Genomic DNA, 57671 nt, shown 5'->3' on the forward strand with positions numbered 1-57671 from the left:
GGGGGGGAAATGAGCCATATTACAGGAAAAATACTCTTGAAAGAATAAATTATTTGGTTGAAACAATCCAAAAAGAAACTGAGACTATCTTCTTAAATGCAGATATGACTAAAAGACAGAATATAATTGAAGATATATACATTCCCATTTACTTTTAAAATACACAATTCTAAATATTTAATTTAATATGATTTTTAACAAGTTAAACAACCAAGAAATTAAGATTATTTCTATAATTGTCGGAGTTTTGGTAGCTTTATTATTAGGTTACCTATTTGGAGAAACACAATTTTACAATTTTATAGGGCACAGAGTTGATGAAGATTTTGTAGGCAGTACTGTGAAAGTTTTTAAATTTAATTATCTACTCTTCATTTGTGGATTTATTGTAAGTTCTGGTATTACATATTTATTACTTAATAATAAAGTCAAAAACAATCATTAATCCTATGACAAAGAAGTCTTTTGAAATAAGCAGAAAAGGGGAACAGTAGACGGAGATGTAATATCTGGACAAACAAGTTTTACAAGATTAGGATTAAATAAAAGATAAAAAAATAGTTATGGCTAAGAAAATAGTTGGTGAAAGTCAAATTGAAACTAATAAAAGAAAGGCTAAAGAAGCAAATGCTAGACTTGATAAACTTTTTAAAGAACTTTCAAAAGATAAAGAATGGCAAAATTTAATAAATAAAAGAAAAAAGGAAAGAATTATTGAAGCTCAACAGAGTAAAAAAGATAATGATGTACTTAAAAAACTTGAAAAGGAACAGAAACATAGTAATCTTGTAAAACAAAGTCAAGCACAAGAAAAATGGTATTCTGAAGATAAAGAATGGAATAATTTAATAGAGCAAAGAAACAGTCAAGGTTTAAATTTTAATAAAAAATTAGAGTTGTCTGTATATTTTTTGAGTTTTGTTATCCTTGTCCTATTAATCACATTATATTGGATTTTGAAGAAAAAAAATGACAAATAAAATTTCTCATTCCTTACAACATCTTACAGAATTGGGAAACAATCCCTATTCTTTACAGCAACTAGCCTATTGGCTATATGAATATGATGATTTGTATAAGGAAATAAAGGATTTCTCTAAAGAACCTTGTGAGCAATGTAAGGAATTGGAAAAACACAATTTACCTTATGATTGCCTTCAAAAACCAGAATATTGTACAAAACAATTTAATTATTTTAAAGATTTTTATAATAAAATAGACCAATGTATTAGACTTCAAGAGTATGAAAATCACTGTAAAAAAGCATTAGAAAAATATCAACTTATCAAGGAAGATGACACCCAATTAAAGCAATGGATTATTGAATATTTTGATATTGGTTATTGTAAGTTGGCTGGATTCTATTTTGATTATTTAGATTATAGTGTAGAACCAGAAAAAGAAAAACATTTACATATTGCTAATTCTCCAAATAATGACTTTGGAGTAAGCATTGATAGAAAATACTATGAAAGTATGATTGAGTTTGACGAAATATTTACCCACCTTTATTTTGAAAGAAAACTGTATCCCGAAAAGATAAAGGAAATGGAAGAAGAAATGAATAAGATAGTATTTCCAATGCTGCCTATTCCAAAAATTAGATAATTGCCACCCTTAAAGGTGGTTTTTTTATACCATTAAAAACTAATGAAAAATGAAATATACAAGCACTTAAAATTTAAGATAGGTGAAGAATCCCATAAATATGAATTTAGACTATTTCCAGAAGATGATTATTGTTGTAAAAGATACTGTTATGATGTATATCTTTTTGACAAAGAAAAAGACGAGAATCTATTTGGCTTAATGGTAAAAAAAATACTGTTTTATTACAATGCTGATATTTTAACCAAAATAGATTACTACTTCAACCCTAAATTACTAATACAATTAAAGGTATGGATAAGTCAGTTTTTAGGTTCTCCTTACAGAGAAATTAAAGAGGATAACATTCATTCATTTTCCTGGTATATTGGAAATCATTATATGATTTTAAAAGTTCAAAAGAATGAAAAAACAATGATATTAAGCCATCAGAAAAGGAAGAATATTTAGTAAAAAGGCATACTTTTGGGCATACATATATAAATCTATGTATAGTTAAACTATTATAATTATATAATGCTCAGTTGGTTAGAGGCAGGGATTGATAATCCCAGTGTCCCTGGTTCGAGCCCAGGTGGGACCACATATAAAGCACCAATAATTAGTTGGTGCTTTTTTAATTCCCGTTAATTCCAGAAAATCAGGTTTTTATACATTATCTTCTAACATTTTCACCTTACTTCTATTATCAAACCTTGTCTAAAAAGGCATACAATTAGGCTACTCATTATTAATTTTAGGTTACCCACTTTTTACTAAGTCTACAAACATATACGAAAACCAAAAGTCTCCTTATAATAAACAAGGAGACTTCTGAACACCAAATCACAAAATATTAATATGAAAAAAATTTACTTTTCAGCAAATTGTGACTCGGCTGGGATTCGAACCCAGGACCCATACATTAAAAGTGTATTGCTCTACCAGCTGAGCTACCGAGTCTAAATTTTTTCTGTGTGCCTGCGACTGGACTCGAACCAGCACATCCTTAAGGATACCACCCCCTCAAGATGGCGTGTCTACCAATTTCACCACACAGGCAAAAATCTTTTATTAAGATTTTTATCTTGTGACTCGGCTGGGATTCGAACCCAGGACCCATACATTAAAAGTGTATTGCTCTACCAGCTGAGCTACCGAGTCATTTGAGTTAGGATAATTCCGTTCTCAAAAGTGGTGCAAAGATACGGCTTTTTTTGTTTTCTCAAAATTTTTCTGCAATTTTGTTTAAAAATAAATCATGATTATTTCTCTAATAGGCTACATGGGAAGTGGTAAATCACTAATTTCCAAAAAATTATCAGAAAAAATAAATTTTAATTTATTAGACCTAGATAAGGTAATTTCTGAGCAAGAAATGAGAGAAATCCCTCAAATTTTTAAAGAAAAGGGGGAAATTTATTTCAGAAAAAGAGAAAAAGAAACCTTAGAACACCTACTCAACACTCAAAAATCTACCGTCCTTAGTTTGGGAGGTGGCACACCTGTTTATTATAATAACATAGATACCATTAACGCCCTTTCTGAAAGTATTTATCTAAGAACTTCTGTGAAAAACCTTCATAAAAGGTTAATAAAAGAAAAAAGCAGCCGACCACTTATCGCTCATATAAAAGACAGTGACCAACTGCTAGAATTTATTGCAAAACACTTGTTTGAAAGACAAACCTACTACTCCAAAGCAAAATATATCATAGATACTGATGATAAAGCTCCCGACGAAATCGCGGATGAAATTATTAGTCTTCTAAATCTTCATCATCATTAAAGAAAGCTTCCCAATCGTCTTCATCGAAGAAAGTCTCATCGTCTGTATTGATAAATTCGGTCATATCTCTACGGTCTTTTTTAGTAGGTCTTCCCTCTCCTTTTTGACGATAGTAGTCCTGTGATAATTTTCGCATTTTTAGAATTTCGTATTGCTCTTTATCCGTCATATCTTTGATATGAAGTGGAACTAACTTAGCCCCTATCCTACTTTTAGGAATTTGAATTACCTTTATTTTATAATCAATTTGATTTTTTCTAATTTTAATTATATCGCCCTCCATTACTTCTCTAGAAGGCTTTGCAACTTGCTCTCCCACCGAAACTCTATTCTTTTTTATTTCTTCTGCCGCAATACTTCTTGTCTTAAAAAACCTCACACTCCACAAAAATTTATCTATTCTCATATTTTATTTATATTTTTGTCGTTACTAAAAAATAAAATCGCAATTTAAGAAAATTGCTTATTAAGCAAAAAGATATTCTAATGAAAAAAAGCATTGCACTCAGCCTTTTGGCTATAGGACTTACCGCTACCTCTTGCAAAAGAGATACTACCACTACTACCACTACAACAGTAGATATTAGTGTACAAAACGATTATGATGCACAAGCCATTCAGCAATTTCTAAAGGACAATTATTTTGATTCTAGAGGAAATATTGTGGCTTTCGACTCTAGTAGTACAACCGATGATAATGAGAAGCCTTTATCTGATTATAATCCTCAAACTTTAGAATCTGGAGTGGTATACATTGTAAGACCAAACGCACAACCTGACAATGGCACTACTATAGGTGCTACAGACAACATAAGCCTAATGCATAAGACAATGACCTATGTTGCTACTAAAGAAAATGAAAGTGTAAAACTCAGAAGTCCGTATACTTTCTACAACACTATTAGCGGTACAGGGACACCACAGGAAGACCCTTCTTTCTATTATGTTAAAAACTCGGTACTAACAAGTAGCGGAAAGACTAGAAGTTACTACGAAATAGAAGGTTTCCAAGAGGCTTTGAAATATTTTAAAAGTTTTAATCAAGGAGCTGAAACAGATTACAACTTACAAGGAGTAATTATAGTGCCATCAAAAGCGGCTTTTGCTAGAGATGCTCATTTTAATTATGCTGGTTACTCTTTAAACGACAGAACTTTTGTATTCAACTTCCAAGTTTATAAAACTTCTGCTAGAACTAGCGATTAATTTTACAAGAAATAAAACACTTAATACTTGGGGAAAAATCAACTAATTTTTCCCCATTTGTTTTTACCCTTATATTGCTTCATGTAGTAATTTCTTAATTGAGCGTGTGCTGGGTGAGTTAAATTAGGGTCGCTTTGCACCAATAAGGTTACTATTTTCTGTGCTACTTTAATTACCGAAGCATCTTTAGTTAAATCCAACTTTTTAAAATCTACAATACCACTTTGCTGAGTTCCCAATATATCCCCAGGACCTCTAAGTTGCATATCTACCTCCGAGATTTTAAATCCATCATTAGTTTCGCACATCGTTTTAATTCGTTTCCGCCCTTCCGTAGATAGTTTATCCGAGGTCATCAAAATACAATAGCTCTGCTCTGCCCCTCGCCCCACTCTACCTCTAAGCTGATGCAACTGTGAAAGCCCAAACCTTTCGGCACTTTCTATTACCATTACCGAAGCATTGGGTACATTAACCCCAACTTCTATAACCGTAGTAGCTACCATAATTTGAGCCTTACCTAAAGCAAAATAGTTCATCGCTTCATCTTTTTCGTGAGGTTTCATTTTGCCGTGTAGCATCGTAACTTCGTAATCTTTAAAATAGTCTAGCACTATCTCAAAGCCTTCCATCAGATTTTTATAGTCTAAAGTTTCAGATTCTTCTATTAGTGGATACACAAAATAAATTTGTCTTCCCTTTTGGATTTCTTCCTTTGCGAACTGATAAACCGAGAGCCTGTCTTTTTCTCTCCTATGAGCTGTAATGATAGGCTTTCTCCCCGTCGGCAACTCATCTATTACCGAAACATCTAAATCTGAATAAAAACTCATCGCTAAAGTTCTAGGGATAGGCGTTGCCGTCATAATTAAAATATGCGGTGGAATTTTATTTTTAGACCAAAGTTTCGCTCTTTGTGCCACCCCAAAACGATGTTGCTCGTCTATGATGCCTAAGCCCAAATTTTTAAACTTAACGGAATCTTCTAATATTGCGTGAGTTCCTACCAAGATAGACAACCTCCCAGACTCTAATCCTTCGTGAATATCTTTCCGTTCCGATTTTTTTGTAGAGCCTGTTAAAAGTCTTACTTCGATGCCTGTTCCTTCTAAAAGTTGAGCTATGCTATTATAATGTTGTTGAGCCAAAATTTCCGTAGGAGCCATAAGACACGCCTGTGTCCCATTATCCAACGCCAATAGCATTGAAAGCAACGCCACCATAGTTTTACCCGAACCTACATCGCCCTGCAAAAGCCTGTTCATTTGGATAGGCTTTTTCATATCATTCCTGATTTCTTTTAGGACTCGTTTTTGGGCATTAGTGAGTTCAAAAGGTAATTTATTTTGATAAAAATTATTAAAATAATCTCCTACTAGCGGAAAGGGAATTCCTACATTGGATACTTTTTGATATTGTTTTTTAAGACCATACCCTAGCTGAAAGAAAAAAGCTTCCTCAAATTTCAGTCGTTTATTAGCCTCATCTATCCAATTTATATTTTGAGGAAAATGGATATTTTGATAAGCCTCTCTTCTACCAATTAGTTTAAGCGAACTAAGAATATTACTCGGTAAATTTTCTTCTAAAAAGAAAGAAGTCTGTTTAATAACTTCCCTGATGATGGTTTGGAAAAATTTGTTATTAACCCCTCTTTTAATGAGCTTTTCACTCCCTGAATAGATGGGTAATAGAGTTTCTGACAAGGCTTTTTTCTCGTCCAGCTCTATCTCTGGATGAGGCATAGAAAAAACTCCATTAAACCAATTGACCTTACCAAAAATAAATACTTCTTTATTGATAGGCATCTGCTCCACCATCCATTTGGTATATCTAAACCAAACCAGTTCTATCATGCCTGTTTCATCGTAGAATTTTGCAGACAATCGTTTTTGTCCCTTACCATAAACCACCTCCTGCAATTCCCTTATCTTACCCTTTAATTGCATCTCTACATCTGCCTCTTTCTGCAAATCTGCTACTTTATACAATCGGCTTTTATCTAAATATCTTATTGGATAGAATGTAAGCAAGTCTTCCACCGTACTTATTCCCAGCAGATTTTTGATGAGTTTTGCCCGCTCTGGACCTACTCCTTTAAGGTATTCTATGGAAGTTTCTAAAGTCAATTACAAGAAAACTATTAGACCGCTAAAATAGGAGTTTTGAAACTAATATAAAATTTCAACACTCAAAAACCTACAATAACCTCATCTCCGAAGGTAAAAATCCTTACTTTTGCCCTTATGTTTTTAGAAATAAAGAATCTATCTTTTTCGTACCATTCGGAACGCTCTATTTTCACTAATTTCAATTGGAGTTTTGAGAAAGGGAAAATTATTGCCATAGCTGGAGAAAGCGGTTGTGGAAAATCAACCCTCCTAAGCCTTATCTATGGTCTTATGGATTGGCAAGAAGGGCATATCTATTTTGAAGGCAAACCCTTATTTGGTCCAAAAGCCAACATCGTCCCTGGTGAAAAAGAAATGAAACTGGTGGCTCAAAACTACGATTTGATGCCTTACGGAACGGTGTATGATAATGTAGGTAAATTTATTTCTAACATCAATCTTGAAGAGAAAAAGAACAAAGTCAATCAACTTTTGGACATTGTGGGTCTTAGTAATGAAATAGATAAAAAGCCCAAATTCCTAAGCGGTGGACAGCAACAGAGAGTTGCCATTGCAAGAGCCCTTTCTCTATTACCGAAACTCTTACTACTAGACGAACCTTTCAGTAATCTAGATGTTTCTAGAACGATAGATATTAGAAAAAAGCTGTTTAATTATGTTAAAGAACAAAACATCACGCTTCTAATCTCTACCCACGATTTACAGGAAGTGATGCCTTGGTTAGACGAAATTTTAATTTTAAAAGATGGGCAAATTGTTCAAAATGGCACACCAAAAGAGTTATATAAAAACCCTAACAACAGCTATGTTGCCAAATTATTTGGAGAAGTAAATATCCTAACCGAACAAGAGAAAGAACTCCTACAATGTTCTAAAAACTTCTATTATCCTAACGAAATCAAAGAATCCCCAAACGGAACATACACTGCCACAGTGCTAGAAAGTAGATTTTCTGGAGGATTCTATTGGAACAAAATTGATATTATGAATGTAGAACTCATTATGTACTCCGAAGCAGAATTAACTGCAAAAAAAATCAGTGTGAGTCTAGATTTTTAGTTTAGCTAGAATAGACAGGTAAATAGTGTAGCCAAATCTGTCCCCTTTTAGCTCCTCTTTCAATAATCAATTAGAAGTGGGTATCATTAAAATTTCTCTTAAAAATTTGCATACTTCCTTAAAAGGTAATAAGTTTGCTTCAGTTTTATGACACACGATACCAATTACATACAAACAAGTATAAAAAAGTTACAAGATTATTTGGCTATCTCAAATAATTTCGTAAACACACACACACACACACACACACACACACACACAAATAGTTTCGTGGGTATGCGTCGTATTATCTAGAAAATTACTTCAACTTTTATCGTTAATTATAAATATAATTCCACCAACTTTCGTTGGCGGATTTTTTCGTTTATACCATTCTAAATTTAGCTTTCATAAATACATGCTAAAAGCACCATTGTTTTGTCTCATAACATGGTCGTTTTTGTTAGGTGCTTTTAGCGTTCAGAGAGGGAGTTTTTACTTTCTTTCTGCTTTAGCCTTTCCTCTCGTTTTGTGTGTGTTTAGAGGGGAAAGGCGTTTTTTTAGGTTAGAGGTGAGATATGAGAGGTTAGAACTTAGTATAGCCTCATCAACCCTTAAGCCCAACATCCAACCTCTAAAATCCAATATCTAACATCTATAATCTTAAACAATTAAATATCAATTTTTAAAATTAAACATTATGAAAAAAACAACCAAACTAAGTGTAGGTGCCTTTTTAGGTCTAAGTCTAATAGCTTACGGACAAACCGAGGGTAAAGTGGGGATTAACACCTCATCTCCCAATGCTACTTTAGAGATAAAACCCAATACAACTAACTTGTTAGGCGCAACTAACGAGGGTATTATTGTGCCTAAGTTATCTAAAACAAGAGTCGCTAAAATGCCTTCCCCTCAAGAGGGAACATTAGTCTATGTAGTAGATGATGCCAATGCAGAAGATGGAGGTGGCACAATAGCGTCTTACACTGGTACCGATGCTAGAGTAACAGATATTACAGAAAAGGGGTATTACTTTTATAATGGGACTAAATGGGTTAGACCAGCCATTGCCACAGAAACAAAATCTTTCACACGAAATTATAGGGAAGACGATAACCCTATTCCAACTATAAAAGATGACGATTATTTTGTCTATTTAACTAATCCTAGCAGTTTAACTTTGCCTACTCCTACTACAGATAATAAAGGAAGAATGTTATGTTTCTTTAGCCCTGAAAATGATGTTTCTATTTCCCCACAACCTATAGGGCAACAACAATCTTTAACAGCAGGTTACTCTTCTTGTTATATATCCACAGGAACAAAATGGCTCAATACAACAGGTCTTTAATTTTATATTATTATGAAAAAACAAATATTCATATTAGTGGCATTAAGTATCAATATTTTATCTTATGCTCAAATTAAGACGAACAAAACAGTATCTCAAAATGTAATTCCTAATCAGACTGCTTTTTTAGACGCTTCGTCCACCCCTCAATGGAATACCTCCACCAACATAGGAAAAGGGTTAGTTTTTCCGAGAACAGATTTAACCCAACTCAATACCTTAATTGCAACTCCAAATGGAGTTTCTTTAGCTTACCCTAACCGTTTAGACGGTATGATAGTATATAATACAGCAACGGGTAAATCTGCTATCGGTAATGTAGATGTTACCTTAGGATTTTACTACTATGAAAATAAAAGCAACACGCTTAGTGGGGGTACATGGAAGCCTCTAGGAGGAACCTCTCCAGTAACTACCAATATCTATACTGCAGACGGCACACTAGCAGGTAACAGAACGGTAACTCTAGGGACTAATAATCTTTCGTTTATGGGAGATGGCAATGTAGGGATAGGCACCCAAAGCCCATCGCAAAAACTAGAGGTCAATGGCAATGCCAAAATCAACCAAATGACTGATGCTACCTCATTGGAAAACGAATATACTAAAGCCGTAGTTGCAAAACCCGATGGCACATTAGGAGTAGTAAGTAGAACCAACCCTACAATACCAAACAATGTAGAAGTAGTTTATGGTAATGCACCTATTGAAACGGATATTATGCCCAATGAAACTTTTTACTCTATACAACAGAGTGCTGGCGTGCGTAGTTGGGGGTTACACCGATATTCAGGTCAATCTATTACCTTACCTCCGGGTAAATGGGCTATTTATTGTGCTTATTTAGTTACTGCCGCTCCTGCAGCAGTACTTTTGCCTACGGGAAGTTCTGTTTGGGTTAGAGCGAGTATAGATGAAACCATGGAAGAAGGTGCTTATAAAACAGCGGTTATACCCGGGTCGCCTACATTAATTTCGTGTTCCTTTAATTCCGGAGACTTATATCAAGTAGCTTCTGGTGTTTGGTTGGTAGACAATAATACCAATGCCGAAAAGACTTATTATGTAAAAATATCTTTACAACCTAATGGACTATTCAAAAGTACCGATACTCAACGGCTGGCCAATTTATCCAAATGGGCAGAAGATTACATTTTTGCTTTAAAAAGAAACTAGTTTAACTATCTAAATAAAACATCAATATTATGAATACACTAAAAGCGTGGTTGCGTCCCAACCTATTGACTAAAGATGACCCTAATGATTTTGTAGCCGTGCCTCTCTTAGGCGGTAGCCTTGGCATTACAGAAATCGTAAATGCCCTCAAAAAAGAGGGTATGGAGATACAGACTGAAACTGCGGTAGATATTATCACTCGTTTTAACCGTAAAGCCTCAGAACTGGTGTTGAATGGATATAGCGTGAATACAGGACTGGTATATATGCGTCCTGCCATTAAGGGCGTATTTTACGACAAAACTTGGGATAAAGAGAAACACTCCGTTTATGTGAATGTAAACCAAGGTTTAGATCTTAGAAAAGCGGTAGCAGACACTAAAGTAGAAATCCTAGGCGAACAATCCAGCCCAATGAGTGTATTCAGCATTACCGACAAAGCCACAAGCAAAGCAGACGGCACACTTACCAAAGGCAAAAATGCGGAAATCAAAGGTACTTACATTAAAATAGATGGCGACAATCTTAAAAACGGTATCGTCTTTAAAAACTTAGACAACCAAAACGAAGTGAAACTCTTAGCCGAGCATATTGTGCTTAACGAGCCGTCAAGATTACTCATTCTCGTTCCTGCAAATTTAGAAGCAGGAAATTATGAACTCAGCATTACCACGCAATACAGCAATGGTAAAACAGTACTTAAAGAGCCAAGAACAGAGGTATTATCTACTCCTATAGTGATTGGTTAATTAAAAAAAGGAACACAAATTTGTGTTCCTTTTTTTAGCAGTTCGCCTCTGCTCGTACGAGCAGAGGCGAACTGTCTTATCTAGCAGAGGTGTTCTGCTTTACCGAGCAGAACACCTCTGACAATATAGGCACACCATAAGTGACATTCTATACAAAAGCCTCCAAATAATTTTGGAGGCTTTTGTATTATTAAATCAAAACACCACTAAAACTTATTTTCTACTTCAGCAGCGTCTAGTAAGAATGTGTGTATATCTGTATTTCTCATCAGCGGTTTTAGGCGTTCGCTTCCTGGTCCAAACATCGCAAGTTCTGTATAGTCCGAAGAGTGGTCCATACTTATCCAACCTACGGAAGTATAGTCTTTTTGCATCTCAGAAAGGAGCTTAAACGGCAAATGGCGAGGATTATACAAACCATCTTCTTGCTTTGCCGTAGAATAGTAAGATAATAGCTGTTTCACTTGGTCATCAGATAAAACCATATTACCACAAGCCTTCGCTACTCGTTCTTTAACAAAAGAAATAGAACTATCAGGCTTTATGCCTTGTAGTACCCACTCATTAGAGTTTTTAAAGTTTTGTATATGGTCAAAATTATCATTACAAGTTTTACCATAGATAAGCCCTGGGTTGGCGTTTCCGTGGTCAGAAGTAATTACCACCAAAGTATTACCGTCTTTCTTTGCAAAATCTATAGCTACCTTTACTGCTTCATCAAAAGCCAATTGGTCATAAAGCAGAGCCGCAATATCATTACCGTGTGCTGCCCAGTCTACCTTGCCACCTTCTACTTGCATTACAAAGCCTTTAGGGTGGTCTTTCATCTGCGAAATAGCCTTCTCCGTCATCTCTGCCAAAGTAGGGATATTGGCTTTCATTTTATCACAACTATTGTGGTCTACGGTATACGGCAACGCTTCCTCATCAAAAGTACCCAAAATAGGCTTATTTTTAGGAGCTGATAACATTTCTGTTTTGTTTTTCACCACTGTATAACCTTTAGAACGGAACTTAGCATCTAAATCTACAGCGTCTTTCCTCTTGTCTGCTTCAAAATATTTAGCCCCACCTCCCATCATCACATCAAAACCTAAATCTAAATAATCTACCGCAATATCATCCATCGCACTTCTCTTTTTAGAAGTTACACTAAACCCTGCTGGCGTAGCGTGGTTGATAGGAACTGTAGTTACACAACCTACCTTTTTACCTGCTTTTTTAAACTTTTGGAGTATCGGCATATTTTCTTTTCCATCTGGGCTAATGTTAAGGCTTCCGTTATTTACACGAGCACCTCCTCCCCACGAAGAGCTTGCCGCCGCAGAATCGGTAACAATGGAGTTAGCAGATGCCATATCCATCATTGCTCTTTGTACTAAATTATTTTCATACAAACCTAGCCAGTGAGAAGCTCTACCTAGTTTTCTCCTAGAGTAAATATCCGCCATATGTAGTGTCCCCACGCTCATACCATCACTCACCATAAAGATGATATTCTTAGCTTTTTTCCCTCCAAATTCTTCTTTTATCGTATTGGCTTTTAAACCAAACGGACTGATAAGCATACTTCCTAAAGCTGCTATAGACCCGCTCTTTAAAAAATCTCTTCTTTTCATTTCTTAAAACCTTATGGAAAGCAAATATAGGATTTATATCTTAATACCATTGTAAACTTAAAGTTAAAAAATAGCATAGCTTATATTTTTAATTTTTGGTTTCATATTTTACTAAATTTGTTTCTATTATTAAAATGTTAAATCATGAGCATAACAAACGCTGCAATCATTATAATAGGTGATGAAGTTTTAGCTGGAAACACCATTGATACCAATTCTAACTTTATTGCTAAAGAACTTCATAATATAGGGATTAAAGTCGCCGAAATCTTTACCATTTCAGATGATACCGACTGCATTAAACAGGCTTTAAACGATGCCTTCAAAATCACCAACCTCGTGATAACCACAGGCGGTCTAGGACCTACCAAAGACGACAAAACGAAAAAAGCCATTGCTCATTTTTTTGATGATAACCTCATCACAGACCCCGAAACTTTGGCTCATCTGGAACAAATTTTAATCAAACGAAACAGAGCTCATCTCTTTGATATTAACCGTCCACAGGCAGAAATCCCCTCAAAAGCCAAAGTCATACAAAATCATAACGGTACCGCCCCTTGCTTAATGATGGAAGAAAACGGCAAGATGGTCTTTGTTCTCCCTGGTGTACCTTATGAAGTAAAACCATTAATTAAAGACCAAATCATTCCGCTACTAGCTGAAAGGTTTTCTTTATCACATATAGTAGTAAAAATCATCTCCGTGGTTGATTTCCCCGAAAGTCTTTTAGCCCAGACCATAGAAGATTGGGAAAACCATCTGCCCGAAAATATCAAACTAGCCTACCTCCCCATAGGAAACAGAGTAAAGCTAAAACTTACCGCTATTGGGAGTAACAAAACAGATTTAGAATCCCAACTCAACCAAATTATAGAACCGTTAAAACCTTTAATCCAAGACAAAGTCATTTCTTGGGATAATGAGGATATAGCGTCTATCCTTAAATTCATTCTTACCAAAAGAGGACTTTGCATCTCTTCTGCCGAAAGCTGTACTGGCGGTGGTATTTCAAGGTTAATCACCTCTATATCGGGAAGTTCCGCCTATTTTCAAGGAGGCATTACTGCCTATGCAGTCAATCAAAAAATCAATATCTTAAAAGTTCCCGAACAACTGATAAACCAACACACGGTAGTTTCGGAGCAAGTAGCCGAAGCGATGGCGATAGGTTGTCAAGAGTTGTTTAAAACAGATATTTCTATCTCTACCACAGGCGTTGCAGGTCCACAAACCGACCAATATCAAAATGAAATAGGCTCTGTGTATTATTCTGTAAGAGTAAAAAACAAAAGTTATAACTATCATTTGCACCTGCCTCATTTGGATAGAGAGGATTTTATGAACTTCGTTTCTCAAAGAGTTTTACAGTCTGTTGTGGAAGTTCTTGTTTTTAATCCAAACGAATCTTAAACATTTTTAGCAAAAAAATTGTAGATTTGTGGAATCAGTCTAAAAACTGTTGTAAAATAAGTTAAAAATAAACGATAAAAATATCTATTCAAAATGAAGAAAATTACATTAAGCCTATTGGCTCTTTCTGGAGCGTTAGCTTTTCAGTCTTGCTCTGTGAATAAGAAAGTGGCTCAAGTAGATCACGCTGCTCATGCAGGACATCAGCACGAAGAACATGGGATTAGCCTAGAATATATGGACACTAATGTTCGCCCTCAAGACGATTTTTATAATTTCGTAAACGGTGGTTGGATGCGTACGGCGGTTATTCCTTCGGATAAAGCTTCTTGGGGAAGTTTCAACGAATTGCGTGAAAAAACAGACGAGGCGTCTCTTACCATTCTTAAAAATATCCTTTCTGAAACCTATGCTGAAGGTACAGAAGGTAAAAAAATACAAACCCTCTACGCTTCTTTTATGAATATGGATAAAAGAAACGCAGAAGGCATCAACCCTATCAAAAATGATTTAGCTAAAATTGATGCTATCAAAAACTTAGCAGATTTACAAACTTATCTTACTGCGGCTGTTCGCACAGGAGATAATCCTCTTTACAGTTGGTACGCCTATACCGACCTTAAAAACTCTAAGATGAACACCATCTATCTAGGTGGACCTCGTCTAGGGTTAGGAAGAGATTACTACCAAAAAGAGAATGCAGAAAACACAAAAACACTCAATGAATATCAAAAGTATGTGGCTTCTCTATTAGATGTTTTAGGATATAAAAACTCTAACGATACCGCTAAAAAAATAGTAGATTTAGAGAAAACAATGGCAAAAACGCTACTTACCAACGAGGAAGGTAGAGATGCTAACAAGCGTTACAACCCTAAAAACACTTCTGAATTGCCAAGTTTAGTAAAAAATGTAAATCTTTCTACTTATCTTAAAGAGGCTGGTGTAAACACAGATAGAGTCATTTTAGGAGAGCTAGGTTATTATCAGAACTTAGATAAATTCATCAACAATGCTAATCTGCCTCTAATTAAAGATTATCTTAAATTAAGATTACTTTCTAGCAATGCGGATAATTTAGATAAGAGATTAGACGACATCAGCTTCAATTTTTATAGCAAATACCTTCAAGGTCAAAAGGAGCAAAGAGCTATGGAAAAGAGAGGACTTAGCCTCATCAATGGTGTTCTTGGCGAAGCCTTCGGTAAGCTGTATGTAGATAAGTATTTCCCTGCTGAAGCTAAAACAGAAATGGAAACGCTTATCAGCTACCTTAAAAAGTCTTATCACCAGCACATAGAAAACCTAGATTGGATGTCTGCTGAAACTAAAGTTAAAGCGTTAGACAAACTAAATAAATTTACTGTAAAAGTAGCTTATCCAGACAAATGGGAAGACTATTCTAAACTTAACTTCAATAACGGTTCTTCTCTTTATGAGAACTTAAAGCAGGTATCGCTTTGGGCTTACGAAAAAACTTTAGCCGAAAAAGTGAATAAACCTGTGGACAAATCTAAATGGGGAATGACACCGCAAACCGTAAACGCTTACTATAACCCAACCAACAACGAGATTGTATTCCCGGCAGCGATATTGCAACCGCCATTCTTCAACTTTAAGGCAGACCCTGCGGTTAATTTTGGAGGTATTGGTGCAGTAATCGGTCACGAAATTTCTCACGGATTTGATGATGGTGGTTCTCGTTTTGATGGTGATGGAAACCTTAGCAACTGGTGGACAGATGCAGACCGTAAAAACTTTGATATCAAAGTAAAACAGCTGGCAGACCAATACAGCAAGTACGAGCCTGTAAAAGGAAGTTTCGTAAATGGAGTCTTCACTAGTGGAGAAAACATTGCAGACTTAGGTGGTGTAGCCATTGCTTACGACGCGTTAAAAATGTATCTTAAAGATAAAGGTAACCCAGGGGAAATCAGTGGTTATAACCAAGACCAAAGATTCTTTTTGAGCTGGGCAACTGTATGGAGAACTAAATCTACCGAGCAATATATGATTAACCAAGTAAAAACTGACCCACACTCTCCAGGTTACTTCCGTAGTTTTGGACCGTTGGTAAATGTAGATGCTTGGTATGATGCCTTTAAAGTAGAAGCAAAAGACAAACACTACAAAAAACCAGAGGATAGAATTAAAATCTGGTAATAAAGTTTACAAAACGATGAGTGGGGCTACCTTAAGAGGGTAGCCTCATTTTTATTTCTTAAAAGACACCTTCAAAAGAAATCCTTATCTTTGCTCTATGAATTTTATTAAAAATAATCTCGCTAATGCCTTTACTTTAGGCAATTTGTTTTCGGGGTGCGTAGGAGCTATCCATTTAGTTAACGGAGCTTACGAAATTACCGCTATATGCATCATTATTTCTTTAGTATTAGATTTTTTTGACGGATTTATAGCCCGTGCCTTACACGCCAATTCGCCTTTGGGTGTTCAGCTAGATTCTTTGGCAGACATGGTAAGTTTTGGGCTAATACCAGGGTTGGCAATGTATAAACTCCTAGAACCTTATGGCGTAAACATTGGCAGTTTTGCCTTTCCATTTGAAATAAAATACTTGGGGCTTTTCATTACCCTATTCTCTTGTCTAAGACTGGCTATTTTCAACATTGATGAAGAACAGAAATACTATTTCAAAGGACTAAATACACCTAGTAATACCGTTTTAATTTTCGGTATTTACTATATCGTAGCTAATGTATTTTCGTTAAAAATATTAGAGCCACCTCACTACGGTTGGGGACTTTTAGCTTTAACTGCACTTAGCTCGTGGCTGCTAGTTAGTCCTATTAAAATGATAGCAATGAAGTTTAAATCTAAAAAACTAAGTGATAATTACCCTAAAATAGCCTTATTAGTAGGCGGGTTACTCATTCTAGCATTCTTTAAAATATATGCCATTCCTTTAATTGTAGTGTATTATATTTTAGTTTCTTTAATATTTCAAAAACAACTCAACTAATTTTCAACAATGAATTTAAAACTACATAAACCCCTGTGTATATTTGATTTGGAAACCACAGGCACCAATATTTCTAAAGACCGAATTGTAGAGATTTGTATTTTAAAAGTAAATCCAGACGCTTCTAGAGAAACCAAAACTTGGCTTGTGAACCCAGAAATGCACATTCCGGCGTTTGCAACTGCAGTACACGGAATTTCCGACGAAGATGTAAAGGACGCTCCCACCCTTAAAGAAATTGCTCCAAAAATTATGGAAATGATTTCAGGAGCAGACTTGGGCGGATTTAATTCTAACCGATTTGATGTCCCTCTTCTTGCCGAAGAAATGCTAAGAGCAGGCGTAGATTTTGACCTTAGTAAAATGAAACTGGTGGACGCCCAAGTGATTTTCCATAAAATGGAACCTAGAAATTTAAGTGCTGCTTATCAGTTCTATTGTAACAAAACCCTAGAAGATGCTCATTCTGCAGAGGCAGACACTCTCGCTACTTTTGAAGTACTAGATGCCCAAGTAGGCAAATACGAGGAGCTACCTAAAGACATCAATGGTCTAAGTGAGTTTTCTTACCATCAGAAATTTGCAGACTTAGCAGGTTTTATTGCTTTTGATGACAAAGGACAAGAGATTTTCACCTTTGGTAAATATAAAGGACAACTGGTAGAAGAGGTTTTAGCCAAAGATGCAGGTTATTTCGGTTGGGTACAAAATGCTGACTTCCCGCTCTACACCAAGAAAGTACTTACCAGCATACAGCTAAGACGAAAATTTTAATCGTTCAATCTAAAATAGTTGATTTATGAAAATCCTTTGCATCGGAAGAAACTATACCGAACACGCCAAAGAACTCGGCAATGCGATACCCGAAGAGCCTGTCATTTTTATAAAACCCGACACAGCACTGCTTAAAGGAAACGATTTCTATATCCCCGAATTTTCTAACGAGATACACTACGAGCTAGAAGTTGTCCTAAAAATATCTAAAGGAGGAAAGTATATCCAAAAGGAAAACGCCCACAAACATTTTGAGGAAATAGGTTTAGGAATAGATTTTACGGCGAGAGATTTACAATCTAAACTCAAATCCAAAGGACTTCCTTGGGAGCTTTCCAAAGGGTTTGATGGCTCGGCGGTGGTAAGCTCATTTCATAAAAAGGAAAACTTTGATTTAAACAACATTAACTTTTCTCTTTTCCAAAATAAAGTCCAAAAGCAAAATGGAGCCACTCAACATATGATGTTCGGTTTTGATGATATTATCGCCTTTGTATCAAAATATTTTACTCTAAGAGTGGGCGACTTAATATTTACAGGAACGCCCGAAGGTGTAGGCAAGGTGCTAGAAAATGACCTTTTGGAAGGCTATTTAGAAGACCAAAAAGTTTTAGATATTAGGATATTGTAGTCTTTTAGGCTTTAATAATTCAACATTTTTTTGTAACTTTAGAGAACTAAAAATCAGTAGTTATGACTAATATTATTCTTCCCGTTGATTTCGGCGAAAGCACAGATTTCCTTCTTGATGAGACTGTAAAGTTTGCAAAAAAGACCAATGGTAAAATATACCTCATCCACGTGGCGCCTTCGGATATTGGCTTTGCGATTGGCGATATGGGCTTCCAGTATTTCCCTGAAATTGAGAAAAACGAAATACAGCAAGAAGCTCTACAACTCAATGAATTACAACAGAGAATCATTGCTCAAGATGTAGACTGTGAGCATATCCTAAAGCAAGGCATCGCCAAAGATGTTATTTTGGATTATGTGCAAGAGAAAAAGGCAGATTATATTGTGATGGGCTCTCACGGTAGAAGCGGCATCTATGATGTTTTTGTAGGCAGCCTGACTAAAGAACTTACCAAAAGTGCCCCAGTGCCTGTTCTGGTAATCCCTTGCCACCAGCATAAATAACTATTACATAATACCACAAAAGGAGTTTTTAGAAATTTAAAAACTCCTTTTTTATTTAGTCTAGTGGTTCATTAGGGCGTGTCCCAAGCCATTGCTATTCCCTAGGCTAATGGGTCGGTCTTCGGGCAGTCGCTCTTTTTTGCCAAAGCCTTCTCCCCTTGCCCAAAAAAGGAGCTCCAACAATGCCCTCCGCCCTCACGCAAATGCAATATCCTTGTGAGATAATAGTTTCCCAAAATAAAATTCCCCAAAACTATTTTAATAATAATTTTGGGGAATGATTTTTTTAAGTTCTTATTAACTCCTTACAAATTTAGCAATACTCTCCAACAACTGCGGACGGTCTTCCAAAGCAATTTTAGCAATACTATAGAACTCTTTCACCCATTTTTCTAAATCAGAAAAAGCAGCATTTTTTTGCTTAGTAGCGTCTTGGCTTTCCCCTTTTTCTTGGGTATAAGTCGCATAGGCTTTTTGAGTCTTTTGCAATTGGGTGAGTTGTGCCTCTACGCTTTCTTCCGTAATCTTCAGTCGGTTAAGAGGGCTTAGCAGGGCACTATCTTCTTTTAAACTATGGTAAAAAATATTTATTTCATCTAGCAAATTCGCCATCTGGCGAGAACTTTGCCCCTTTAGACGAAGGTTTTTGAGCGTTTCGGGCTAGTCTTTGTAGATGATTTTGGCTTTTTTTCGGTCGGTTTTATAGGTTTTGAGCAGTTGTTCAAACTCGGTGGTGAATTGTGCATAAGCAGTAGTTTCTTCTTGCCCTTCTTTGATGTTTTTCTGATACACTTCCTGTGCTTTGTCGTAAAGAGCTTTGCCTTTTTGCACTTCGGCATCATCGTAGCCATACTCGGCGAGTTGAGATTTTAGTTCGGTTTGGGTCTTGATATTTTCAAATAAAATACCGTAGTCTTGCAGGGTTTGCTGGTTAGAAAAATACTTTTTCATAGAATTTATTTTTTAGGATTGATGTGTAAATATACTGATTTTTGTCATATATCTGCTCAACTTCCCAACGTTTTATCGTTGCTTTTTTGTTTCCCCCTACCGTATTTTTGTTTTTATCCTTTACAGTTGTATTTTCTCTTATTACATTTCTATTTTCCCCCGTTACAATTTGGTTTTCCCCCACTGCAATTCTATTTTTACTTATTACAATTTTATTTTCCCCTGTTGCAATTCAGTTTTTACCCTTTACATTTCTATTTATACTCATTACAATTCAGTTTTACACCGTTACAATTAAATTTCTACCCTTTACAATTATACTTTTCTCTGTTACTATGGGATTTTTCCTTACAGCTTTGCTATTTTTTCTCGTTACACCGATGTATTAGCTTTAGACCAAGATAAAAAAGAAGACAAGACACAAAATAAAAACTCGCTTTCTTAAGTGATAAGAAAACGAGCAAAATAAAATGTGATTGAAAAACTTATTCTTTCTTCACCTTTTCATAGATATGGTGTATAAGCCCATCAGCAACAGATATTTTAGGGACAAATATTTTAGAAATATCCGCCCAATTTAAAATATTATTAAAAATTTTAAGGGCTGGTACAATTACATCGGCTCGGTCTTCACGGATTTTGTACTTTACCATTCTTTCCTCTACGCTTAGTTGAGAAAATTCTTTGTAATATTTCTTCAGTTTAGATGCCGCCAAAGCCTTACCATCTTTGGTTTTACTCATAGAAAATACCTTATTGATATTCCCTCCAGAGCCTATTGCTACCATCGGTTTTTTACCCGTAATATGACTCTTAATTAAGTCTTTCATTTCCTCCCAATGGGCATCGGTTACCAAATGATTTAGAAGTCTAATTGTCCCGATATTAAACGAATGAGAGAATTTAGCCTTTCCGTTTTCATAAAAAGTAACCTCCGTAGAGCCACCGCCTACATCTATATAAAGATAGTCGTAATCTTCGTCTAAACCCTCGGCAATGTGATTTTCGTAAACCAAATTAGCCTCCTCGGTTCCTGAAATAATTTCTATCTCAATCCCAGAAGTTTTTGCCACTTGTTCTATTATTTCTTGTCCGTTTTTAGCATCACGCATCGCACTTGTAGCACAAGCACGGTAGTGTTCTACTTTGTAGATTTTCATTAAATCACTAAAAACTTTCATCGTATCTACCACCATTTTAGACCGCTCCTCTCCTATTTCTCCTTTAACAAAGACATCCATACCCAACCTCAACGGAATTCTCAATAAATTAAGTTTGGTAAATTCGGGTTGATGATTGGCGTTCAAAACCACTTCGTTGATGAGAAGTCTGGCGGCATTACTGCCTATATCTATAGCTGCTAATTTCATACGATTTTAATATTTTTTGTTTTTAAGATAATGATAAATCTCTATCTGTGAACGAATTTTATTCTTCTTAGCTCCTTTTTTCACATAATCGTTATTGAGAGCGTTATCTAAAACTCGTGCTTTAACATTATCACTCAACTGAATTTGGAGTAAATCTTTCAGTTCTTCTTTCAGTTCTGGTTGGTTAATTTTAACGGCGGCTTCCACTCTATAATCCAAATTACGCGTCATCCAATCCGCAGAAGATATGTAAATATCCTCGTTGCCTTTATTGTAAAAATACATCACTCTAGCGTGTTCTAGATACTCATCTACAATACTGATGGCTTCTATTTTAGTTTTAAATTTTTTCTGTTGCACCACACAGAAAATCCCTCTTACTATGGCTTGTATTTTCACTCCAGCTTCGGCGGCTTGGTAGAGTTTTTTTATCAACCCTTTATCACTTAACGAATTGACTTTAAGTATAATTTTGGCTTTTCTTCCCGCCTTAGCTTCTGCTATTTCCCTATCTATTAGCTCTTCTATTTTTGCTCTCATATAATGAGGACACACCAACAGAGTTTTGCAATTTTTAAGGGCTAGAATAGGGTCTTCCGTTGGTTTCCTAAAGTAATTAAACACTTTATTGATGTCCGCCATTATCGCTCTATTGCTAGTCATTAAAAGATGGTCTCCATAGACTTTGGCTGTTTTTTCGTTAAAATTACCTGTACTCACAAAACCATACTGAATGGTTTTACCTCCCACCCTTTTTTTAATCACGCAGAGTTTTGCGTGGACTTTTTTATCTGGAATACCCACCAAAATTTTGATACCTTCCACCTCTAGGCGTTCTTTCCATTTGAGGTTTGCTTCTTCATCAAACCTTGCTCTAAGTTCTATCATCACCGTAACCTCTTTCCCGTTTCTAGCGGCATTGATGAGGGCATTGGCTATTTTAGAATTTGACGCCAAACGATATGCTGTGATTTGAATAGACTTAACATCTGGGTCCATAGCTGCCTCTCTAAGTAAATCTATCACAGGCATATAGCTATGATAAGGAAAAGTCAGCAGTACATCTCTTTTGGTAATCACATCTGTAACCCTCTGTTGCCCTTCAAAGTAAGGGTGATTAAACGAAGTTCTTTCCTCTGGGGTTTTATATGTTTTAAAGACATTAGGAAAATCCATAAAATGTTTGAAATTATGAATTTTATGTCCTGGTATGATACTATCTTTCTTCGTAAGTTCTAACTTTCGGATTAAAAGCTCTAGCAAAGCTTTATCCATATCCTTATCAAACACAAAACGAGTGGGTTTGCCCTTTCTTCTGCTTTTAACGCCTTTTTTAATTTTCTCCGCTAAAGTAGTGTTAATATCATTATCAAGGTCAAACTCAGCATCTTTAGTTACTTTAAAGGAATGAGCTTCAAAAACATCGTACCCGAAATAAGAAAAAATATGAGGAAGATTAAAACTAATGACATCTTCTAGCAACATCACGCTAGTTTCCTCTCCTTCAGATGGCAAAATCACAAAACGCCCCGTTACTCTAGACGGTACTTCTATAATGGCATAATTGCTCTCATACTGCCATTCTTTTTTACGCATCGCCACTCCTAAATAGAGGCTTTTGTCCCTTAGATAAGGCATTGGTGTTTCTTCCCGAAGAAGGATTGGAATTACATTAGCCTCTACCTCCTCGTCAAAATAATCTTTTACAAACTGCTTTTGGGCTTCGGATAAATCCTTCGAAGTTCTAATGAATACCTTTTCAGCAGCCATTTCTTTTTGTATTTCTTCCCAAGTGGTATTGAAATCGTTTTGTTGTTTAATTACCACTTTATTGATTTTATCTAAAATCTTTTGTGGTTCATCAAAAAAAGAGTTTTCTCTATATTTAGGTTTAAAACTCATTGCTCTTTTCAGCCCCGCCACACGAACACGGAAAAACTCGTCTAAATTATTAGAGAAAATTCCTAAAAATTTAATTCGTAAATGGAGCGGAACAGTCTTATCCATAGCCTCTTGCATTACCCTTTCGTTAAAGGCAAGCCAAGTAATATCTCTAGGATTAAATTGCGGCATAGCGAAACATTTTAGTAATTCCAAAAGTAAGAAAAACAAAGCATAAAAAAAACTCTTTGGACTTCCCCAAAGAGTTTAAATTATTAAAAACTAAGCTATAGTTATATCGGAAAAAGCCTTTTGCGATGAAATATTACTAATTTTTCTATCATTACCTAAACTCCGCCTTTTGAAAATACTATATTATCTAGCGTTTTATTAGTTGGTAATATTTATATGTGGTAATTTCTCCTTAAACTTTTGCAAGTCCGACTCTTCAAACTCACTTGTATAAAGCAATTTACGATTTTTTGAATCCAAAAATATTGTTCCAAAATATTTGATTTTCCCTTTTTCAATATTGAATTCAAGATTTTTTTCGATTGGATACGTCAACAATTCTTGAATATAACCTGAATTAAAAAAATAGGTGTATTCATTAAATCTATAATTACCAGGCTTTTCTTTTAGAACGAAAAAGAAATATACATATTTATCTTCCTTATCTTTTTGAAAATCAGCAATCGTTTTTGGATCGATAGCACCAGTTCCAATATAAAGAGTAAACTTCTGTTTATTATTCTTGTCTTGCGAAATTAATTGCTCAATATCTTTGTTTGTATAATAAATATTCGATCCCGAAGAGTAAGTTCTTTTCAAAATTCCTATAACTCCTGCAATTGCTCCTTCATCCTCATTAATTCTAAAATTTTCTGCACTTAGACTCTTGGAAGGTACTGTTGCACAAGAAAGCAATGTCGTAAATACTAATAATGTTAAAATCAAATTTTTCATATCTTACTAATCATTGTTTTACAAAATAGTAGATAACAGTTTAGTGCTGTATCATCTCCTGAATTCTTTCTTGTAAAAGTTCTTGGTCTGTTAAAGCTTCAAAGCCAAACAATATTATCAATGCTACATAAGCCAAAACATTTAAAGCACTCAATACAATACCGATAATAGCCAATACACGCCCTGTAGTTAGATTGCTATAATTAGCATACAGTTCTGGATTAGCCAAATAAAGCTGGTTGTCTTTTTTGTACATCACTAAAGCAACTACACCTAAAATAATCCCCGGAACTCCATAACAGCAACAACCTAGAATAGATAGAATCCCTAGTACAAGCACTAGTGTAGCGTTTGGTAAATTTTGTTTCATAGTAATTTGAATTTTAAAGTTTAGAAATTTTTACAAAAATAAGAAATAATCATAGTGATTACACTAACAAGAGCTAAAAAAATCATTACCTTACCGTAATGTCTTTTTTTATCTATAAAGTTAATAGCACTCACTAAAACAAATAATATCAAAGGATAGATAGCAGGAAACATATAAAATGCCTCTACAAACTTACCTTCAGAAATAAGCAATAAAGCCCTCTGTGAACCACAACCAAAACATTCCATACCAAATATTTTTTTGTTAGGACATGAGAGCATGTAATCTTCTATAGCCATTTAGTCATCAGTTATTTAAACTGCAAAAATAAAAAAATAGACTACAAAAAAGTAGTCTATTCTTAGTCATATTATTATTTAATCTTCATCGTCATAATAATCATCATTAAAATCATCAGCAAAGCCCTCATCATCGTCAAAATCGTTTTCAAAACTATCAAAGTCGTCAAAATCATCACTCATCATAGTAGGTGAAGGTTTTGATGAGGTATTTTTGCTAGGAGCCTTTAGTGGCATATTACCGTATCTAAATACAGTTATAGGGTAGTTTACTGCAGGTTTTTCTTTTATCACTTCTAAAAGTTCACAATAGAATTCCCACAGGTCTATAAAACCGTATTTGAATAACATTTTGCTACCCCTCTCTGGAAAAGCCTCTGTGATGTATACATCGGACATGATTTCTCCATCTCCATCATCAGACATATCCTCTAGTGGTATCGCGTTAAGCTCCGTCCATTCATCATCAGAAAAGTAAAACGAAGACAACTCGTCTCCCTGAAGGCTGAACGCACTTTTGATACCGTTATGCAAATTCCACAAGGTTTGCTTTCCTCTCACCTCAATGTCTCTAAAAACATTATCCTTCGTGTCTAAAATAACTCTGATTTTATAAACCATAACCTTAAATTCTGCTTAAATTCGTTTCTTTAGAAATTTGCCGCAAATATAAAACAAATGATATTCGAAGTAAATTTTTTTATTAGTTTTTTTTTCTTAAAAAGAAAAACACCATAACTAATTATTTTACAATAAGTTAAATTTTACATATTTTTAAATCATCAGTCATTTTTATGGGCTAGAGATTATCTAACACTAATCTTTTAAGTTTAGTAGGAAAACCTTATTTTTGCACCCAAATAGAAAACGAAGAATGTTAGAACACATCGAAGCATATTTACAAGAGGTAAAGCAATTTCAGTCTTCAAATAAAGATGAAATAGAACAGTTCAGGATAAAATTTAACGGTAAAAAAGGAATTTTAAACGCCATCTTTGATGAGTTTAAACAAGTTCCGAACGAACAAAAAAAAGCTTTTGGACAAAAAATAAATGTTCTAAAACAAGCTGTTGCCGAAAAACTAGAAGAGCTTAAAAATGCAACTGCCTCTAATATTGTAGTAGAAAAAGAAGATTTAACTCGCCCTGGGTATCCTTTGGAACTAGGAAGCAGACACCCTATCAACTTAGTCAAGAATAGGATTATTGAGATATTTAAATCCATAGGATTTGCGGTATCAAACGGTCCTGAAATAGAGGACGACTGGCACAACTTTACTGCCCTTAATCTGCCTGAATACCACCCTGCTAGAGATATGCAGGACACCTTTTTCATAGAGCAGAATCCTGATATTCTTCTTAGAACACACACTTCATCTGTGCAGATAAGACATATGGAGCAAAACGAACCTCCTATGCGTATTCTATCACCAGGTAGAGTGTTTAGAAATGAGGCTATTTCTTCTCGTTCGCATTGTATTTTCCACCAAATAGAAGGACTTTATATTGATGAAAAAGTAAGTTTTGCGGATTTAAAGCAAACTATACAGTTTTTCACTACGGAGCTTTTTGGAAAGTCTAAAATTAGAATGAGACCGTCTTATTTTCCATTCACCGAGCCAAGTGCGGAGGTTGATGTTTATTGGGGGCTTAACTCCGAAACAGACTACCGAATTACTAAAGGTACAGGTTGGTTAGAAATTATGGGCTGTGGTATGGTAGACCCTGCTGTACTTAAAAATGTAAACATAGACCCTGACAAATATAGCGGCTACGCTTTTGGTATGGGAATAGAGCGAATTGTAATGCTTCTCTACCAAATGAGCGACATTCGTATGTTCTTTGAGAACGATGTAAGAATGCTAGAACAGTTTAAAACGCTATAAGTAACAAAAAAGGAAACTTAAAATTTTAAGTTTCCTTTTTTATTTTTAATGAGTATATGCCGCAAAGGCTTCTTCTAAGGAAGCATACTTGCCTTTGAACTCTTCTATTGGAGAATCTTGTACAATGTTACCTTTGTGTATCAATATCACTCTACTGCACAACGCCTCTACCTCTTGCATAATATGTGTAGATAAGATAACCGTTTTTTTACGCCCTATTTCTTTAATCACTTCTCGTATCTCTAAAATTTGGTTAGGGTCTAGTCCGTTTGTTGGCTCGTCTAAAATTAGCAAATCTGGCTGGTGGATAATAGCTTGAGCTAAACCTACCCTCTGCTTATATCCTTTGGATAATTGCCCTATTTTCTTAGATTTTTCTGGTGTTATTCCTACTAAATCTATCACTTCATCTATCCTTTGTTTAGATATGTGATGAATATCTGCAACCAACTCTAAATACTCTCGCACATACATTTCCATATAAAGCGGATTATTTTCTGGTAAAAAACCTATCTTTTTCTTAGCATCTAATGTTCCTACTGACAAAGATGTTCCATTGAAAGAAATTTCCCCTTCTTCTATATCCAAAACACCAGAAATAGTCTTCATTAAAGTAGATTTACCTGCCCCATTAGGTCCTAACAAACCTATAATTTCATTTTTTTGTATGGTAAGGTTAATTTGGTTTAATGCAACCTGCTCCCCAAACTTTTTAGTAAGATTTACAATATCTAAAATCATATATCAATAATATCAGTAACAAATGTATAAAAATAACTATTCTTTCTTCGTCCCAAGTTGAGATTGATACAGCAAGGCATAATAACCATTGAGTGCCAGCAGTTCTTGATGCGTCCCCTCTTCTACTATTTTACCTTTATCCATCACTAGAATTTTATCCGCCTTCTCTATGGTAGAAAGCCTGTGAGCAATAATGATAGAAGTTCTATTTTTAGTAATTTTCTCCGTGGCTTTTTGAATCAATTTTTCACTTTCGTGGTCTATAGAAGAAGTGGCTTCATCAAGAATAAGAATTTTAGGATTAGAAAGATATGCCCTCAAAAAAGAAAGCAGCTGACGTTGCCCCAAAGAAATAGACGCTCCTCGCTCATTTACCACATAATGATAGCCATTAGGCAAACTTTCTATAAAATCGTCCACCTCTATTTCTTTTGCTATGGTTTTAATCTGCTCTAGAGTAATGGTTTCGTCTCCGAAGGTTAAATTTTCGTAAATGCTTCCGTGAAATAAGAAAACATCTTGCAATACTACTCCTATATGTTGCCTTAAACTATACAAGTCGTAATCTCTAAGGTCTTTACCATCTAGTAAAATTTGCCCAGAACTCACATCATAAAAACGAGTAATAAGATTGATGATAGTAGATTTACCCGCTCCTGTAGCTCCTACAATCGCCACAGTTTCTCCTTGGTTTACTTTAAAATCAATCCCTTTAAGCACTTCCTGTTTATCATCATAAGAGAAATGCACCGCCTTAAAGTCTATCTCTCCTTTAATATCTGTAATAATTTCTTTCCCTTCGTTAGGCATCGCTTCATCTTGATCCATAATCCCCAAAACCCTCTCTGCTCCTACCAACCCTCTTTGGATATTGTTAAAACGGTCAGCAATTTGGCGTAGCGGTCTTATCAGCATATTTACAAACTGTATAAACGCTATCACTTCCCCAGGCGTAGCATTTTGATTATACAAAGCATTATAACCCGCATAGAACAGAATAAGCCCAATGAACAAAGAAGTAATAAGCTCCACCACAGGGAAAAACAAGGAGAAATAAAACACTGTTTTTAGCAACGCTTTTTTAAGACTTGCATTGATGGATTCAAACTTTTCAAATTCTGCATCTTGTCTGTTAAACACTTGAATGATAGACATACCAGAAAGCCTTTCCTGTACGAATGAATTTTGTGTTGCCGTCCATTGCCTTTCATCACCAAAAGATTGTTTAAGTTTCTTTTGAAAAAAGCGAGTGATAAGCACCATAATTGGCAATATCGCTAATGCCACGAAACTTAACTGAACATTCACATTAAACATCGCTACAAGCACCATCACTATTCTTAACACATCTCCAAAGACCATTAGAAAACCATCTGTATAGACCGTAGCTATGGTTTCCACATCTCCCACGGCACGAGTAACCAATTGCCCAATAGCCGTTTTATCAAAAAATGAAGTCTTGAAGTATATCAGTTTGTGGTAGAGCTTTTCTCTTATATCTCTCATTACATTTTGAGAAATATAGTTGGATAAAAACACCAACAAAAAATTAAGAATAGTCTCCGCAATCACCAAACCAACTAGCCAATAGATACTCTGCATCAAAAGCGTAGTGCTTTTCAGCTGCATAATATCGTGGTCAACAATATTTTTGGTGAGAATAGGACGATAGGTAGAAACCACCGCCAAGATAATGGATACCAATAACGCTAACAGAAACCATCGCCTAAAATTCATTCCGATGAAAAATAAGCGTTTAATCAGTGTTCCTGTAGTTTGTTTCTTCATACCGTTTTAATTTCTAAAAATCTGCTCCCAATTATATCCTACATCTACCAAAAATAACCCTTGTGCAGGAGCCGAAGTCCCTGCTGCATTTCTTTCTTTGGCTTCTATTACCTTTCTTAAATCTTGTGGTGCTATTTTACCACTCCCTATATCCACCATCGTCCCCACGATAGCCCTTACCATATTTCGCAAAAATCTATTGGCAGAAATGGTAAACTTAAGTTCTGCACCCTCTTGTACCCAAAAAGCCTTATAAATTTCGCAGAGGTTGGTTTTGGTATCGGTGTTTAGTTTAGAGAAACTTGTAAAATCGGTATATTCAAAAAGGATTTTGCAAGCCTCGTTCATTGCGTCTAAGTTTAGCGGACGCCTCCAATAGCCCCACGCCGAATTTTGCGTAAACGGATTTTTCTCTAACGAAATATAATATTCATAAGTTCTGTAAGTGGCATCAAACCTTGCATGAAAATCATCAGATACTCTAAACAATCGTTTCACCGAAATATCTGGTGGCAAAAAACTATTGAGCCTTTTAGGCAATAGCTCTTCCTCTAAAATTAAATCTGTATCAAAATGAGCAAACATTTTCTTTGCGTGTACACCCGTATCGGTACGCCCTGCTCCTGTGGTTTTTATTTCTTCTCTTAAAATGGTAGAAAGTGCCTGCTCTAGGGTTTCTTGCACAGAAATCTGCTTAGGTTGTATCTGATAACCAAAATATTTTTCGCCGTTGTAAGAAAATTCTATGCAATATCTTGACACTTGTATCTTATTTTTAGACCACAAAAATCGGAAAATATATTGACTTATAATCCCTATAATTAAAAGAAATCTTATAAATTAGCCCCGTGAAACAGATATTACTTCTTTCGGATACACATTCTTACCTTGACCAGCGTATTTTAGACTATGCTAAAAATGCAGATGAAATTTGGCATTGTGGCGATTTTGGAAATATAGAAGTGGTGGAAACTCTAGAAAAAATAAAACCTCTAAGAGGTGTTTATGGCAATATAGACGGCACCGAAATAAGAAAGATTTTCCGTGAAGTATTAAGGTTTAAATGTGAGGAGGTAGAAGTTCTGATGATTCACATTGGTGGTTACCCCAACAAATATAGCCCTCTAGCGAGAAAAGAAATTCTAGAAAAAACACCTCAACTATTCATTAGTGGGCACTCGCATATTCTAAAAGCGATGTACGACCAAAAGCACCAACTCCTACACCTCAACCCTGGAGCAGCAGGTACTCAAGGGTGGCACCAAGTGCGAACCATGATGCGTTTTAAAATTGATGGAGCAGAAATCAAAGATTTGGAAGTGATAGAACTCGGTAAAAGATGAAAATAGGAGATGGCGTTTCTGTAATTGATGATGACTTGTGGGGCATCGTTACTTCTATACACGGCAACGAGGTGGTTTTCCGAGACGAATATCATTTTATCCATCGCTATCCTAAACATTTGCTCACTTTAAGAGATGCCTCTCTGTATGAACAAACACCCATTGTACAAAAACAAGAAGTCAATCAAACCTCTAGACCTCCTAGAAAGAAAAATCAGCATTTGATATTAGACCTTCATTTTGACCAGTTGGTAAACAACCCTGAACATTACGATAGTTTTGAACGGCTATTTATTCAAAAACACAAACTGGAGGAAACACTTGATTTTTGTAAACTCAATAAAATAAAAAAGCTAGAAATAATCCACGGCATTGGAGATGGCATTTTGCAAAAGTTGGTCTTTGATACCCTCAAAGGTAAAACTAATATTGAATTTGAAGAAAGCGATTTTTTCTATCATCAATCGGGGTCGGTTATGGTTAATTTCATTTAGAGTTTGTATTTTTACGCTTTAAATCAATGTAAATGAAATCCATCAATCCAAAAGAACTTCCTCCATTTGAGGTTCAGATGCTACTACAACACGCCATTGCTCCTAGACCTATTGCTTTGGCATCCACCATAGACAAAGAAGGGAACATTAACCTATCGCCTTTCAGTTTCTTTAATCTTTTTAGCTCTAATCCGCCTATTGTGGTTTTTTCTCCTGCCAGAAGGGTAAGGGATAACAGCACTAAAGATACTTTAGAGAATGTACTGCAAGTCCCTGAAGTTAATATCGGTATCGTAAATTACCCTATCGTGCAACAGATGTCTCTTTCTTCTACGGAATACGATAAGGGCATCAATGAATTTGTGAAAGCGGGGTTCACAATGAAAGATGCCGACCTAATTGCTCCCAAACTCATAGAAGAATGCCCCGTAAACCTAGAATGTAAGGTCTTAGAAGTAAAACCTCTAGGCACAGAGGGTGGTGCAGGAAATTTGGTGATTTCGGAAGTGGTTAAAATACATATCCGAGAGGAGTATCTTAACGAAAACGGCACACTAGAACAAGCCAAACTAGACCTAGTGGCAAGATTGGGAGGCAACTGGTATTCTAGGAATAATGCAGACAACCTATTTGAAGTCCCAAAACCCCTAGTAACTAAAGGCATCGGCATAGACCAACTGCCTTGTGAAATAAAAAACAGTAAAGTATTTACAGGGAATGATTTAGGAATGCTCGCCAATGTAGAGCAACTGCCTAAAGGAAACTATACCGATGATGAAGCCACTCATCTAAAGGCTCAACGCTTACTTACCGAAGCAAAAATAGAAGAAGCGTGGCAATGTTTAATCTATTAAAAATTAAAACACCCTTTTCTTAAAATAGAAAAGGGTGTTTTCGTTTATTCTCTCAAGACTTTTATCCTGTTGTCTTTCCATATTCTAATGACAGAAGATCCCGTCCATTGGGATACTTTATCTTTTTGTTCTTCTACTACAAAATCTACGGCATTTATCAGTTCGGGGCTAATATCCGAAAATTGCATCGGACTTTTATCACCGCTAAAATTCGCCGAAGTAGAAACCAGCGGAGCATTGAGCTTGCCAATGAGTTTTTGACAAAAAGCGTCTTTTACGAGCCTAATTCCTATGCTGCCGTCCTCTGCCAAGAGTTCTTTGGGTAAGCCTTTGGGAGCATCGTAGATTATCGTAACGGGTTTTTCGCTAAGGTCTATAATTTCCCACGCCATTTCTGGTACTTCTACTAAATCTTGCAGCCTTTTTTCGGTATCTACCAAAATAATGAGGGATTTATGTGGCTCTCTTTTTTTGATTTTGTAAATCTTTTGTATGGCTTCTGGGTTTGTGGCGTCGCAACCTAGCCCCCAAATGGTGTCCGTAGGGTAAAGCACTGTTCCCCCAGACTTTAAAACTTCTACTATCTCTTGCATTGGGTTAATTTTTTAAAACGCTACATTTTAATGGCTGATTTTACGGCAAATTCTTCTGCTTTCTCCTCTAGCCATTGGGCAACATCGTCTTCCCCTGTGGCTCTCTGGTAAGTGTGCCCCAAAGAAACTAATATCTGATGGAAAAAACGCTTCATATGGTCCACAGGCATATCTTTAGTCCAAAGGTCTATCCTGAGGGCTTCCATCGTTTTGTCGTCCCAAACGGAAATCATTGTGGCTTTGGTTTCTTGAGCTTCTATCCCGCCATCTTGGGCGTGCCAAGTCATTTTCTCTGGAATATGGTTTTCGTCTAGCTCTACATTTACTGTTATCTGTGTTTTTCTCATAATCTATCTTTAATTTTTTTTAATTGTATGCTACTTACCTTGATATTTGGATTGGTTAAAAATCTCCTCGCCCTTCATACTCAAAAATTGAGGAAGTGGTGTTTCTGGCTTTTCTTTAAAGAACTTCCTGCCAATCTCCCACCCTGTATAAACGCCCACTCTAGGCGAAGACTCGTTATCTACTTCTGTATAAAACTTAGAGAATGGTGCGGGTGCTAAAAATCTCCCCGAAAGCTGCATATCATCACTAAACAATAAATCGTTTTCTACGAAAAAGTTCCAAATGTTACTTTTGTTTTGAGTCGCCCACTCGTATTGTTTAGGTGTGTAGCCTATCTTTAAATAATCGGCTGTGTTGGGTAACAGAGCGTCTTGTAAAAGCATTAGTTTTCCTTCGTACATCATTTTGTCTATGAATTTTTGTTCGCTCCTATCCATCGGCACGATGTGTTCCGACAACGCTAAAGCTGCTTTAGGTAATAAGTTTTGAGGATTCATAGAAACTTGTAAATACTGATTAACACCTCTATAATAGCGGTTGCCTTCCCCCATAAAGGCTGCAATATCTATAAAGAGCCAATTTTTTTCGGCGTGATAGAAGACAGGTACTTCCACGTCTTGCACAGCAGAAGAATAAAGGTAAACCACAGGCGTTTTGAATTGAGGAAAATAGTGCTGCACGCGTGCAAAGAGTTCGCACAAACCTTTTTCTAACTCTGGCACATTCACTTTTTTGAGGGCTTCTTTGTAGATGTTTATCTCCAAGGTGTCTTTTCTTCTTAACATAAAATCTTCATCAGAAACCGTCCCTTGAAACCAAGGGTATTCCTTCTTAAAATCGTCCAAAGAATAACTTTCATCGTAAAACTGATGAGAAATATCTACTATTTTCACCTTAGGTAAAGGTTCTTTAAGGTCTATATTCCAGCCTTTGTCTTCCTTCTGACAAGAAACCAATACTCCGAGCAATAAAATTAACCAACTAATATATTTCATCATTGTTCTAAAGATTTTTCTAAGTCGCAAAAGTAATCATTTTTAAACGCTTATTTTAGTCTATAATCCAAAAACTTCTGTATTTTTACGCTTCTAACTTTAAATACCACAAAAAGCTATGCAAACAGATAAAGTAATTCAGCACATTGTAAATTGGTTAAAAGATTATGCCCAAAAAGCTAATGTAAAAGGCTATGTAGTGGGAGTTTCTGGCGGTGTAGATTCTGGAGTAGTTTCTACATTATGTGCAATGACGGGACTGAAAACCCTACTACTAGAAATGCCCATTAGACAACAGCAGGACCAAGTGAGCCGTGCGTGGGAACATATGGAAGACCTCAAAAAACGCTTCCCTGATAATGTGGAAGCAATGAGCGTAAACCTCACTCCTGCTTTTGAGGAGCTTTATAAGACTTTTGATGTCCAAGACGACCTCTACCCTAACGAAAAATTGGCTTTTGCTAATACTAGAAGTAGATTAAGAATGCTTACCCTCTACTATTACGGGCAAATTAACGGACTCCTCGTGTGTGGTACAGGCAACAAGGTGGAAGATTTTGGGATTGGTTTCTATACCAAATATGGCGACGGTGGCGTAGATGTTTCCCCAATCGCTGACCTTTACAAAACGGAGGTTTACCAACTTTCTAAAGCCTTGAATCTCGTGAAAAGTATCCAAGAGGCAATTCCTACCGACGGGCTTTGGGATACAGACAGAACCGATGAGCAACAAATAGGAGCTACCTACCCAGAACTTGAAAAAATACAGAAAGAATACCCTAACAAAACCCTAGAAGATTACACAGGAAGAGACCGTGAAGTCTATACCATCTTTGACCGAATGCACAAAGCAGCTCAACACAAAATGAACCCAATCCCAATATGTGATATTCCTGAAGAGTGGAGGTAATATCGTAGTTAGCTGAAATTCTACACAAATGGAACAGATTAAAATTGAAGAACTTAAAGATTGGATTACTCCATATTTGACGATTACTGGAAATCATCCTAAAATAAATGAAAAGCTTAGAAAAGAAAGTATTATAAGCTATTTTCGACAATTAACAATTCCTAATATTTTTGATAATTACGCATTAATTCTTCATCCATATTGGATATATGATTTACCTAAAGAGAAAACTAAAGAAAATCATATAGAAGGAAAAGACATTGAAAATTATAAGTCTGAATTTCCAGAAGAAGATTATCGTCCTGTTAAATGGATTGACTTTTATAATTACAAAAATGTAGAATTTTCTTTAGAAACTGCTATCACAGAAAATGTAGAATGGAATAGACCATTTTCACAAATGAATAATGAAATGTGGCCATGTGAAGGAGGAATTGATATGAGAACACTACAAAATATTTCTGAAACTATTTTAAAATTTCACGGAGATTGTAATATAGAACTGTATTACATTTTTATGGCTACTAAAAACTATGATGAGGATGAAATGTACAAAGGAAAATTATCTGAACTCATTTCATTTTTAAATAATTATGACTCTGTTCTGACTCCAAGTTTAATATATGATATTGAAAAAAAATGGGCAATAACAAGTGATTTTGATTTACCTTTTTCTATAATTGGTGGAGAAAAGAATTTAATTATTGAATTACTTGAGAATAATCAAAATGAAATATATTTAATTGAATAATAATAACTTCAGCTAACATAGTATTTCCCTAGGCTATTTGCCATTCCTTCGGCAATATCCTCCCAAATCAAAAAACACTAAAAAATATTATATTTTCATAAAATGTTTACAACTTATAGATTAAATTTTACGAAGGATAAACTAATCTTTTCATATAGTTCTAGGAAACTGAATTTGCTTATTGCCATTCTGTTTTCGGTATTATGTTTTGCACAAAATGATAGTTTAAAAATCGTACAACCTCACAGAAAAAATACCGAGTGGGCAATGAAACAGCCTTATGTTATTTTGATTTCTGCCGATGGGTTTCGCCATGATTATCCCGAAAAATATAACGCCGAAAATATCATCAATCTTGGTAAAAGTGGCGTTCGTGCCAAAACTATGATACCCTCTTATCCTTCTATTACAGGTCCCAACCACTATACTTTAGTTACGGGATTATATCCTTCGCACCACGGTATGGTGGATAATCATTTCTATGATGAAAAAAGAAAAGAGGCATTCTATTTTGGTAATCCCAAGAATATTCGTGACGGCTCTTGGTTAGGAGGTTATCCTATTTGGGGTGTAGCGGAACGAAGCGGTATGCTTTCTGCCGCAATGATGTGGGTTGCAAGTGATGGCGATGCTGGTGGCATAAGACCTACCTACGCTTACAAATATAGCGGAAAAGTAACTCCTCAAGAAAAAGTAAACCAAATTATAGATTGGCTAAAACTACCTGAAGAAATTCGTCCGCATTTTATCACACTATACTATCCCGAAGTTGACCACGCAGGGCACATCTACGGAACAGAAGCTCCTGAAACACAAGATGCCGTACAACTAGTAGATAAAAGCATTGGTGAACTGGTACAACGCGTAAAAGAACTAAATCTACCAAATGTGAATTTCGTGTTTGTGTCGGACCACGGAATGACTAATGTAGATATTAAAAATCCCTTAGAAATACCCAATTTTCTGAAGGATAAAAATCAATACCGATATGTTAATTCTCAAACACTAGTCAGAATTTCTGTTTTAAACAAACATAATATTAACGCAACTTATAAGAAACTAAAACAAGAGGTTACACCAGGTTATAAGGTGGTTTTAGCCAAACGACTACCAAAAAAATTGCATTATGCTACTCGTGATGACCGTTTTAGCAGAATGGGAGATATTTACCTTTTGCCCAAAGCTCCAAAAATATTTTTAGAACAAGGACAGAAAACCACCTTGGGTAAACATGGCTACAACCCTTATTGGGTAAAGGATATGAATGCAATGTTCATTGCTAATGGAGTTCAGTTTCAATCAAACAAAGAGATTTCGGAATTTAGAAATGTAGATGTTTACCCTTTTATTTTAGAAATTTTGGGCTTAAAACCTTTAGAGCAAATTGATGGTAAAAAAACTTTGATTAGAAAAGTGCTGAAGTAGTTTTCTATTTTTCAAATTACAATCATATAAAAAACAAAACAGAGAAGAATCCTCTCTGTTTTTATTTTGCATTCATTTATATTTTTTTAATCTACTTTATGCCAAACTTGCGTACGCCCAGCTATAGAAATACCTATATAACCTCTCACATTTAGCTTATTACCTTCCCTTTCGATAGAACATTTGTAAACTTTACCGTTTTTAGGGTTAGTAATAGTTCCTCCGTCAAAGGTATTACCATCTTTTTTGATACCTCTAATTACTTCCATTCCCAAAATAGGTTTTCCTTTTCTATCGTCTTTACACAAAGAACAGTTAGGGTCAGCAGGCTTAATAAGTAGCTGTATCACCTTACCATAGTATTTTCCGTCAGACTTCTTGAAAATTTCTACAATAGATTTAGCTTGTCCTGTTTCATCATCAATAGTTTTCCATTTTCCTTCTATCTGAGCATAAGACATCACACTAAACATTAGAGCCATAGTGGCAAACATTAATTTTTTCATAATTTTATTAAATTTAAATATGGGTTAAAGATATAAAATTTAATTAAACAAACAATATACCATTCCATTTTTACATATATAAAACAATGTTTTAGATTATTAAAAAAATTTAAACACTATTTAATTCAGTTTTCTATTGATAACCCTATACATATAGTCTTGATACCATGCCATACAGAGTTTTTTGCCATAATCCACCTCGGGTTTATTGATGCTTTTTATAAGGTTATTCTCTAAACCTAAATCAGTTTTATTATAAACACCTATAATGTCTTTACCATTAAAAAGGTAAATATAATTACCAATGATAAATTGCTCCTGTATCCCGTCCGAATTTATAATAATAGCTTCTTCATTTTTAGGAGAAACTAAACTCCTTCCCCAACTTCTTATAGGCTTGTTATAAGCTATTATATCGGCTAATGTAGGGTAGATATCAGACTGTTGTGCCAGTCTTTCATCTATTCCTCTGAGATTATATTTAGGGTTAGGAGAATAGAAAATGAGAGGAAGTGCAAAGCGGTTCATTGCCTTTTCGTACTCTGGATAAAAAGGCTGATTGGTATGGTCTCCCGTAATTACAAAAATGGTATTCTGAAACCAAGGCTGTTTTTTAGCCGTTTCAAAGTATTTTTTTATGGCATAATCAGTGTATTGTATAGGCTCGTGCATTGGGATATGCCCTTTTTTAAATTTTCCGTTGTATTTTTCAGGGATTTTAAAAGGGTGATGAGACGATGCCGTGAATACAGTCGCCATAAAAGGTTTTTCTAAACTTTTTTGATACACATTTTTAGCAAAATACTGTAAAAAAGGTTCGTCCCAAATTGCCCACATACCATCAAAGTCATCATCATTATTATATTCGGTTTTGCCATAATATTTTTGAAACCCAAGGATATTCCCAAATCCCAAAAAGCCCATGGAACCATTAGGAGCTCCATGATAGAAAGAAGTGTCATATCCTAACTCATTACACACAGATACAATAGATTGTATTTTTTGATTAGAATATGGAGAGCTTGTAAAAGCATCTTTTAAACTTGGGATACCTGCTAAAATACTACTCATACCGTGTATAGATTGCCTTCCGTTAGCGAAAGCATTGGTAAAAATAAGACTTTCTTTCGCTAAGCTATCTATAAAAGGAGTATATGAAACATAGTCTTTGATTTTACTAGAACTATTAAATGCACCAGAATATTCTTTACCAAAACTTTCTACAATAAAAATCACAATATTGGGCCTTTCTTTAGGCACATCTCTTTGGTATAATTTATAAGGTTTTATATGCTCTTTAATGAAGTTTTCCTCCACAAAGTGAACCTCTTTAAAGTTGTTAGAACCTAAAGTTCTCAAAAACGAAAAAGTACTATTAAGCACAACATTTGCGTGGATTGGATTTTCCGTATGTCTATTAGCATCTACCAAGTTGATAGGTCGGGTACTGTGTTTAAAATCGCCTCTTATACCACCCACCGTAAGTGTAGCCACTATACACAGAGTCACCACAGAGCCTATAAAATAAGGTAGTAATTTTTGAGGCTTTTGGTAAGATATACTTACTCTTTTGTAAAGCCAAATCCACACCGCTAATAAAGCAATGAAAATCAAAGGAATTAAAGGATTTTCTATTAAGGAGACACCAAATACTTTTAAAATATTAGACTCGTGTTCTACCACATCTAGCACCGCAGAGGTTAATCTAGATTGACTAAACCGATAATAAATAAAATCGCCAAAATTCATAGAATAAGCAATGCCATTGGTAATAAAATATACCCAAAAGAGTAATTTTTGATATCCTTTTTTAGTATTGATAGTGAGTGGAATAAGGCTTAGGAATATAAATAACGAATTAACATACAATATTGCCGTAGTATCAAACGCGGTACCGTAATATGCCAATTTAAAATATTGAGAAAAGCTCTCGATTTTTATTAAATCTTTATTGAAAATCCAAAATAAAAATCTAGCAATTTGAAAGAAAACAAATACCAGTAAAACCCTATATAATAAAACCAATATTTCTCTTACGCGGAGATGTTTCATATTTATTTACGAATTGAATAATGTTTGCAAATTTATGAAAAACGAAAGTACTGCATCATATAGTCCTCAGTAATAACCTAAAAAAAATCATAAATCCAAAAATTCCGTCCCTAAAAATCGTTTTTCTCCAAAAATAATTTCTATATTGCGAGACTTTATAATAAGACGATATATTATGGCGAAACATAAGGTAACTTACGAGTTTGCAATGCATTGCTTATCAGAGATTTTGTATGAATATCTAGCGACTGCGGAAGGTTTAGCGGAGTGGTTTGCTGATGAGGTAGAAGAGAGAGGAGATGATTTTTATTTCAGTTGGGGCGGTGGTCCTGCTGAAAAGGCGACGCTTATAAGATATAAGCCTGAAAGTTTTGTTCGTTTTAGATGGGAAGAAGATGAAGGTACTAAGAGTTTCTTCGAGATGTCTATTGTGATAGATGAAATAACGGAAGACCTATCTCTTAACATTACGGACTTTTGCGAAAAAGGAGATGAGGAAGAAAACCGTCTTTATTGGGAAAACCTTGTAGAAAACCTAAAAATAAAACTAGGTGCAGCTTAGTTTTTTGATACTTAACAAATTACAATGAGCGATTTTTATCGTTCATTTTTTCTTTATTAAAATAGAACAACATGTATTTAGATGGCAATTTACTTTCTCAGGAACAATCATTAGCCTATGCCAATAGAGCTTTTATGAACGGAGACGCTGTAAAAGTTTACTTTTTTTTCAAAAATAAAAAAGTGATTTTAGCAGAAGATGTTTATTTCTTTCTGATGTCTTCTATGAGAAAAATGAGAATGAACATTCCATTAAGTTTTACTTTAGAATTTTTCACAGACATTTTTTCTCAAGCTATCCAAAATCTCCCATTCGATAATGGTTATATTAAAGTGTTAGCATTTAGAAAGATAGAAGATACTTTTTCCGCTAAAACTCCTATTCATTTTGTCTACGAAGTGGTTAGAGAGGACAACTTGTTTCAAATAAAGAAAAATATAGAGCTAGATATTATTAAGGAAATAAGTGTTAATACACATGTTTTAAGTAATATACACACCCATTGTCCAGAAAATATCTATGCTGAAATTTACGCTCAGGAGAATGATTTGGACGATGTTATTCTACTCAATCCTAATAAGCGTATTGCTAGAAGTATTTACGGCAATCTTTTGTTTTTAGAAGGCAACACAATTAAAATCCCTAAGCAAACGGAAGGAGCATATATTTCCCCATTGATGGAAAGCTTTATTACCTATGTTCATAAAAATCGTTTGGCAGAAATAGAACAAGTGGAAATGATTGCTTTTGAAAGCCAAAAAGCTGATGAAATTTTAATGATTTCTGACGAAAAGGGTATTTTCTCAGTAAATAAAATCAGAAATAAAGAATTTACTAATTCTCGTTTCTCTGAAATGATAGAAAAATGGAATTTGACTTTGGTTTAAATCAAAGTCAAATTCCAATAATGTTGTTACAATTACTTACCAGGATATTTCACTACAAGAGCTTGCAATATAGCCCAAGTTTCTGCATCTAATACACCATCACATTTCTCTGGACGAAAATGATATTGAAAAGCCTCGATAACCTGTTGAGAAGATTTATCCCAAGTTCCAGTAGGAGTAATGTCATACCCAAAACTTCTTAAAGTATTTTGCACTTTTGAAATAAAAGTAGAGTTGTTATAATTAAACTCTAAATCGCTTAAAGCAGTTTCATAAAAGTTTTGCTTGGTAGTTGCATCATACCACATTCCTAGATCATACTCATCATAGAGGCGTTTCCAAGGGAAAAATGGACCTGGGTCTTGCTTCCTAGTTGGAGCAATATCAGAGTGGGCTAAAATTTGAGTTGGAGGAATATTATAACGCTCTACAATATCTTTTGCTAAAGCGGCTACTTTCTTAAACTGATGTTCAGGAAATGGATAAAATACTTTTTCTCCTGCTGTACCAACAGTATAACCTTTATTAACAATTTCTATCCCTATGGAATTATCATTCATTTCGGTGATATTTCTCCAAAAGCTAATACCTGCATGGTAGGCTCTTTTATTCTCATCAACAAGTTGCCAAATGTCATCGTCAGGTAAATCACTTACAAGATAGTGAGCACTCACACCTCTTTGGGTAAGCACTCGTACTGAGGTCTCATTATCAAGAGCTGTATAATGAAGAATAAGAAAACGCTGCCTAAAATTCTGAGCTACAGATGGAAAATTCTCATAATTTACCTTATATCCTTTAGGTTTAGCCGTAACTACAGAACCATAGCTGGTGGTATTATCGTTTTTTGTAATATCACTAATATTAGTTTTGTAATAGAAATCCCCTTTAGTAGATTGCTCCACTTTAGGTTTTTGAGGTGTACTTACTACTTTTGAATCTAATTTTGGTTGAGGTGCAACTATTTTTTGCTGAGTGCTACAAGAAGTCACCACAGCACCTAAACTTATAATAAACAAAATATTACGCATTATTCACTTTTATTTTTAAAATTGACTGCCAAAGATAGTGATAAAAATTTTAGATTTTTTTTGCATTTTATTTGGAGGTTTCAAAAAAACGCTCTATATTTGCACTCGCAATTACAGAACAGAAGTACTTAAAATAACAACGAAAAGGAGGGTTGCCGGAGTGGTTAACGGAGCAGTTTGCTAAACTGTCGACTCGCAAGGGTCGCATGGGTTCGAATCCCATACCCTCCGCAACTCAGAGAATAATATTCGGGGCGTAGCGTAGTCCGGTCATCGCGCCTGGTTTGGGACCAGGAGGTCGCAGGTTCGAATCCTGCCGCCCCGACAATGTTTTTCGGAATTTTTACACTAAAAATTCTAAATGGGTGCGTAGCTCAGCTGGATAGAGCATCTGCCTTCTAAGCAGACGGTCCCAGGTTCGAATCCTGGCGCGCTCACAGAAACCTCACTTTTTCAAGTGAGGTTTTTTGTTTTTATTACTTATACAGTTTCCCTACAAAAAAAGATGACACTATACATAATAGCGCCATCTTACATATAAAATTATAACCTATACAAACTTTAGAATCTATACCCTATTGATATTCCTCCTCTAACACCCGCCCAAGGTCCATTTACTTTAACATCAGCCCCATTAGCATTGGTAGTTACACTATAATCAACTAAAGGTACATCTAAGCCACTCAACTCTTTCTTTAATTCTGCTTGCTCTTGCTCATTTAGCGTTCTATTAGTAAACCCTTGTAAATCTCCTCTAGAAGCTCCATAGTGAGCTCCAATAATCCACCAATCTAGCACCCAATCTTTCTTTTTACCTAAGAACCACTGAGTTCCTAACATCAATCCAGCAGAATGAGCATTCATCTTCCCCTGAACATTTACAGGTATGTTTTGATTATTTTGATCTTCGATATTTACTGTAATATTACTTACATTAACATTGGTGTATCTATAATATGGTGCTAAGTAAAACCCTTTGCCATAACCTTTACCTAGATAAAATCTACCTTCTAAAGTAAACGCCGTAGTAGACATTTTAGCATCATTTATAGATTCATCTAGATTAAATTGTCTAGCGTAAGGCACACTTCCTTTTGGCACAAGATTAAGACCTCCAGTAACCGAAAACCACTTATTTATAGGACGCTCATAAGTAATATTAAAATTTCTAAACAATAAGCCCGTAACATTGGTTTTCAAAATATTCATTTTTTCTATGGTAGGAGTCTCCTCCGTTTTAACCATATTTCCTTGTGAAAACATAACCGAACTCGCCACCAAAGTGGATAACATAAATAGTTTTTTCATAGTTATATAATAATTAAATTTATCACAATATAGTTTTATTTCCTACTCTTAACCCAATTTTTTAGATGAAAATCTATACTATCCTCAACAGAAATAAATTCATATTGAAGAAGATTTTTTATCTTTTCGTTAGAAATAAGCGTTTTTGAGTTTAAGGCATCAGTATTAGCTTTATTAAACAATTTCAATACTGGCAAAGCCCACCCTATGATTTTGGATAGAAAACACCCTAAACGCCATAAATAAGATGGGAATATTTTAGATGAAGACAACCCTAACTTTTTACGAACTAAATTAGCGACTTCAATGTAAGTTTTATTCTCGGAAATAAGTATAAATCTCTGCCCTGACGATTTAGTTTTTTCAGCAAGAAGTTTTATGGCAATATCAGCAACATCTCTCACATCTACATAGCCTGTATTCCCTTCAAAACTAAAAGGTAATTTTTTAATATTATCAAATAAAACGCCACTACTCTGCTCCCAATTTCCAGAACCTATGATAACTCCTGGATTTATCACCACCACATTCATTCCTTCCGCAGAAGAACGCCAAACTTCCATCTCCGAAAAATGCTTAGAAATAGCATAGCTAGAATGAGCCAATTTAGGATTAAAATTAGACTCTTCATCAATGGCTTCAAACTCATTGGCAGCGTCTAGAACAGCAATGGAACTCACATATAAAAATTGCTCTACATTTTTCTCTTCAGCAATGTAAAGAAGATTTTTAGTCCCCTGTATATTAGTCTTATACATAGACTTTTTATCCCTAGGATGAAAACTTACCTTTGCCGCGGTATGATAGACTTGCTTAACACCGTCTAAAGCCACTCTTAAAGAATCTAAATCCTCAAAATCTACCTCTACCCATTCTATTTTTTGATAATAATAATCTGCTTTATCCGTATAAAAAGAAAAAATATCTTTCAGTTTTTCTACTTGAGAACCACAACGCTTGGTAGCACGAACCTCTTGCCCTTGCTGAAGAAGTTTTAGAACAATAAGACTTCCCAAAATCCCTGTAGCTCCTGTAACTAGTACCATAATTTCTATCTATATTAAACTAAAAACTCCTTAACCGCAACAGCAAAATCTTTAGGGTTTTCAGCTTGTACCCAATGTCCTGCATTAGAAATTTTAATAATTTTAGCCTTTGGAAATTGTTGTTTTATCAAGAATTCATCTTGAGGCAAAATATAATTAGACAAAGCCCCTCCAATGAAAAGCGTTTCTCCCTCAAATACACCAAATTTAATAGCATTCCCCACAAAATCACCATATTTTTCTGCTAAAGTAGCCAAATTAAATCTCCAATTAAGTTTCTTAGTTTCCGTCCAATAAAGGTTTTTAGCCAAGAACTGTATTACTGGTTTTTCTTTGATGTATTGAGCCAAATGTTCCTCCATCTCTTGGCGTGTACTCACGGTATCAAAATCCACCGTTTGTAATGCCTTAATAATCCCTTGATGATGTGGTGGATAAGATTTAGGAGCTATATCCACAACAATAAGTTGCTCCACTTTTTCGGGATATTTTACTGCAAACTGCATCACTGCTTTTCCTCCGAGAGAATGCCCTAAGAGATTTACTTTCTGCAAATTATGAGCAGACATATAATTAAGAATATCCTCTGCCAAATCATCATGAGACATATTTTCGGAATGAAAACTCTTGCCATGATTTCTTAAATCTATCAAATGTGTGGGCATTACTTCACCAAAATCTCTCCCAAAGCCACCCCAATTATCTAACATTCCGAATAAACCATGAAATACTAAAAGAGGGGTTACTGACAACTCTCCACCATATATTTTAGAATGTAATATTTCTGTTTGATTTACCATTTTGCTAATCTTTTAAGGTAACTTTGAATTGTATTTTCTAGTCCTAAATAAAGAGCTTCTGAGATAAGGGCATGTCCAATGGAAACTTCTAACAAGTTAGGTATTTCATCTGAAAAATACTTTAAGTTTTCTAAACTTAAATCATGCCCCGCATTGATTCCCAAACCGTTATTTATCGCTTCTTCTGCTGTTTTGATATAAGGCAATATGGCTTGTTCTCTATTTTTAGTATAACCTTTAGCATAAGCCTCCGTGTAGAGTTCTATCCTGTCCGTGCCTGTCTCCGCTGCATATTTTACCATCTCTGGATTAGGGTCTAAAAAGATAGAAGTTCTTATCCCTTCTGCTTTAAATTCGGCTATAACATTTTTTAGAAAATCTAAATGCATTTTACAATCCCACCCTGCGTTAGAGGTAATGGCATCGTCTGCATCTGGCACCAATGTTACCTGCTCTGGCTTTACCTCCAACACCATATCTATAAACGGACGATGAGGATTCCCTTCAATATTAAACTCGGTGGTTACCAATGGTTTTAAATCGTACACATCTTTTCTTGTGATATGCCTTTCATCTGGTCTTGGGTGTATGGTAATCCCTTGTGCTCCAAATTTTTGAGCATCTATAGCCACCTGAGTTACACTCGGCACATCGCCGCCCCTAGCATTTCTCAGAGTAGCTATTTTATTTATATTTACGCTTAGTTTTGTCATTATTTTATATTATTGACATTTAACATTATACTTTGATACTGACTTGCATTACCTCCAAATCAAATACCTGTGCCGCTACGAGAAGATGGTCAAAAATATCTGCTTGTATCTGCTCATAATTTTCCCACTTAGAGTTGTTGGTAAAACAATAAATTTCCAAAGGAAGTCCTTGGGCTGTAATTTCTAACTGTCTTACCATCAGCGGACTTTCTTGTTCTATATTATCATTATTTTTTAAATAATTAAGAGCATACACTCTAAATGTACCAATATTGGTAAGCTGTGGACCATTGATAATTTCAGAAGAGTTAGCAATTCTCTTTTTTGCTTCTGAAATTTTAGCATTTTTTTCTTCTAAATAGTCTTTAACTAGGTTAATTTTAGACAGCTTCGCCATCATTTCATCATCTATAAACTTGAATGATTTAATATTGAAAATAATAGCTTTTTTTATTCTCCTAGTATTGGTTTCAGACATTATCTGAAGATTCTTAATCTCTGTAGAAAGCAGGTCGTAAGTAGGTATAGTAGATACTGTTTTATCAAAATTCTGAATCTTTGTCGTCAATAGGTTAATGTCTTCTATTGTACCTTCAATGTTATACTTCGGGATTCCTATCCAATCACCTACTTTTAGATTTCTAGAGGTAGACACATGAATACCCGTAACAAAACCCAAAATAGTATCTCTAAAGACAAGAAGTATCACCGCCGTCATTGCCCCTAAACTACCTAAAATAGTAGACGCTTTGATATGAAATAGTACCGAAACTCCTACAAAAATAAATATAATATAACCTAATATTTTGAGGGATTGTGTAACGGCTCTAATACCTGTAATTCGATAAAAATCTCCTTTAAAAACATAGTATTTTTCGGTGGTTTTAAGCAACCTAAAATACAGTATAGCAAACGCTAGTACAAACATTAACGAAAAGAATGTTTCTAAAATACTATGACTTTTAGGGTGTCTATAGAAAATAGAATAAATCATTTCCTGAGTAATTCTAATAGCAAAAAAATGAGCCACCGAATTTAAAATTTTACTCTCATAAAAAGCTCTAAGAATTGGTTTTTGTGTATACTTTCTAAAAACTAAAAATAAAGCGTTAAATGAAATTTTAAATAAAAAATCCAAGGCAACCAATATCACTAAAAGTAAGAATAGTTTTGCCGCTATTTGACACAACAAAATAATTCCATCAGGCATCTCTGCCTTTATCCAAAAATGAATTTGATCACTTATTTTTTGTAAAAAATCTTTGGTATCTTTTATCTCCTCATTCATATTGGCAAAAATAAGAAAATAGGTTTGTTTAGATGGTACTAAATATGTACTTTTAACCAAATTTTATAGTATTATGACAACTCAAGATTGGGTAACTATTATTAGTATCATTATGGTTATCATTGGTATACTAGGAACTATACTTCCTGTATTACCTGGTATTTTACTAAGTTTTGCAGGAGTGCTGCTCTACAAATTTGGTACTGATGCCAATCTATCCATGGTATATATTTGGACTTTTGGACTTCTATCTTTAGCCTCTTTAGTTCTAAATTACCTTATTCCTGCAAAGCTAAACAAACGCTATGGAGGTACTAAATGGGGCAGCATTGGCTCTATTGTAGGAACTTTAGTAGGATTTTTTCTACCAATTCCTTTTGGATTTTTAATAGGTATGTTTCTAGGAGTTTTTATTGGCGAAATGTTACACGATAGCAAAAATTACCTCAAAGCCTACAATTCTACCAAAGGGGCTTTTATAGGGTTTCTTGCGAGTAGTTTATTTAATTTCTCGCTTGGGGTAGCTATGCTATTTGTAGTGCTGTGGGATTATTTTAAAAATTTAATGTAAAAGCCTTTTAAATTTCCAATAAGAAACTCAAAAGGCTATTTTACAATACATTAAACTTTAGCCTCTCTATCCAAAAGCCCGTGTTAGTAAACTTTCAACTTTAGGTTCCCTTCCTCTAAAGTTTTTATATAAGACCATAGGGGCTATAGTACCTCCACTGGATAAAAGTTGTTTGTACTTTCCAGCTATCTCTTGATTGAAAATTCCATTCTCTTCAAAATACTGAAATGCGTCCGCATCTAAAACCTCTGCCCATTTGTAAGAATAATAACCCGCTGCATAACCTCCTTGAAAAATATGAGAGAAGCTAGGGCTTACTGCTGTTTCGGAATGAATTGGATAAAGCTGAGTAGCAGCCATTACTTTATCTTCAAAATCTTTTATTTTCAACTTTTCCTCGTCCGAAAAATGAGTTGTATGATAATGCATGTCTAACAAACCGAAACCTAACTGTCTAAGTGTCTGATAGCCTTCCATAAAGTTTTTAGATTGAGCTATTTTTTCAATTTTTTCATTAGATAAGACCTCTCCTGTTTTATAATGTTTAGCAAAAGTTTTAAGAAACTCTGCCTCGTAACAATAGTTTTCTAAAAACTGAGATGGTAACTCTACAAAATCCCATTTCACGGAAGTTCCAGACAAATTAGGATATTGCGTGTTAGCCAAAATACCGTGCAAAGCATGTCCAAACTCATGGAATAAAGTAGTAACCTCTTGAAAAGTAAGTAAACTAGGTGTGTCAGCCGTAGGTTTAGTAAAGTTACACACTACCGAAATATGTGGACGATGATTCTCATTTCCCTTTTTATATTGATTTCTATAACTTGTCATCCAAGCTCCAGCTCGTTTACCTTTTCTTGGGTGATAATCTACATAAAGAAGTGCTTTATATTCACCTTGCTCCGTAACTTTGTAGGTCTTTACTTCAGGGTGATACTTTGAAATATCAGTTATTTCTTCAAACTCTAATCCAAATATTTTTTTTGATAAATCAAACACCGCTTGTTCTACTTTATCTAACTGAAAATAAGGTTTAAGTTCTTCATCACTCAAGTCAAACTTTTGTTTTCTCAACTTTTCAGCATAGAAGGCATGGTCATAGCTTTGAATATCAGTAATCCCATCTTTCTCAGCTAAAGTTTTTAATTCTTCTATTTCTTTTAAAGCGTAAGGCCTCGCCTTTTCTAAAAGCTCATTCAGAAAAGAAAAAACCTCTACTGAAGACTTAGCCATTCTTTCTTCTAGAACATAGGTCGCATAGTTTTCATAACCCAATAGCTGTGCTTTTTTCTGCCTTAGAAGCACAATCTCTTCAATCAATTTTTGATTGTCAAACTCTCCTCCATCAAAAGCTTTTTTACCATTAGCTACAGCTAACTCCTTTCTTAAAGCTCTATCTTCTACATAGGTCATCAGTGGTAAATAACTAGGATATTGTAGCGTAATTACATAGCCTTCCAATCCTCTACTTTTAGCCTCTTCTTTGTATTGATTCAAAACATCATTAGGAATTCCTTTCAGCTTATTTACATCTGTAATATGTTTAAAATAATTGTTAGTAGCTGCTAATACATTTTGCCCAAATTTCAAAGATTTTATAGACAAATCTTTATTGATAACCTCTAACTTCTTTTTATCTTCCTCACTCAATAAAGCTCCATTGCGAACAAATCCTTTATAGGTTTGTTCTAACAACATCGTTTGTTCCTCATTCAAATCTAAATTCTGCTTAGAGTCATACACAGACTTAACTCGTAAAAAAAGTGTTTGATTTTGGAAGATTTTGGAAGAAAACTCTGTAAGAAGAGGAGAAACCTCTTGTGCTATCTTTTGTAATTCATCATTTGTTTCTGCCGAATTAAGATTGAAAAACAAATTAGATACCACATCTAACTGTTTTCCAGAATAAGACATAGCTTCTATTGTATTTTTAAAGGTAGGAGCTTCACTATTGTCAGCGATATTTTTTATTTCTTCTTCAGTAGATTTTATCAGCTCAATAAATGCTGGTAGAAAGTCAGCTTCTTTTATTAAATCAAAAGGTATCGATTTGTAGTTCGTATTAAATTCTTTTAAAAGTAGATTCATTTTTACACAATTAATTCTATTGCTACAAAGTTACAACTAAAAAAGAAAAGCTGCTTCACAATTGTGAAACAGCTTTCTAATATTAGCAAATTCAACTATTATTTTGCTTTAAAGTAAACTCTTCTGTTAGCTTCATTTTTCCATTCTGGACACTTAGTGTATGGGTTACATTCTGGATATTTTAAATCCTTTTTACCTCTACCTTCAGCAGTTAACATAGAGCTAGGAACACCTTTTCCAACAAGATATCTCACAACAGACTCAGCTCTTCTTTGAGATAATTTTTGGTTGTAAGCATCAGATCCTCTGGTATCTGTAGCGCCAATTACTAAGTACTGCTTATCAGTTCTTAAAGTCTTCATGATAGCTACTGCATTATCTAACTTATCAAAAGATATAGCTCTAATGACATCACTATTAAGATCAAACTCTATACCTTCAAAGTTTTTGTTAATTGCCACAATTTGCTCATCTTCTTGCTCTAATTTTTGCTGTACAATTTGTTTTTCTTCTGGACAACCATTATTAGAAACTGGACCAGGAACAGTTACACATTTATCATGTAAATCGATTACACCGTCTAAATCTGTATCCAAAGCAACACCAGCACCATCTACTCTAGCCCCAGCAGGAGTATCTAGTTGTCTATCCCAATCATCACAAACACCGTCATTATCAGCATCTCCACTTTTACATACTTCAACTACTGGAGGTACTGAAGCCAACTCTATTTTGTTATAAAGCTCTTGATAAGGGTCATGCCACATTAGATGGGAAATATGTTTTCCAAACTTATATGAAGCTCCTAGTGTCACATTGAAGAAATTATCAGACACTTGATCCTCCGTCATATTTCTATCACTATATTGAGCTCCTCCTCCATCAAATTCATCATCTCCTGTTACTACATACATCACTCTAGTCTCAAGGTCTACTCTTCTAGAAACCTTAAATTTAACTCCTGCCCCCGCTTGTCCAAATAAAGATGTAAATTTAAACGGTTTAACTTCGGTCATCAGTGTCTGTGGTCCTCCATTAGTCTCTGCATAAGCTCTATAAGCTAACGTTCCAATCCCTGCATAACCATGGATAGCCCATCTATAGTTAGAATGGTTATCTACTCTTCTAAATAGATTAGAAAAATTAATATCTCCTAATAAAGATATAGCATCATACTGAGTTCTAGCAGCATATCCTGTACCACCTGTTCCTGTTCTATATGATCCTTGTCTAGTTTCTCCTCTATCATACTGAAGATTTAACCCAAAAGCATGAGTTATTGCTCTATCTACACTAAGGTACATTGAATAGCCATACAAATTCTTACCATTACCATTCTTGATAGAAGTAACATCTGCAGATTGAATAAAAGGTATACCTACACCTGCCGATACTGACCAGTCATTGAATCTTTTTACATCTTGTGTAAAAGGAACAACATTTGACGACCACGAAGAAAAAGTATTTGGGTACTTACTACCTGTTGTATCAGTTACTGCTTGAGCATCTAAAATAGCAGGAAAAGATAATACCAATGCTATACTTGCCAAATTTAATTTCATAATATTTTTTATATTTTTACTTCTATTTTTCTGAAAAATACACTCTTCTATTAGCTTCATTTTTCCACTCAGGACATTTGGTATAAGGGTTACACTCAGGATATTTCAAATCATCCTTACCTCTACCTTCTGCTAATAACATATAAGGATCTACTCCCTTATCAACTAAGTATTTAACTACAGCATCTGCTCTTCTTTGTGATAATTTTTTATTATAAGCAGCCGAACCTCTAGTATCTGTAGCCCCTATTACTAAATACTGAGTTTTAGAATCTAAACTTTTGATGATTGCAGCAGCTTTATCTAGCCTATCAAAAGATATAGATCTGATTACATCACTATTAAGATCAAACTCTATTCCTTCAAAATTCTTATTGATTTCTACAACAGATTGCTTTATATCAATCTTATTTACATTTATTTTGAGTACTTCAGGGCAACCATTATTCGAAGCTGGTCCTGGTACAGTTACACATTTATCATATAAATCAATAACACCATCTAAATCAATATCAAGTGCCACACCTGCTCCATCAACTCTGGCTCCAGCAGGAGTATCTAATTGTCTATCCCAATCATCACACACACCATCATTATCATTATCTCCTTTTTCACAAACAACAAAATCGATAGGTGCTCCCAGTTTGCTTATTCTATTTTCTAGATATTCTAGCGGATCATGCCACGCCAAATGAGAAAGATGTTTACCTAATTTAAATGTAAGTCCTAAATTAGCAGTAAACATATTATCAGAGTTAGTATTCTTTATTCTATTATATGGGTACTCTACAGATGTATTATCCCAACCACCACCATCAAATTCATCATCACCAGACATAATATACATAAGTCTTGCCTCTATATCTAACAACTTGGAAATTTTATATTTAATACCTGCACCTGCTTGATAGAAAAATGAAGCAATATCTAAATCCTGATTCACCTCTAACACACCTCTGCCATTCCACAAAGCAGACTTATCTTGTAAATAGGTCTTATATCCTTGCAACCCTAATCCCGCATACCCATGCAAAGCCCATCTATATGTAGAGTTATTATCTACTCTCAGTAGTAGATTAGAGAAGTTAACATCTCCAATCAAAGAAACCTGTTTATACTTAGTATTAGCATTTGCAACTCCGTAAATAGGATTTATCATCCCTTGCTGATTGGTTTGACCCTGCTGATATTGTAAACTCAGTCCGAAAACATGAGAGATTTGTTTATCCAAACTTATGTAAGTGTTCCAACCCAAATTGACACCCTTGCCATAAAAAGAAGTTAAATCAGCTGATTGCATGAATGCCCCACCTCCTCCAACGGAGATAGACCAATCATTAAACAATCGAGATTTATTATCAAACTTTTTTACATAGGTAGATCCTGAAGAAAAGGTATTTGGATACTTCTCCGTGTTTTGTGAATACATTACAGCAGGAATAACCAGTAGCGACAATAAATTAATTTTCATATATATATATTTTCTCTTTTTGTTTCACTTTGTGATTCCTATTTCTCTCAACAGCACTTGAGAAAAGTCACGTTCGTGAACATGTTTATAATGAGGTATATCCAGTCTTCTTGACTTGTAGGTGATATTACCAATACTCACCACATCAATATCTATTACTCTATCTTCATATCCTCCTAACTCTTTAGAATCACTAATCCTCCCCATAGCTTTTTCTATACTTTTCACTTCAGTTAAAATCTGAATAGGTGAAATTTGTGTTTCTAATAAGACTGCAATATTACAAAATATATTAGAACTAGCAAATTCTACAGGCTCTGTTTCTAACATTTGACTCTTTTTTATTATTGCCCCTAGCCTTTTCTCTATCAACAAAATAGCTTCTTCTATATTTTTTTTAGGATTTTTTATGTTACTTCCTAGTAACAAAATGACCTTTCTTTGCGACATATTAACAAAATTATTTATAGTATGCGTAGTTTTATTAAAAGTGTATTAGCCAATATCACGGCTATAACCATCGTTTTTTTTATTTTCTTTGGTTTCATTATTATTGCTATAATTGGCAGCGCTATTGGAGACAAAGATAATGTAAAAATTAAAAGTAACTCAATATTAACACTAGATTCTAAATTCAGAGTTATCGAAAGCGAAACTGAGAAAGATCTAAATGTCTTTGATTTTAAAAACCAAGTACGAGATGTTGCTCTACACGATGTCATCAGAGCTATAGAGAAAGCCCAAACGGACGACAATATCAAAGGAATTAGCATAGAAAATGACAACATCAACGCGGGCATCACTCAAATTGAAAGCATAAGAAACGCTATAGAAGATTTCAAAAAAAGTGGAAAATTCGTGTATTCTTACGGTAATTCAGTTTCTCAACCATCCTATTTCTTAGGTTCCGTTGCGGATAAATTTTACCTCAACCCCGCAGGAGGAATAGAACTTAAAGGTATGGCATCAGAAGTGGTATTTCTAAAAGATTTTGCTGACCAATACGGCATCGGCATCAACATTATAAGACACGGCAAATATAAAGCTGCTGTAGAACCTTTTTTAAGAAATGACATTTCTCCCGAAAATAAAGAACAACTAAGCACTCTACTTTCCGATTTATGGGGTAGAGTTTCTAACAAAATTGCTTCATCTAGAAAAATTAGCATAGAAAACTTCCAATCCATTACAGATGGTCTTTACGGAATGATACCTGATTTTAGTTTGAAATATGGCTTAGTAGATAAGCTAATACAAAAAGGAGAATATGAACTATTACTAAAACAAAAAATAGGTATAGACACAGATAAGAAACTTAATAAAGTATCTATAAGAAAATACATTAAATCTATCAAAGACGAAAGCAAATCTAGTGAAAAAATCGCAGTTTTATATGCTTCAGGAAACATCATCAATGGTGATGAAGTTACCAATATTTCTGACGAAAAATACATAGAGTACATCAGAGATTTAAAAGATGATGATGACATCAAAGCAGTAATTTTAAGAATCAACTCTCCTGGAGGAAGTGCCAATGCTTCTGACCAAATACTATTTGAATTGCAACAGCTTAAGCTAAAAAAACCGTTAATTGTTTCCTTTGGAGATTATGCTGCCTCTGGAGGTTATTACATTGCAATGGCTGGAGATAAAATCTATTCAGAACCTAACACTATTACAGGATCTATTGGTGTATTTGGTGTAATACCAGACTTTAAAAATTTGGCTAACAAAAACGGAATTCGCTCTGATGTGGTTTCCACAAACGCCAACTCACAAATGATGTCTCCTATCAGTGGTATTACCGAGGGCACCAAAAACATGCTTCAAAATAGTGTGGAGCAGACTTACAAGAGGTTCGTTTATTTTGTAACTAAAAATAGAAATAAAACTTTTGAACAAGTAGACGAAATCGCAGGTGGTAGAGTTTGGTCTGGTAAAAAAGCAAAAGAGTTAGGGCTAGTAGACGAACTAGGAAGCCTCAATGATGCCATTAACTTTGCTGTTAAACAATCAAAGGTAAAAAATTATAACATAGTTTCTTATCCTTCAGAAATAAATCCTTTAGAAGAATTTTTTAAAGGTATGGATGAAGAGAGCATCTCCACTTATTTTATGAAACAAAAAATGGGAAGCGAGCAATACTATATTTATGAAACCATCAACAACTTCAAGAAAAATAATTCTAAAGTAATGATGCAATCACCAGTAAAAATAGCTTTCTAAAAAACTAATAACATCAATATATAACAAAAACGAGCGAATATACTATGATGTATTCCGCTCGTTTTTCATTATTTATAGAAACCGCTATCTTATTTTAGAGTCCATAATTATAGTTACTGGACCATCATTAGTTAAGTTCACTTTCATATCCGCTCCAAAAATACCAGAACTAACAGTAACGCCATATTTAGCCATTTCTGATTTAAAATATTCAAACATAAGAACCGCCAAATCTGGCCTAGCTGCAGTAATAAAAGAAGGTCTATTCCCTTTTTTATAGTCCGCCATAAGTGTAAACTGGCTCACACAAAGCACTTCTCCATCAACTTCTTTTATAGATAAATTCATTTTACCTTCATCATCACTAAAAATTCTAAGATTAACAATCTTTTTCACAAGCCAATCCGCATCAGCCTTTTCATCAGTTTCTTCTACACCTACTAATAATAAATACCCTTTGTTTATTTTTGACACTTCTACCCCTTCTACCACTACAGAAACGGAGGAAACTCTTTGCACAACTACTTTCATTTGTATTAATTTCTTATAGTTAAAACATTAGATACAGTATCATAATAAGTGAAATAAGTCTTAGGCGGAACTTGCGAAACTTTAGTAGGTTGTCCAGATAAGGAAGCTAAAAGATACCATTCTGCTCCATCTTTAGGGCAAACTATTTTAATATCATCTTTAACTTCTAATGTAGTATCAGATGCTGGGCAAATATGTGGAGCATTTCTATCATACGCCTTAAATGTAGCAGTTCCTGTTCTTACCACAATCAATCCTCTAGTACCCGAGTTTTGCTCATTTACATAAATCCAACCGCCAACATTCATTAACTTTTGATACAAAGGTAAATTTAGGTTAAGATTAACATTAATCATTGTATTAGGAAAACAAGATACCGTTTCTTCTCTATTTTTACACGAATTAATAAAAACTAAAATACTGATTACTAATATTTTTAAAACCAATAATCCCCAAAAAGTTCTTTTCATTTAAAATAAAATTTATATATTTGCACCAAATTATTAAACACAAAACATTGTCCGGCAAATGTCGGATTATTTTTTTATACTAACGCTAAATTAACGAAATTATGGCATATGTAACGAAAGAAGGCTTAGAGAAAATGAAAGCCGAGCTAGAGCAACTAGAAAGCGTGGAAAGACCAAAAATAACGCAACAAATAGCCGAAGCTAGAGATAAAGGTGACCTTTCTGAAAATGCTGAATACGATGCTGCAAAGGAAGCTCAAGGGCTTTTAGAAATGAAAATTTCTAAACTAAAAGATTTAATAGCTACTTCTAAAGTTATAGATGAAAGTCAACTAGACATTTCTAAAGTTTCTATATTGACTACTGTAAAGCTATTTAATAAAGCCACAAAAAAAGAACAAGTATTCACACTAGTTCCAGATAACGAAAGTGATTTAAAATCAGGGAAAATCTCTGTAAACACACCTATTGCTAAAGGTTTATTAGGTAAAAAAGTGGGCGAAACAGCAGAAATCACATTACCTAATGGTAACCAGCTAACATTTGAGGTGTTAGATATTTCTCTATAATTTTAAAATTTGACTGTTATGGCTTCTATTTTCACCAAAATCATCAACGGAGAAATCCCTGCATATAAAATAGCGGAGGACGAAAACCATTTAGCCTTTCTAGATGTGATGCCTTTAGCTGAAGGACATACTTTGGTAATTCCTAAAAAGGAAGTTGACCTTATTTTTGATTTAGACACGGAAGAGTTTAAAAATCTTTGGGCATTTGCACAACAAGTGGCAAAAAAAATTGAGAAAAACATTCCTTGCGAAAGAGTGAGTATAGCAGTTATCGGACTAGAAGTACCACACGCTCATATTCACTTAGTACCTATCAACAAGATAGAAGACCTTAATTTTAAGAAAGAGAGAGTGAAATTTTCAGCAGAAGATTTCAAAGAAATACAGCAAAAAATTTTAAAATAAAACACCAATAATTCACCTACACATTCAACACTAAATATGAATAATAACCAGTGTTCTTTTTGCGGAAGACATCGTAAAGAAGTTCAAATGCTAGTTTCGGGACAAAATGGACTCATCTGCGAACATTGTATAGAACAAGCTCACGCATTTGTTAAAGACAATATTCAGAAAGAAAAGTTTTCTCCTGTAAACACCCTCTCCGAACTAAAGAAACCTAGAGAAATTAAAAAAACTCTAGACGAGTATGTTATTGGACAAGACCAAGCTAAAAAACAACTTTCCATCGCAGTCTATAACCATTATAAAAGACTTCTACATTCTTCAACAAAAAAAGACAATGATGTTGAGATAGAAAAATCTAACATCATTATGATAGGTGAAACAGGCACAGGAAAAACCCTTTTAGCAAAGACCATCGCTAGAGAACTCAATGTACCTTTTTGTATTGTAGACGCCACAATACTTACCGAAGCGGGTTATGTAGGCGAAGATGTAGAGAGTATTTTATCTAGACTTCTTATGGTCGCTGATTATGATGTAGAAAAAGCCGAAAAAGGCATTGTATTCATAGATGAAATAGATAAAATAGCGAGAAAATCAGACAATCCAAGCATCACAAGAGATGTATCAGGAGAGGGTGTACAGCAAGGATTATTAAAATTATTGGAAG

At 34.8% G+C, this 57671-nt stretch carries 59 protein-coding genes, 7 tRNA genes and 1 pseudogene (1 of these 67 running past the window's edge); 33 read left to right on the top strand and 34 right to left on the bottom strand.

Annotated features, from left to right (window positions below; all coding sequences use genetic code 11):
* Positions 1–563: 563 nt before the first annotated feature.
* From GXW81_RS03085 to GXW81_RS03100, 4 genes are all read left to right on the top strand, one after another.
* Positions 564–980, top strand: a complete 417-nt coding sequence (locus GXW81_RS03085) for a hypothetical protein (protein ID WP_161531146.1) — start codon at positions 564–566, stop codon at positions 978–980.
* Complete coding sequence (locus GXW81_RS03090; RefSeq protein ID WP_161531147.1) at positions 970–1608, top strand: hypothetical protein; 639 nt, start codon at positions 970–972, stop codon at positions 1606–1608. Before GXW81_RS03085 ends, GXW81_RS03090 begins: the two co-directional genes overlap by 11 nt.
* A gap of 42 nt (positions 1609–1650) precedes the next feature.
* Positions 1651–2058 (top strand): hypothetical protein, encoded by a 408-nt coding sequence (locus GXW81_RS03095; protein WP_161531148.1) that lies wholly within the window; start codon positions 1651–1653, stop codon positions 2056–2058.
* Positions 2059–2124: 66 nt separating this feature from the next.
* Positions 2125–2191: transfer RNA gene (locus GXW81_RS03100), tRNA-Ile, on the top strand.
* Between the two features lie 286 nt (positions 2192–2477).
* On the opposite strand, the gene GXW81_RS03105 is transcribed toward GXW81_RS03100, so the two are convergent.
* The 3 genes from GXW81_RS03105 to GXW81_RS03115 all read right to left on the bottom strand — a co-directional run bounded on the left by GXW81_RS03105 (position 2478) and on the right by GXW81_RS03115 (position 2751).
* Positions 2478–2550 (bottom strand) — tRNA-Lys (locus GXW81_RS03105).
* Positions 2551–2565: 15 nt separating this feature from the next.
* A tRNA-Leu gene (locus tag GXW81_RS03110) sits at positions 2566–2649 on the bottom strand.
* A gap of 29 nt (positions 2650–2678) precedes the next feature.
* A tRNA-Lys gene (locus GXW81_RS03115) sits at positions 2679–2751 on the bottom strand.
* Positions 2752–2848: 97 nt separating this feature from the next.
* On the opposite strand from GXW81_RS03115, the gene GXW81_RS03120 reads away from it, so the two are divergent.
* Positions 2849–3376 carry a shikimate kinase gene (locus tag GXW81_RS03120; protein ID WP_161531149.1) on the top strand — a complete coding sequence of 176 codons (528 nt, stop codon included), beginning with the start codon at positions 2849–2851 and terminating at the stop codon, positions 3374–3376.
* Here GXW81_RS03120 and GXW81_RS03125 read toward each other — a convergent pair.
* Positions 3348–3782 carry an RNA-binding S4 domain-containing protein gene (locus GXW81_RS03125; RefSeq protein ID WP_161531150.1) on the bottom strand — a complete coding sequence of 145 codons (435 nt, stop codon included), beginning with the start codon at positions 3780–3782 and terminating at the stop codon, positions 3348–3350. The two genes, GXW81_RS03120 and GXW81_RS03125, sit on opposite strands and share 29 nt — an antisense overlap.
* 80 nt (positions 3783–3862) lie before the next feature.
* Between GXW81_RS03125 and GXW81_RS03130 the strand changes: the two genes are divergently transcribed.
* Positions 3863–4582, top strand: coding sequence for a hypothetical protein (locus tag GXW81_RS03130; RefSeq protein ID WP_161531151.1), 720 nt, complete (start codon positions 3863–3865; stop codon positions 4580–4582).
* A 38-nt stretch (positions 4583–4620) separates the two neighbouring features.
* Here the strand turns inward: GXW81_RS03130 and recG are convergent, their stop codons facing one another.
* Positions 4621–6711 carry an ATP-dependent DNA helicase RecG gene (recG, locus tag GXW81_RS03135; protein WP_161531152.1) on the bottom strand — a complete coding sequence of 697 codons (2091 nt, stop codon included), beginning with the start codon at positions 6709–6711 and terminating at the stop codon, positions 4621–4623.
* 117 nt (positions 6712–6828) lie between these two features.
* Here recG and GXW81_RS03140 point away from each other — a divergent pair, with 117 nt between their 5' ends.
* The 4 genes from GXW81_RS03140 (at position 6829) to GXW81_RS03155 (ending at position 11028) form a co-directional block, all read left to right on the top strand.
* Positions 6829–7773: a sulfate/molybdate ABC transporter ATP-binding protein gene (locus GXW81_RS03140; protein WP_161531153.1), complete on the top strand. Its 945-nt coding sequence runs from the start codon at positions 6829–6831 to the stop codon at positions 7771–7773.
* Between the two features lie 679 nt (positions 7774–8452).
* Positions 8453–9103, top strand: a complete 651-nt coding sequence (locus GXW81_RS03145; protein ID WP_161531154.1) for a hypothetical protein — start codon at positions 8453–8455, stop codon at positions 9101–9103.
* Positions 9104–9115: 12 nt separating this feature from the next.
* Positions 9116–10279 carry a hypothetical protein gene (locus GXW81_RS03150; RefSeq protein ID WP_161531155.1) on the top strand — a complete coding sequence of 388 codons (1164 nt, stop codon included), beginning with the start codon at positions 9116–9118 and terminating at the stop codon, positions 10277–10279.
* Positions 10280–10308: 29 nt separating this feature from the next.
* Positions 10309–11028 carry a DNA-binding domain-containing protein gene (locus tag GXW81_RS03155; RefSeq protein WP_161531156.1) on the top strand — a complete coding sequence of 240 codons (720 nt, stop codon included), beginning with the start codon at positions 10309–10311 and terminating at the stop codon, positions 11026–11028.
* A gap of 206 nt (positions 11029–11234) precedes the next feature.
* Here the strand turns inward: GXW81_RS03155 and GXW81_RS03160 are convergent, their stop codons facing one another.
* Positions 11235–12647: an alkaline phosphatase gene (locus tag GXW81_RS03160; protein WP_161531157.1), complete on the bottom strand. Its 1413-nt coding sequence runs from the start codon at positions 12645–12647 to the stop codon at positions 11235–11237.
* A gap of 144 nt (positions 12648–12791) precedes the next feature.
* Here GXW81_RS03160 and GXW81_RS03165 point away from each other — a divergent pair, with 144 nt between their 5' ends.
* The 6 genes from GXW81_RS03165 (at position 12792) to GXW81_RS03190 (ending at position 18951) form a co-directional block, all read left to right on the top strand.
* Entirely contained in the window at positions 12792–14060 is a 1269-nt protein-coding gene (locus GXW81_RS03165; protein WP_161531158.1) for a CinA family nicotinamide mononucleotide deamidase-related protein, read from the top strand.
* Positions 14061–14153: 93 nt separating this feature from the next.
* Positions 14154–16223: a M13 family metallopeptidase gene (locus tag GXW81_RS03170; protein ID WP_161531159.1), complete on the top strand. Its 2070-nt coding sequence runs from the start codon at positions 14154–14156 to the stop codon at positions 16221–16223.
* 97 nt (positions 16224–16320) lie between these two features.
* A complete protein-coding gene (locus GXW81_RS03175) occupies positions 16321–17040 on the top strand; it encodes a phosphatidylcholine/phosphatidylserine synthase (RefSeq protein ID WP_013446836.1) in 720 nt (239 codons plus the stop codon).
* Positions 17041–17049: 9 nt separating this feature from the next.
* Positions 17050–17814, top strand: a complete 765-nt coding sequence (locus tag GXW81_RS03180; RefSeq protein ID WP_004920332.1) for a 3'-5' exonuclease — start codon at positions 17050–17052, stop codon at positions 17812–17814.
* A 25-nt stretch (positions 17815–17839) separates the two neighbouring features.
* A complete protein-coding gene (locus GXW81_RS03185) occupies positions 17840–18445 on the top strand; it encodes a fumarylacetoacetate hydrolase family protein (RefSeq protein WP_161531160.1) in 606 nt (201 codons plus the stop codon).
* Positions 18446–18507: 62 nt separating this feature from the next.
* Positions 18508–18951, top strand: coding sequence for a universal stress protein (locus tag GXW81_RS03190; RefSeq protein WP_161531161.1), 444 nt, complete (start codon positions 18508–18510; stop codon positions 18949–18951).
* 297 nt (positions 18952–19248) lie between these two features.
* Here the strand turns inward: GXW81_RS03190 and GXW81_RS03195 are convergent.
* The 8 genes and pseudogenes from GXW81_RS03195 to GXW81_RS03230 form a co-directional block, all read right to left on the bottom strand.
* Positions 19249–19902: pseudogene (locus GXW81_RS03195) on the bottom strand (hypothetical protein).
* Complete coding sequence (locus GXW81_RS03200; RefSeq protein WP_052910161.1) at positions 19883–20086, bottom strand: hypothetical protein; 204 nt, start codon at positions 20084–20086, stop codon at positions 19883–19885. The pseudogene GXW81_RS03195 and the gene GXW81_RS03200 overlap by 20 nt, the downstream one beginning before the upstream one ends.
* A 301-nt stretch (positions 20087–20387) precedes the next feature.
* Complete coding sequence (locus GXW81_RS03205) at positions 20388–21272, bottom strand: exopolyphosphatase (protein WP_161531162.1); 885 nt, start codon at positions 21270–21272, stop codon at positions 20388–20390.
* 6 nt (positions 21273–21278) lie between these two features.
* Positions 21279–23345: a polyphosphate kinase 1 gene (gene ppk1, locus GXW81_RS03210; protein WP_161531163.1), complete on the bottom strand. Its 2067-nt coding sequence runs from the start codon at positions 23343–23345 to the stop codon at positions 21279–21281.
* 198 nt (positions 23346–23543) lie between these two features.
* Positions 23544–24119, bottom strand: a complete 576-nt coding sequence (locus GXW81_RS03215) for a hypothetical protein (protein WP_161531164.1) — start codon at positions 24117–24119, stop codon at positions 23544–23546.
* Between the two features lie 40 nt (positions 24120–24159).
* Entirely contained in the window at positions 24160–24489 is a 330-nt protein-coding gene (locus GXW81_RS03220; RefSeq protein ID WP_161531165.1) for a CCC motif membrane protein, read from the bottom strand.
* A gap of 20 nt (positions 24490–24509) precedes the next feature.
* Complete coding sequence (locus GXW81_RS03225) at positions 24510–24788, bottom strand: DUF2752 domain-containing protein (RefSeq protein ID WP_064970108.1); 279 nt, start codon at positions 24786–24788, stop codon at positions 24510–24512.
* 78 nt (positions 24789–24866) lie between these two features.
* Positions 24867–25409, bottom strand: a complete 543-nt coding sequence (locus GXW81_RS03230) for an IS1096 element passenger TnpR family protein (RefSeq protein WP_161531166.1) — start codon at positions 25407–25409, stop codon at positions 24867–24869.
* Positions 25410–25662: 253 nt separating this feature from the next.
* Between GXW81_RS03230 and pheS the strand changes: the two genes are divergently transcribed.
* A complete protein-coding gene (gene pheS / locus GXW81_RS03235) occupies positions 25663–26673 on the top strand; it encodes a phenylalanine--tRNA ligase subunit alpha (protein ID WP_161531167.1) in 1011 nt (336 codons plus the stop codon).
* A gap of 45 nt (positions 26674–26718) precedes the next feature.
* Here the strand turns inward: pheS and GXW81_RS03240 are convergent, their stop codons facing one another.
* From GXW81_RS03240 to truA, 3 genes are read right to left on the bottom strand one after another with little or no spacing between them, the layout of a single operon-like run.
* Positions 26719–27414 (bottom strand): ABC transporter ATP-binding protein, encoded by a 696-nt coding sequence (locus GXW81_RS03240; protein ID WP_161531168.1) that lies wholly within the window; start codon positions 27412–27414, stop codon positions 26719–26721.
* Between the two features lie 36 nt (positions 27415–27450).
* Complete coding sequence (locus tag GXW81_RS03245; RefSeq protein WP_161531169.1) at positions 27451–29202, bottom strand: ABC transporter ATP-binding protein; 1752 nt, start codon at positions 29200–29202, stop codon at positions 27451–27453.
* A 6-nt stretch (positions 29203–29208) separates the two neighbouring features.
* Positions 29209–29964, bottom strand: coding sequence for a tRNA pseudouridine(38-40) synthase TruA (gene truA / locus GXW81_RS03250; protein WP_161531170.1), 756 nt, complete (start codon positions 29962–29964; stop codon positions 29209–29211).
* Positions 29965–30050: 86 nt separating this feature from the next.
* Here truA and GXW81_RS03255 point away from each other — a divergent pair, with 86 nt between their 5' ends.
* From GXW81_RS03255 to GXW81_RS03265, 3 genes are read left to right on the top strand one after another with little or no spacing between them, the layout of a single operon-like run.
* Entirely contained in the window at positions 30051–30545 is a 495-nt protein-coding gene (locus tag GXW81_RS03255) for a metallophosphoesterase (RefSeq protein ID WP_161531171.1), read from the top strand.
* On the top strand, positions 30542–31039 hold the full coding sequence (locus tag GXW81_RS03260; protein WP_161531172.1) for a Smr/MutS family protein: 498 nt from the start codon (positions 30542–30544) through the stop codon (positions 31037–31039). The genes GXW81_RS03255 and GXW81_RS03260 overlap by 4 nt, the downstream gene beginning before the upstream one ends.
* A gap of 32 nt (positions 31040–31071) precedes the next feature.
* Positions 31072–31893 (top strand): flavin reductase family protein, encoded by an 822-nt coding sequence (locus GXW81_RS03265; RefSeq protein ID WP_161531173.1) that lies wholly within the window; start codon positions 31072–31074, stop codon positions 31891–31893.
* 44 nt (positions 31894–31937) lie between these two features.
* On the opposite strand, the gene GXW81_RS03270 is transcribed toward GXW81_RS03265, so the two are convergent.
* Genes GXW81_RS03270 through GXW81_RS03280 form a run of 3 tightly spaced genes read right to left on the bottom strand, consistent with a single transcriptional unit; the run spans position 31938 to position 33832 of the window.
* A complete protein-coding gene (locus GXW81_RS03270) occupies positions 31938–32486 on the bottom strand; it encodes an L-threonylcarbamoyladenylate synthase (protein ID WP_161531174.1) in 549 nt (182 codons plus the stop codon).
* A gap of 20 nt (positions 32487–32506) precedes the next feature.
* Entirely contained in the window at positions 32507–32833 is a 327-nt protein-coding gene (gene gldC / locus GXW81_RS03275; RefSeq protein WP_004919606.1) for a gliding motility protein GldC, read from the bottom strand.
* A 30-nt stretch (positions 32834–32863) separates the two neighbouring features.
* The gene (locus tag GXW81_RS03280) at positions 32864–33832 is read right to left on the bottom strand and encodes a gliding motility protein GldB (protein ID WP_161531175.1); all 969 of its coding nucleotides are present in this window, start codon (positions 33830–33832) and stop codon (positions 32864–32866) included.
* A 115-nt stretch (positions 33833–33947) separates the two neighbouring features.
* Here GXW81_RS03280 and nadE point away from each other — a divergent pair, with 115 nt between their 5' ends.
* The 3 genes from nadE (at position 33948) to GXW81_RS03295 (ending at position 36915) form a co-directional block, all read left to right on the top strand.
* The gene (gene nadE, locus GXW81_RS03285; RefSeq protein ID WP_161531176.1) at positions 33948–34739 is read left to right on the top strand and encodes an NAD(+) synthase; all 792 of its coding nucleotides are present in this window, start codon (positions 33948–33950) and stop codon (positions 34737–34739) included.
* A gap of 28 nt (positions 34740–34767) precedes the next feature.
* Positions 34768–35490, top strand: coding sequence for a hypothetical protein (locus GXW81_RS03290; protein ID WP_161531177.1), 723 nt, complete (start codon positions 34768–34770; stop codon positions 35488–35490).
* A gap of 102 nt (positions 35491–35592) precedes the next feature.
* The gene (locus GXW81_RS03295) at positions 35593–36915 is read left to right on the top strand and encodes an ectonucleotide pyrophosphatase/phosphodiesterase (protein ID WP_260393533.1); all 1323 of its coding nucleotides are present in this window, start codon (positions 35593–35595) and stop codon (positions 36913–36915) included.
* 86 nt (positions 36916–37001) lie between these two features.
* On the opposite strand, the gene GXW81_RS03300 is transcribed toward GXW81_RS03295, so the two are convergent.
* Complete coding sequence (locus tag GXW81_RS03300; protein WP_161531178.1) at positions 37002–37421, bottom strand: DUF2147 domain-containing protein; 420 nt, start codon at positions 37419–37421, stop codon at positions 37002–37004.
* A gap of 120 nt (positions 37422–37541) precedes the next feature.
* Positions 37542–39473, bottom strand: coding sequence for an LTA synthase family protein (locus GXW81_RS03305; RefSeq protein WP_161531179.1), 1932 nt, complete (start codon positions 39471–39473; stop codon positions 37542–37544).
* A gap of 175 nt (positions 39474–39648) precedes the next feature.
* On the opposite strand from GXW81_RS03305, the gene GXW81_RS03310 reads away from it, so the two are divergent.
* Together GXW81_RS03310 and GXW81_RS03315 are read left to right on the top strand one after the other, a co-directional pair.
* Entirely contained in the window at positions 39649–40035 is a 387-nt protein-coding gene (locus GXW81_RS03310; protein WP_064971198.1) for an START-like domain-containing protein, read from the top strand.
* A gap of 71 nt (positions 40036–40106) precedes the next feature.
* Positions 40107–40922 (top strand): aminotransferase class IV, encoded by an 816-nt coding sequence (locus GXW81_RS03315; protein ID WP_161531180.1) that lies wholly within the window; start codon positions 40107–40109, stop codon positions 40920–40922.
* Between the two features lie 32 nt (positions 40923–40954).
* Here the strand turns inward: GXW81_RS03315 and GXW81_RS03320 are convergent, their stop codons facing one another.
* A complete protein-coding gene (locus GXW81_RS03320) occupies positions 40955–41953 on the bottom strand; it encodes an N-acetylmuramoyl-L-alanine amidase (protein ID WP_161531181.1) in 999 nt (332 codons plus the stop codon).
* A gap of 146 nt (positions 41954–42099) precedes the next feature.
* On the opposite strand from GXW81_RS03320, the gene GXW81_RS03325 reads away from it, so the two are divergent.
* From GXW81_RS03325 to GXW81_RS03335, 3 genes are all read left to right on the top strand, one after another.
* A tRNA-Ser gene (locus GXW81_RS03325) sits at positions 42100–42184 on the top strand.
* Positions 42185–42203: 19 nt separating this feature from the next.
* A tRNA-Pro gene (locus tag GXW81_RS03330) sits at positions 42204–42278 on the top strand.
* Between the two features lie 38 nt (positions 42279–42316).
* Positions 42317–42390 (top strand) — tRNA-Arg (locus tag GXW81_RS03335).
* 124 nt (positions 42391–42514) lie between these two features.
* On the opposite strand, the gene GXW81_RS03340 is transcribed toward GXW81_RS03335, so the two are convergent.
* The 5 genes from GXW81_RS03340 to GXW81_RS03360 are packed head-to-tail and all read right to left on the bottom strand — an operon-like array spanning position 42515 to position 47108.
* Positions 42515–43261 (bottom strand): DUF3575 domain-containing protein, encoded by a 747-nt coding sequence (locus tag GXW81_RS03340; RefSeq protein ID WP_161531182.1) that lies wholly within the window; start codon positions 43259–43261, stop codon positions 42515–42517.
* Between the two features lie 35 nt (positions 43262–43296).
* On the bottom strand, positions 43297–44307 hold the full coding sequence (locus GXW81_RS03345) for an NAD-dependent epimerase/dehydratase family protein (protein WP_161531183.1): 1011 nt from the start codon (positions 44305–44307) through the stop codon (positions 43297–43299).
* Positions 44308–44321: 14 nt separating this feature from the next.
* The gene (locus GXW81_RS03350) at positions 44322–45107 is read right to left on the bottom strand and encodes an alpha/beta fold hydrolase (RefSeq protein WP_161531184.1); all 786 of its coding nucleotides are present in this window, start codon (positions 45105–45107) and stop codon (positions 44322–44324) included.
* Complete coding sequence (locus tag GXW81_RS03355) at positions 45101–45820, bottom strand: pyridoxine 5'-phosphate synthase (RefSeq protein ID WP_004920391.1); 720 nt, start codon at positions 45818–45820, stop codon at positions 45101–45103. Before GXW81_RS03355 ends, GXW81_RS03350 begins: the two co-directional genes overlap by 7 nt.
* A gap of 25 nt (positions 45821–45845) precedes the next feature.
* Positions 45846–47108 (bottom strand): mechanosensitive ion channel family protein, encoded by a 1263-nt coding sequence (locus GXW81_RS03360; RefSeq protein WP_064971275.1) that lies wholly within the window; start codon positions 47106–47108, stop codon positions 45846–45848.
* 73 nt (positions 47109–47181) lie between these two features.
* On the opposite strand from GXW81_RS03360, the gene GXW81_RS03365 reads away from it, so the two are divergent.
* A complete protein-coding gene (locus tag GXW81_RS03365) occupies positions 47182–47679 on the top strand; it encodes a DUF456 domain-containing protein (RefSeq protein ID WP_161531185.1) in 498 nt (165 codons plus the stop codon).
* Between the two features lie 66 nt (positions 47680–47745).
* On the opposite strand, the gene GXW81_RS03370 is transcribed toward GXW81_RS03365, so the two are convergent.
* The 4 genes from GXW81_RS03370 to folK all read right to left on the bottom strand — a co-directional run bounded on the left by GXW81_RS03370 (position 47746) and on the right by folK (position 53250).
* Positions 47746–49767 carry a M3 family metallopeptidase gene (locus tag GXW81_RS03370; protein WP_161531186.1) on the bottom strand — a complete coding sequence of 674 codons (2022 nt, stop codon included), beginning with the start codon at positions 49765–49767 and terminating at the stop codon, positions 47746–47748.
* A 98-nt stretch (positions 49768–49865) separates the two neighbouring features.
* A complete protein-coding gene (locus tag GXW81_RS03375; RefSeq protein WP_161531187.1) occupies positions 49866–51329 on the bottom strand; it encodes an OmpA family protein in 1464 nt (487 codons plus the stop codon).
* Between the two features lie 22 nt (positions 51330–51351).
* The gene (locus GXW81_RS03380) at positions 51352–52800 is read right to left on the bottom strand and encodes an OmpA family protein (protein WP_154138082.1); all 1449 of its coding nucleotides are present in this window, start codon (positions 52798–52800) and stop codon (positions 51352–51354) included.
* Between the two features lie 24 nt (positions 52801–52824).
* On the bottom strand, positions 52825–53250 hold the full coding sequence (gene folK, locus GXW81_RS03385; protein WP_161531188.1) for a 2-amino-4-hydroxy-6-hydroxymethyldihydropteridine diphosphokinase: 426 nt from the start codon (positions 53248–53250) through the stop codon (positions 52825–52827).
* Between the two features lie 21 nt (positions 53251–53271).
* On the opposite strand from folK, the gene sppA reads away from it, so the two are divergent.
* Positions 53272–55026, top strand: coding sequence for a signal peptide peptidase SppA (sppA, locus tag GXW81_RS03390; RefSeq protein WP_161531189.1), 1755 nt, complete (start codon positions 53272–53274; stop codon positions 55024–55026).
* 84 nt (positions 55027–55110) lie between these two features.
* On the opposite strand, the gene dtd is transcribed toward sppA, so the two are convergent.
* Positions 55111–55557 (bottom strand): D-aminoacyl-tRNA deacylase, encoded by a 447-nt coding sequence (dtd, locus tag GXW81_RS03395; protein WP_161531190.1) that lies wholly within the window; start codon positions 55555–55557, stop codon positions 55111–55113.
* A 5-nt stretch (positions 55558–55562) separates the two neighbouring features.
* The gene (locus GXW81_RS03400; protein ID WP_161531191.1) at positions 55563–56027 is read right to left on the bottom strand and encodes a hypothetical protein; all 465 of its coding nucleotides are present in this window, start codon (positions 56025–56027) and stop codon (positions 55563–55565) included.
* Positions 56028–56128: 101 nt separating this feature from the next.
* On the opposite strand from GXW81_RS03400, the gene greA reads away from it, so the two are divergent.
* The 3 genes in view from greA to clpX are tightly spaced (at most 36 nt apart) and all read left to right on the top strand, a layout consistent with a single transcriptional unit that may run on beyond the window.
* Positions 56129–56596, top strand: a complete 468-nt coding sequence (greA, locus tag GXW81_RS03405) for a transcription elongation factor GreA (protein WP_004916971.1) — start codon at positions 56129–56131, stop codon at positions 56594–56596.
* A gap of 18 nt (positions 56597–56614) precedes the next feature.
* Positions 56615–57001 (top strand): HIT family protein, encoded by a 387-nt coding sequence (locus tag GXW81_RS03410; RefSeq protein WP_004916969.1) that lies wholly within the window; start codon positions 56615–56617, stop codon positions 56999–57001.
* Positions 57002–57037: 36 nt separating this feature from the next.
* Positions 57038–57671, top strand: partial view of an ATP-dependent Clp protease ATP-binding subunit ClpX gene (gene clpX / locus GXW81_RS03415; RefSeq protein WP_161531192.1) — the 5' portion only. Its footprint extends 533 nt past the window's final position; the window shows 634 of its 1167 coding nt (coding positions 1–634); its start codon is at positions 57038–57040; its stop codon lies off the right edge, out of view.

This window comes from Riemerella anatipestifer (genome assembly GCF_009932355.1).
GTDB lineage: Bacteria > Bacteroidota > Bacteroidia > Flavobacteriales > Weeksellaceae > Riemerella > Riemerella anatipestifer_E.

Excerpts from the sequence above, each read along its gene's own strand:
- GXW81_RS03085 (WP_161531146.1), top strand. The coding sequence starts at position 564 with ATGGCTAAGAAAATAGTTGGTGAAAGTCAAATTGAAACTAATAAAAGA.
- GXW81_RS03090 (WP_161531147.1), top strand. The coding sequence starts at position 970 with ATGACAAATAAAATTTCTCATTCCTTACAACATCTTACAGAATTGGGA.
- GXW81_RS03095 (WP_161531148.1), top strand. The coding sequence starts at position 1,651 with ATGAAAAATGAAATATACAAGCACTTAAAATTTAAGATAGGTGAAGAA.
- GXW81_RS03120 (WP_161531149.1), top strand. The coding sequence starts at position 2,849 with ATGATTATTTCTCTAATAGGCTACATGGGAAGTGGTAAATCACTAATT.
- GXW81_RS03125 (WP_161531150.1), bottom strand. The coding sequence starts at position 3,782 with ATGAGAATAGATAAATTTTTGTGGAGTGTGAGGTTTTTTAAGACAAGA.
- GXW81_RS03130 (WP_161531151.1), top strand. The coding sequence starts at position 3,863 with ATGAAAAAAAGCATTGCACTCAGCCTTTTGGCTATAGGACTTACCGCT.
- GXW81_RS03140 (WP_161531153.1), top strand. The coding sequence starts at position 6,829 with ATGTTTTTAGAAATAAAGAATCTATCTTTTTCGTACCATTCGGAACGC.
- GXW81_RS03145 (WP_161531154.1), top strand. The coding sequence starts at position 8,453 with ATGAAAAAAACAACCAAACTAAGTGTAGGTGCCTTTTTAGGTCTAAGT.
- GXW81_RS03150 (WP_161531155.1), top strand. The coding sequence starts at position 9,116 with ATGAAAAAACAAATATTCATATTAGTGGCATTAAGTATCAATATTTTA.
- GXW81_RS03155 (WP_161531156.1), top strand. The coding sequence starts at position 10,309 with ATGAATACACTAAAAGCGTGGTTGCGTCCCAACCTATTGACTAAAGAT.
- GXW81_RS03160 (WP_161531157.1), bottom strand. The coding sequence starts at position 12,647 with ATGAAAAGAAGAGATTTTTTAAAGAGCGGGTCTATAGCAGCTTTAGGA.
- GXW81_RS03165 (WP_161531158.1), top strand. The coding sequence starts at position 12,792 with ATGAGCATAACAAACGCTGCAATCATTATAATAGGTGATGAAGTTTTA.
- GXW81_RS03170 (WP_161531159.1), top strand. The coding sequence starts at position 14,154 with ATGAAGAAAATTACATTAAGCCTATTGGCTCTTTCTGGAGCGTTAGCT.
- GXW81_RS03175 (WP_013446836.1), top strand. The coding sequence starts at position 16,321 with ATGAATTTTATTAAAAATAATCTCGCTAATGCCTTTACTTTAGGCAAT.
- GXW81_RS03180 (WP_004920332.1), top strand. The coding sequence starts at position 17,050 with ATGAATTTAAAACTACATAAACCCCTGTGTATATTTGATTTGGAAACC.
- GXW81_RS03185 (WP_161531160.1), top strand. The coding sequence starts at position 17,840 with ATGAAAATCCTTTGCATCGGAAGAAACTATACCGAACACGCCAAAGAA.
- GXW81_RS03190 (WP_161531161.1), top strand. The coding sequence starts at position 18,508 with ATGACTAATATTATTCTTCCCGTTGATTTCGGCGAAAGCACAGATTTC.
- GXW81_RS03205 (WP_161531162.1), bottom strand. The coding sequence starts at position 21,272 with ATGAAATTAGCAGCTATAGATATAGGCAGTAATGCCGCCAGACTTCTC.
- ppk1 (WP_161531163.1), bottom strand. The coding sequence starts at position 23,345 with ATGCCGCAATTTAATCCTAGAGATATTACTTGGCTTGCCTTTAACGAA.
- GXW81_RS03215 (WP_161531164.1), bottom strand. The coding sequence starts at position 24,119 with ATGAAAAATTTGATTTTAACATTATTAGTATTTACGACATTGCTTTCT.
- GXW81_RS03220 (WP_161531165.1), bottom strand. The coding sequence starts at position 24,489 with ATGAAACAAAATTTACCAAACGCTACACTAGTGCTTGTACTAGGGATT.
- GXW81_RS03225 (WP_064970108.1), bottom strand. The coding sequence starts at position 24,788 with ATGGCTATAGAAGATTACATGCTCTCATGTCCTAACAAAAAAATATTT.
- GXW81_RS03230 (WP_161531166.1), bottom strand. The coding sequence starts at position 25,409 with ATGGTTTATAAAATCAGAGTTATTTTAGACACGAAGGATAATGTTTTT.
- pheS (WP_161531167.1), top strand. The coding sequence starts at position 25,663 with ATGTTAGAACACATCGAAGCATATTTACAAGAGGTAAAGCAATTTCAG.
- GXW81_RS03240 (WP_161531168.1), bottom strand. The coding sequence starts at position 27,414 with ATGATTTTAGATATTGTAAATCTTACTAAAAAGTTTGGGGAGCAGGTT.
- GXW81_RS03245 (WP_161531169.1), bottom strand. The coding sequence starts at position 29,202 with ATGAAGAAACAAACTACAGGAACACTGATTAAACGCTTATTTTTCATC.
- GXW81_RS03260 (WP_161531172.1), top strand. The coding sequence starts at position 30,542 with ATGAAAATAGGAGATGGCGTTTCTGTAATTGATGATGACTTGTGGGGC.
- GXW81_RS03265 (WP_161531173.1), top strand. The coding sequence starts at position 31,072 with ATGAAATCCATCAATCCAAAAGAACTTCCTCCATTTGAGGTTCAGATG.
- GXW81_RS03270 (WP_161531174.1), bottom strand. The coding sequence starts at position 32,486 with ATGCAAGAGATAGTAGAAGTTTTAAAGTCTGGGGGAACAGTGCTTTAC.
- gldC (WP_004919606.1), bottom strand. The coding sequence starts at position 32,833 with ATGAGAAAAACACAGATAACAGTAAATGTAGAGCTAGACGAAAACCAT.
- GXW81_RS03280 (WP_161531175.1), bottom strand. The coding sequence starts at position 33,832 with ATGATGAAATATATTAGTTGGTTAATTTTATTGCTCGGAGTATTGGTT.
- nadE (WP_161531176.1), top strand. The coding sequence starts at position 33,948 with ATGCAAACAGATAAAGTAATTCAGCACATTGTAAATTGGTTAAAAGAT.
- GXW81_RS03290 (WP_161531177.1), top strand. The coding sequence starts at position 34,768 with ATGGAACAGATTAAAATTGAAGAACTTAAAGATTGGATTACTCCATAT.
- GXW81_RS03295 (WP_260393533.1), top strand. The coding sequence starts at position 35,593 with ATGTTTACAACTTATAGATTAAATTTTACGAAGGATAAACTAATCTTT.
- GXW81_RS03300 (WP_161531178.1), bottom strand. The coding sequence starts at position 37,421 with ATGAAAAAATTAATGTTTGCCACTATGGCTCTAATGTTTAGTGTGATG.
- GXW81_RS03305 (WP_161531179.1), bottom strand. The coding sequence starts at position 39,473 with ATGAAACATCTCCGCGTAAGAGAAATATTGGTTTTATTATATAGGGTT.
- GXW81_RS03310 (WP_064971198.1), top strand. The coding sequence starts at position 39,649 with ATGGCGAAACATAAGGTAACTTACGAGTTTGCAATGCATTGCTTATCA.
- GXW81_RS03315 (WP_161531180.1), top strand. The coding sequence starts at position 40,107 with ATGTATTTAGATGGCAATTTACTTTCTCAGGAACAATCATTAGCCTAT.
- GXW81_RS03320 (WP_161531181.1), bottom strand. The coding sequence starts at position 41,953 with ATGCGTAATATTTTGTTTATTATAAGTTTAGGTGCTGTGGTGACTTCT.
- GXW81_RS03340 (WP_161531182.1), bottom strand. The coding sequence starts at position 43,261 with ATGAAAAAACTATTTATGTTATCCACTTTGGTGGCGAGTTCGGTTATG.
- GXW81_RS03345 (WP_161531183.1), bottom strand. The coding sequence starts at position 44,307 with ATGGTACTAGTTACAGGAGCTACAGGGATTTTGGGAAGTCTTATTGTT.
- GXW81_RS03350 (WP_161531184.1), bottom strand. The coding sequence starts at position 45,107 with ATGGTAAATCAAACAGAAATATTACATTCTAAAATATATGGTGGAGAG.
- GXW81_RS03355 (WP_004920391.1), bottom strand. The coding sequence starts at position 45,820 with ATGACAAAACTAAGCGTAAATATAAATAAAATAGCTACTCTGAGAAAT.
- GXW81_RS03360 (WP_064971275.1), bottom strand. The coding sequence starts at position 47,108 with ATGAATGAGGAGATAAAAGATACCAAAGATTTTTTACAAAAAATAAGT.
- GXW81_RS03365 (WP_161531185.1), top strand. The coding sequence starts at position 47,182 with ATGACAACTCAAGATTGGGTAACTATTATTAGTATCATTATGGTTATC.
- GXW81_RS03370 (WP_161531186.1), bottom strand. The coding sequence starts at position 49,767 with ATGAATCTACTTTTAAAAGAATTTAATACGAACTACAAATCGATACCT.
- GXW81_RS03375 (WP_161531187.1), bottom strand. The coding sequence starts at position 51,329 with ATGAAATTAAATTTGGCAAGTATAGCATTGGTATTATCTTTTCCTGCT.
- GXW81_RS03380 (WP_154138082.1), bottom strand. The coding sequence starts at position 52,800 with ATGAAAATTAATTTATTGTCGCTACTGGTTATTCCTGCTGTAATGTAT.
- folK (WP_161531188.1), bottom strand. The coding sequence starts at position 53,250 with ATGTCGCAAAGAAAGGTCATTTTGTTACTAGGAAGTAACATAAAAAAT.
- sppA (WP_161531189.1), top strand. The coding sequence starts at position 53,272 with ATGCGTAGTTTTATTAAAAGTGTATTAGCCAATATCACGGCTATAACC.
- dtd (WP_161531190.1), bottom strand. The coding sequence starts at position 55,557 with ATGAAAGTAGTTGTGCAAAGAGTTTCCTCCGTTTCTGTAGTGGTAGAA.
- GXW81_RS03400 (WP_161531191.1), bottom strand. The coding sequence starts at position 56,027 with ATGAAAAGAACTTTTTGGGGATTATTGGTTTTAAAAATATTAGTAATC.
- greA (WP_004916971.1), top strand. The coding sequence starts at position 56,129 with ATGGCATATGTAACGAAAGAAGGCTTAGAGAAAATGAAAGCCGAGCTA.
- GXW81_RS03410 (WP_004916969.1), top strand. The coding sequence starts at position 56,615 with ATGGCTTCTATTTTCACCAAAATCATCAACGGAGAAATCCCTGCATAT.